Annotated in this window: 41 protein-coding genes (2 of these 41 only partly in view); 20 read left to right on the top strand and 21 right to left on the bottom strand. The window is 63.8% G+C overall.

What is annotated here, in order from left to right; genetic code table 11:
- Both ppc and ACFQ6Y_RS06310 read left to right on the top strand, forming a co-directional pair.
- Positions 1 to 316, top strand: the end of a protein-coding gene (gene ppc / locus ACFQ6Y_RS06315) for a phosphoenolpyruvate carboxylase (protein WP_378544314.1). Its footprint begins 2,459 nt before the window's first position; 316 of the gene's 2,775 nt are visible here — the last part of the coding sequence; its start codon lies off the left edge, out of view; its stop codon occupies positions 314 to 316.
- A 122-nt stretch (positions 317 to 438) separates the two neighbouring features.
- The gene (locus tag ACFQ6Y_RS06310; RefSeq protein ID WP_378630256.1) at positions 439 to 1,224 is read left to right on the top strand and encodes an oxidoreductase; all 786 of its coding nucleotides are present in this window, start codon (positions 439 to 441) and stop codon (positions 1,222 to 1,224) included.
- Here the strand turns inward: ACFQ6Y_RS06310 and ACFQ6Y_RS06305 are convergent.
- The 10 genes from ACFQ6Y_RS06305 to tkt form a co-directional block, all read right to left on the bottom strand.
- Positions 1,211 to 1,711 carry a hypothetical protein gene (locus ACFQ6Y_RS06305; RefSeq protein ID WP_378533125.1) on the bottom strand — a complete coding sequence of 167 codons (501 nt, stop codon included), beginning with the start codon at positions 1,709 to 1,711 and terminating at the stop codon, positions 1,211 to 1,213. The two genes, ACFQ6Y_RS06310 and ACFQ6Y_RS06305, sit on opposite strands and share 14 nt — an antisense overlap.
- Positions 1,712 to 1,832: 121 nt before the next feature.
- A complete protein-coding gene (locus ACFQ6Y_RS06300) occupies positions 1,833 to 2,153 on the bottom strand; it encodes a TfoX/Sxy family protein (RefSeq protein ID WP_230815565.1) in 321 nt (106 codons plus the stop codon).
- A 29-nt stretch (positions 2,154 to 2,182) separates the two neighbouring features.
- Entirely contained in the window at positions 2,183 to 2,905 is a 723-nt protein-coding gene (locus ACFQ6Y_RS06295) for an AAA family ATPase (RefSeq protein ID WP_378533123.1), read from the bottom strand.
- A gap of 32 nt (positions 2,906 to 2,937) precedes the next feature.
- Positions 2,938 to 3,282, bottom strand: coding sequence for an iron chaperone (locus ACFQ6Y_RS06290; RefSeq protein WP_378533121.1), 345 nt, complete (start codon positions 3,280 to 3,282; stop codon positions 2,938 to 2,940).
- Positions 3,283 to 3,307: 25 nt separating this feature from the next.
- On the bottom strand, positions 3,308 to 4,228 hold the full coding sequence (locus ACFQ6Y_RS06285) for an SDR family oxidoreductase (RefSeq protein WP_378630254.1): 921 nt from the start codon (positions 4,226 to 4,228) through the stop codon (positions 3,308 to 3,310).
- 327 nt (positions 4,229 to 4,555) lie between these two features.
- Positions 4,556 to 5,296, bottom strand: a complete 741-nt coding sequence (gene pgl / locus ACFQ6Y_RS06280; RefSeq protein WP_378630251.1) for a 6-phosphogluconolactonase — start codon at positions 5,294 to 5,296, stop codon at positions 4,556 to 4,558.
- A complete protein-coding gene (gene opcA / locus ACFQ6Y_RS06275) occupies positions 5,289 to 6,197 on the bottom strand; it encodes a glucose-6-phosphate dehydrogenase assembly protein OpcA (RefSeq protein ID WP_095970270.1) in 909 nt (302 codons plus the stop codon). Before opcA ends, pgl begins: the two co-directional genes overlap by 8 nt.
- Positions 6,197 to 7,741: a glucose-6-phosphate dehydrogenase gene (gene zwf, locus ACFQ6Y_RS06270; RefSeq protein WP_378630249.1), complete on the bottom strand. Its 1,545-nt coding sequence runs from the start codon at positions 7,739 to 7,741 to the stop codon at positions 6,197 to 6,199. The genes opcA and zwf overlap by 1 nt, the downstream gene beginning before the upstream one ends.
- 4 nt (positions 7,742 to 7,745) lie before the next feature.
- On the bottom strand, positions 7,746 to 8,870 hold the full coding sequence (tal, locus tag ACFQ6Y_RS06265) for a transaldolase (RefSeq protein ID WP_378630247.1): 1,125 nt from the start codon (positions 8,868 to 8,870) through the stop codon (positions 7,746 to 7,748).
- Positions 8,871 to 8,875: 5 nt separating this feature from the next.
- Complete coding sequence (gene tkt / locus ACFQ6Y_RS06260) at positions 8,876 to 10,978, bottom strand: transketolase (protein ID WP_378533111.1); 2,103 nt, start codon at positions 10,976 to 10,978, stop codon at positions 8,876 to 8,878.
- 200 nt (positions 10,979 to 11,178) lie between these two features.
- Here tkt and ACFQ6Y_RS06255 point away from each other — a divergent pair, with 200 nt between their 5' ends.
- Positions 11,179 to 12,162 (top strand): heme o synthase, encoded by a 984-nt coding sequence (locus ACFQ6Y_RS06255; RefSeq protein ID WP_283304656.1) that lies wholly within the window; start codon positions 11,179 to 11,181, stop codon positions 12,160 to 12,162.
- Between the two features lie 56 nt (positions 12,163 to 12,218).
- Here ACFQ6Y_RS06255 and ACFQ6Y_RS06250 read toward each other — a convergent pair whose 3' ends face one another.
- A complete protein-coding gene (locus ACFQ6Y_RS06250; protein ID WP_378630244.1) occupies positions 12,219 to 13,184 on the bottom strand; it encodes a quinone oxidoreductase family protein in 966 nt (321 codons plus the stop codon).
- An 83-nt stretch (positions 13,185 to 13,267) separates the two neighbouring features.
- Between ACFQ6Y_RS06250 and ACFQ6Y_RS06245 the strand changes: the two genes are divergently transcribed.
- On the top strand, positions 13,268 to 13,630 hold the full coding sequence (locus tag ACFQ6Y_RS06245; protein ID WP_230815574.1) for a hypothetical protein: 363 nt from the start codon (positions 13,268 to 13,270) through the stop codon (positions 13,628 to 13,630).
- Between the two features lie 64 nt (positions 13,631 to 13,694).
- Here the strand turns inward: ACFQ6Y_RS06245 and ACFQ6Y_RS06240 are convergent, their stop codons facing one another.
- The 5 genes from ACFQ6Y_RS06240 to mptB form a co-directional block, all read right to left on the bottom strand.
- Positions 13,695 to 14,669 (bottom strand): heme A synthase, encoded by a 975-nt coding sequence (locus ACFQ6Y_RS06240; RefSeq protein ID WP_378533107.1) that lies wholly within the window; start codon positions 14,667 to 14,669, stop codon positions 13,695 to 13,697.
- An 89-nt stretch (positions 14,670 to 14,758) separates the two neighbouring features.
- The gene (locus ACFQ6Y_RS06235) at positions 14,759 to 16,153 is read right to left on the bottom strand and encodes a hypothetical protein (RefSeq protein ID WP_378631329.1); all 1,395 of its coding nucleotides are present in this window, start codon (positions 16,151 to 16,153) and stop codon (positions 14,759 to 14,761) included.
- Positions 16,154 to 16,200: 47 nt separating this feature from the next.
- Positions 16,201 to 17,040 carry an ABC transporter permease gene (locus ACFQ6Y_RS06230; RefSeq protein ID WP_378630241.1) on the bottom strand — a complete coding sequence of 280 codons (840 nt, stop codon included), beginning with the start codon at positions 17,038 to 17,040 and terminating at the stop codon, positions 16,201 to 16,203.
- Positions 17,041 to 17,054: 14 nt separating this feature from the next.
- Positions 17,055 to 17,996: an ABC transporter ATP-binding protein gene (locus tag ACFQ6Y_RS06225; RefSeq protein WP_378533103.1), complete on the bottom strand. Its 942-nt coding sequence runs from the start codon at positions 17,994 to 17,996 to the stop codon at positions 17,055 to 17,057.
- The gene (mptB, locus tag ACFQ6Y_RS06220; protein ID WP_378533101.1) at positions 17,993 to 19,747 is read right to left on the bottom strand and encodes a polyprenol phosphomannose-dependent alpha 1,6 mannosyltransferase MptB; all 1,755 of its coding nucleotides are present in this window, start codon (positions 19,745 to 19,747) and stop codon (positions 17,993 to 17,995) included. Before mptB ends, ACFQ6Y_RS06225 begins: the two co-directional genes overlap by 4 nt.
- Before the next feature lie 130 nt (positions 19,748 to 19,877).
- Between mptB and ACFQ6Y_RS06215 the strand changes: the two genes are divergently transcribed.
- The 8 genes from ACFQ6Y_RS06215 (at position 19,878) to ACFQ6Y_RS06180 (ending at position 41,181) form a co-directional block, all read left to right on the top strand.
- Positions 19,878 to 20,624, top strand: coding sequence for a helix-turn-helix transcriptional regulator (locus ACFQ6Y_RS06215; protein WP_378544281.1), 747 nt, complete (start codon positions 19,878 to 19,880; stop codon positions 20,622 to 20,624).
- A gap of 170 nt (positions 20,625 to 20,794) precedes the next feature.
- Positions 20,795 to 22,255, top strand: a complete 1,461-nt coding sequence (gene sufB, locus ACFQ6Y_RS06210) for a Fe-S cluster assembly protein SufB (protein ID WP_003944799.1) — start codon at positions 20,795 to 20,797, stop codon at positions 22,253 to 22,255.
- Complete coding sequence (gene sufD / locus ACFQ6Y_RS06205; protein WP_378630238.1) at positions 22,255 to 23,475, top strand: Fe-S cluster assembly protein SufD; 1,221 nt, start codon at positions 22,255 to 22,257, stop codon at positions 23,473 to 23,475. Before sufB ends, sufD begins: the two co-directional genes overlap by 1 nt.
- A 60-nt stretch (positions 23,476 to 23,535) precedes the next feature.
- On the top strand, positions 23,536 to 24,351 hold the full coding sequence (gene sufC / locus ACFQ6Y_RS06200) for a Fe-S cluster assembly ATPase SufC (protein ID WP_230815582.1): 816 nt from the start codon (positions 23,536 to 23,538) through the stop codon (positions 24,349 to 24,351).
- A 5-nt stretch (positions 24,352 to 24,356) separates the two neighbouring features.
- Positions 24,357 to 25,622, top strand: a complete 1,266-nt coding sequence (locus ACFQ6Y_RS06195; protein ID WP_003944865.1) for a cysteine desulfurase — start codon at positions 24,357 to 24,359, stop codon at positions 25,620 to 25,622.
- 3 nt (positions 25,623 to 25,625) lie between these two features.
- Entirely contained in the window at positions 25,626 to 26,126 is a 501-nt protein-coding gene (gene sufU / locus ACFQ6Y_RS06190) for a Fe-S cluster assembly sulfur transfer protein SufU (protein ID WP_378630234.1), read from the top strand.
- A complete protein-coding gene (locus tag ACFQ6Y_RS06185; RefSeq protein WP_003944963.1) occupies positions 26,123 to 26,545 on the top strand; it encodes a metal-sulfur cluster assembly factor in 423 nt (140 codons plus the stop codon). Before sufU ends, ACFQ6Y_RS06185 begins: the two co-directional genes overlap by 4 nt.
- 338 nt (positions 26,546 to 26,883) lie before the next feature.
- Complete coding sequence (locus tag ACFQ6Y_RS06180; protein WP_378630231.1) at positions 26,884 to 41,181, top strand: amino acid adenylation domain-containing protein; 14,298 nt, start codon at positions 26,884 to 26,886, stop codon at positions 41,179 to 41,181.
- 1 nt (position 41,182) lies between these two features.
- On the opposite strand, the gene ACFQ6Y_RS06175 is transcribed toward ACFQ6Y_RS06180, so the two are convergent.
- Positions 41,183 to 42,040, bottom strand: a complete 858-nt coding sequence (locus tag ACFQ6Y_RS06175; protein ID WP_378631327.1) for a Ku protein — start codon at positions 42,038 to 42,040, stop codon at positions 41,183 to 41,185.
- A gap of 141 nt (positions 42,041 to 42,181) precedes the next feature.
- Here ACFQ6Y_RS06175 and ACFQ6Y_RS06170 point away from each other — a divergent pair, with 141 nt between their 5' ends.
- Positions 42,182 to 43,153: an alpha/beta hydrolase gene (locus ACFQ6Y_RS06170; protein ID WP_378630227.1), complete on the top strand. Its 972-nt coding sequence runs from the start codon at positions 42,182 to 42,184 to the stop codon at positions 43,151 to 43,153.
- 14 nt (positions 43,154 to 43,167) lie between these two features.
- Here ACFQ6Y_RS06170 and ACFQ6Y_RS06165 read toward each other — a convergent pair whose 3' ends face one another.
- Both ACFQ6Y_RS06165 and ACFQ6Y_RS06160 read right to left on the bottom strand, forming a co-directional pair.
- A complete protein-coding gene (locus tag ACFQ6Y_RS06165; protein WP_378630223.1) occupies positions 43,168 to 44,298 on the bottom strand; it encodes a lycopene cyclase family protein in 1,131 nt (376 codons plus the stop codon).
- Positions 44,299 to 44,308: 10 nt separating this feature from the next.
- Positions 44,309 to 45,094: an SDR family oxidoreductase gene (locus ACFQ6Y_RS06160; RefSeq protein ID WP_378630219.1), complete on the bottom strand. Its 786-nt coding sequence runs from the start codon at positions 45,092 to 45,094 to the stop codon at positions 44,309 to 44,311.
- A gap of 129 nt (positions 45,095 to 45,223) precedes the next feature.
- Here ACFQ6Y_RS06160 and ACFQ6Y_RS06155 point away from each other — a divergent pair, with 129 nt between their 5' ends.
- Positions 45,224 to 46,855, top strand: a complete 1,632-nt coding sequence (locus ACFQ6Y_RS06155; protein WP_020907739.1) for an ABC-F family ATP-binding cassette domain-containing protein — start codon at positions 45,224 to 45,226, stop codon at positions 46,853 to 46,855.
- A 58-nt stretch (positions 46,856 to 46,913) separates the two neighbouring features.
- Here ACFQ6Y_RS06155 and ACFQ6Y_RS06150 read toward each other — a convergent pair whose 3' ends face one another.
- Complete coding sequence (locus tag ACFQ6Y_RS06150; RefSeq protein WP_214886600.1) at positions 46,914 to 47,480, bottom strand: TetR/AcrR family transcriptional regulator; 567 nt, start codon at positions 47,478 to 47,480, stop codon at positions 46,914 to 46,916.
- A 180-nt stretch (positions 47,481 to 47,660) separates the two neighbouring features.
- Positions 47,661 to 50,462: an aconitate hydratase AcnA gene (gene acnA / locus ACFQ6Y_RS06145; RefSeq protein ID WP_378630214.1), complete on the bottom strand. Its 2,802-nt coding sequence runs from the start codon at positions 50,460 to 50,462 to the stop codon at positions 47,661 to 47,663.
- A gap of 455 nt (positions 50,463 to 50,917) precedes the next feature.
- Here acnA and ACFQ6Y_RS06140 point away from each other — a divergent pair, with 455 nt between their 5' ends.
- The 6 genes from ACFQ6Y_RS06140 to fabG1 all read left to right on the top strand — a co-directional run.
- Positions 50,918 to 51,508: a DUF6676 family protein gene (locus tag ACFQ6Y_RS06140; RefSeq protein WP_378630211.1), complete on the top strand. Its 591-nt coding sequence runs from the start codon at positions 50,918 to 50,920 to the stop codon at positions 51,506 to 51,508.
- Positions 51,509 to 51,959: 451 nt separating this feature from the next.
- Positions 51,960 to 53,522, top strand: coding sequence for an NlpC/P60 family protein (locus tag ACFQ6Y_RS06135; protein WP_378631323.1), 1,563 nt, complete (start codon positions 51,960 to 51,962; stop codon positions 53,520 to 53,522).
- Between the two features lie 152 nt (positions 53,523 to 53,674).
- Complete coding sequence (locus tag ACFQ6Y_RS06130) at positions 53,675 to 54,907, top strand: AAA family ATPase (protein ID WP_378630207.1); 1,233 nt, start codon at positions 53,675 to 53,677, stop codon at positions 54,905 to 54,907.
- Positions 54,904 to 55,896: a DUF58 domain-containing protein gene (locus tag ACFQ6Y_RS06125; RefSeq protein WP_003944991.1), complete on the top strand. Its 993-nt coding sequence runs from the start codon at positions 54,904 to 54,906 to the stop codon at positions 55,894 to 55,896. Before ACFQ6Y_RS06130 ends, ACFQ6Y_RS06125 begins: the two co-directional genes overlap by 4 nt.
- Positions 55,893 to 56,873 (top strand): VWA domain-containing protein, encoded by a 981-nt coding sequence (locus ACFQ6Y_RS06120; protein WP_378544257.1) that lies wholly within the window; start codon positions 55,893 to 55,895, stop codon positions 56,871 to 56,873. The genes ACFQ6Y_RS06125 and ACFQ6Y_RS06120 overlap by 4 nt, the downstream gene beginning before the upstream one ends.
- A gap of 70 nt (positions 56,874 to 56,943) precedes the next feature.
- A protein-coding gene (gene fabG1 / locus ACFQ6Y_RS06115; RefSeq protein ID WP_378533077.1) for a 3-oxoacyl-ACP reductase FabG1 crosses the window boundary here: on the top strand, positions 56,944 to 57,671 show its 5' portion. 22 nt of this gene lie beyond the right edge of the window; the window shows 728 of its 750 coding nt (coding positions 1–728); the start codon lies at positions 56,944 to 56,946; its stop codon lies off the right edge, out of view.

Below are 57,671 nucleotides of genomic sequence, written 5' to 3'. Positions count from 1 at the left end.
CCTCGGTTTGGCGGCTCGCTACGCGGACCTCGTCCCCGACGCAGAACTACGCGATCGAGTCTTCGGAATGATCACCGACGAGCACGAACGCACAATTCGCATGTACAAGGCAATCACGGGAAACGAGAACCTCTTTGCCGACAACTCGGGCCTCGAGCGTTCGGTCCACAACCGGTTCCCGTACCTCGAACCTCTCAACCATCTACAGGTCGAGCTGATCCGTCGATACCGGTCCGGCGACGAGAGCGACCAGGTGCGTCGGGGCATCCAGCTGACGATGAACGGCCTGGCGACTGCACTTCGCAACAGTGGCTAGGTGTAACAGTGGCTAGGTGTGACAGCGGATAGGCCGGCAGGTTTACCACGGTGTGCGTGCGGCGACTCTAGGGCTGTCGCACGCACATCTCCCGCTGCGCGCAGGACCGAACGGGGACCGCAGTGGATCTGAAATTGGACGGGCGAACCGCCGTGGTGACCGGCGCGGGAAAGGGTATCGGACTGGCTGTCACGCGGGCGTTGGTCGCCGAGGGCGTCCATGTTGTCGCCGGCTCTCGGACGCTCTCACCTGAACTCGAATCGCTGCAGTCCGGAGGCGCCGTCACGTTTGTTGCGGTCGATTTGGCGAGTGCCGAAGGCTCAACTCGACTGCTCGAGGTCGCAGCAGGACGGGGCGGCATCGACATCCTGGTCAACAACGTCGGTGCTGTCACTCCGAGAACCAGTGGTTTCGCAAGTATCACGGACGACGAGTGGGCGTCGTCGTTCAATCTGACGTTCTTGTCGGCTGTGCGCACGGTTCGCGCCGCGTTACCGGAGTTGATCCGCCGAGGCGGCGGGAGCATCGTGACGATCAGTTCGGTCAACGCCTTCCTGCCCGACCCCACGGTGATCGACTACAGCGCCGCCAAAGCAGCGCTGACCAACTTCTCGAAGTCGTTGTCGAAAGAGCTGGGCGGGAAAGGGATCCGCGTCAACACCGTCAGTCCTGGGCCGGTGCAAACGGAGTTGTGGCTAGGCAAGCACGGTGTGGCATCGACGTTGGCGAAGGCGAGTGGATCAGCCGCCGACGACATCGTCGAAAGCGCCGCGGCCGGCGCCGAGACTGGGCGGTTCACCTTCCCCGAAGAGGTTGCCGACCTGGTGTTGTTCCTCGCCAGCGATCGTGCGGGGAACGTGACAGGCGCGGATTTCGTGATCGACGGCGGGTTGATCAAGACCTTGTGATCATTGCTGCCTGAAACCTGATCATGTGCGCGACGGTCGACGACGTGATGCACAGGATCACTGCGGACGCGATGACCACCCACAGTCCCCACCCGATGGACGGCCAGGTGACCTCGGGACTACGTCCCACGATGGCCGCGGCGTTTCCGACGGCAACGATCAAGACAGCGATCCCCACCAGCGGTCCGGTGCAGTGATTTTTCATCTCGGGGGTGACGTCGCGGACCATGATCGCGATCAGTGCAGTGACCGCGCACATCGCGAGGACGAGAGTGATCGCCCCGCATTCGTCGATACCACTGTGGTCGAGGGCGGAAGACGACGTCCACGGGCCGAGGCTGCCGGCGACGATTCCGGCGCACGCCCACAACGATCCGACGAGATTCGGTCCGAAACGGTCGGGCATGAGGGAGGGAATTGCGCGGGTCGTCGGCGGCTGAAAGCCGAAGGCGCGTTGGTGATCCGGCTGATTGGGTGTGAACGTCACGGGACGGACCACCTTTCCTCCGCGGCGTCGAGGCGCCCAATCCAATGCTTTTCCGGAGTCTAAGGGCCGCCCAGTTCACTTTTGCCGAATCGACCGAAATTGATCGAACCGGCAGTACCAGTCAGTGAACGAAGTCCAGCGCTTCCTTGATCCACGCATTGAATTCGACGTTCGAACTCGTTCCGGTTCGGTCGACGACGATCCATCCCTTGCTCATCGGCTTACCCCGCATCTCGGGCCAACTTGCACCCTTGTGCGTCAGAAGCTCGTCGACACGATCGGGGGCACAACGAACCATGATGTTGCCGTGTGAGTTCGCGCTGGCGGCCAGCTTCCCGTTGACCATGAAACTCAGGCCACCGAACATCTTTACTTCCTCGACGTCGTCCTCGCCCGAGAGCGCGTCGCGGATACGCTCAGCTAGCGCTTTGTCGTATGCCATGGAGGCCTCCTGGGGGGTGGAGTTCCAGGTTAGATCAGGTGGCGCAGGTACGTCTGTGGGTCGTGAAGGAACCGTCGCCAGTTCGAGACGAGATCGAGGTCTTCCCATCCTGCGGTTCTGATTCCCCATTCGCCGATCTCGAGCAGGTTGGCGTTCGGGAGCGCCGCGATGATCGGCGAGTGCGACGCGATCACTGCCTGTGCGCCGGAGTCCACCAGCTCACCGAGCAACGCGGCGAGCGTCAACGTTCCTTGGAAGGAGAGGGCGGCATCGGGTTCGTCGATGAGATAGAACCCGCCGTCGGAGGTCCTCGACGACAAGATCTCGAGCAGCGCTTCTCCATGGGAAAGCTGATGATACTGCGGTTCAGGGTGCCGGAGATTGGGGTTGTCCTCCAGGTACGTGTACAACCCGTGCAAGGTTTCGTCCCGAAGGTAGTACGCCCATTTCGACGCGCCGGGGCTCCGCTCGACCAGAAGGCCGAGGCCGCCCGGTTCACTCGATCGGGTCTGATGCCGCGTATTGGTCGACCCGCCTTCGGCATTGAGCCCGAGAACGGCGGCAAGAATTTCGATGACGGTCGACTTCCCGGCTCCGTTTTCGCCGACCAAAATCGTGACACCCGGTGGAAGTTCGAGACCGTCCTCAACGATCTGCGCGACCGCAGGAACCGTCATCGGCCAACTGCCTACGTCAGCGCCCGACGATGGCCCGGCCTTGATGCGGCGGATGGGTTGTCTCTGCACGGCCATACGTTCTCACAAGGCTCCGACCGGAACTGAGGCTAGTGGCGCTGCGCGAGCAATTCGACGATCCGAGCCACGAGATCGAGGGGGATCGGTTTGTTCAGCGGGAACTTCACGGTTGATTTCGCGGATCGGTACGGGTCGACGGACTTCTCGAACTCTGCGTCACCCGCCGGCAGTGGGTACATCGAGATGTGGTGTTTCCAGCCTGCGAAATGAACCAGGTTCTTGCCGTTCACCGTCATGGTCGGCATCTGATAGCTGATGGTTTCATCGAGGCCTGGAACCGTGTTGTGAATCGTCTCGCGGATGCTTTCGAGGGCTGGTTGCACGTCGGCGGGAAACGACGCGATGTATCCGTCGATCGTCGCGAATTCGGCCATGCTCGGATCCTAATCGCAGTCGGATTCAGTTGGTCCGCCAAAAATCGGGTTGGCTCCCGTCGGCGTCGGTGAACCCGTAGTCGGTTCCGAGTTCGCCGGAACTGACAGATCGCTGATTCCATCGCTTGCGGTTCGGATCGGCGGCGAGGGCCGCGATCGCACGTCCGATGAATCTCGGTGACTCGGAGCGTGCGAAATCCGGTGGCGCAGTCGGACCATCCCGATTCGGCAACAGCGCGTCACGCCAATTCGATTCGCCGACACCAAAATTGTCGAGCATCATCTCCGATCGCAGGAACCCCGGAGTGATGGCGACGGCAGTACATCCGAACGGGGCCAATTCGTGGCCTTGCGAAAAGGCGAGCCGGTTCACCGATACTTTCGCCAAGTCGTAGAACACCGAGATGCGATAGTTCGACGCGTTGTATTCGGTAGTGCCGTCGGTTATTTCGACGACCAGTCCACCAGGTCGATCGATCATCAGCGGCAGGAGGTGATGCGACGTGGTGATGTGAGTGTCGATCGCCAGGCGCAAGATGTGAAAGCCCTTGTCCAGATCGTGTTCCCATACCGGTGTGTTCCACTCCGCCGGCCCACCCTTGAGCAATTCCGCGCCCCAGATGTCGTTGACCAAGATGTCGATGTGTCCGTAGTCGGCGCGCAAGCGTTCGGCGAGATCAGCCACTTGTTTGCTCTTGAGGTGATCGACGGCAATCGGCACTCCGACGCCGCCCAGTGCGGTGACAAGTTCCGCAGTCTCTTCGATGGTCTCGCCGCGCGGGTAGTCCGACTGAAGTATCCCGGCAGATGTGCTCCGACCAGTGCAGATGACAGTTGCACCCGCCTCACCCAAGGCTGCGGCGATTCCGCGTCCGGCGCCCCTCGTCGCCCCGGCGACAACAGCTACTCGCCCGCGGAGAGCGTCCGGATTCGGTGTCCACGACATTGTTCGATTGTTCCCGTCCGGTTTGCTTCGTTCAAGAGCGACGGCGATCTGCGGAACCGAACCTTGATCCGCGGCGTCCAAGGTAGTAATTGCTCGGGGGAGCGAAACAGGGGGAGAGATGAATCGTTGTGTCGGGCAGAGTGCCCGTTGGAGGAACGGGATCTCGGGATTGAGTTCCGTTCCGTCAAAAGGAAATTCGCATTTGATCCGGAGTCGGCGGGTAATCGAAACTCGCCGCTGTGAGAAAGTCGTCGACCTTCCACCAGGCCGGGAATCGCCCGAAGACGATTCCCGGCCGGTGTGAAAATCAGATCTGTGAAAATCAGATCACGGAAGCTGCGAGGCAGCGTCTGTATCGAGGAACCAACGCGTCGCAACCAAACCGGTGGCTCCGGCGGACGGCCAGTCCTCGGCCGAGGCACCACCAACGGCTTCGGCAACGGCCTCGGCCTTTGCTGCGCCGGATACGAGCAGCCAGACCTCTTTGGCACGCCGAACAGCGGGCAACGTCAGGGTGATCCGTACCGGTGGCGGCTTGGGGGAGTCCGTCACCGCGACAACGAAACGAGCTTCCTCGCGAACGGCGTCGGTGTGCGGGAACAACGAGTTGACGTGTCCTTCTCCACCCATGCCGAGCAGGTGCACGTCGAACGTCGGAACCTGATTGCCGTGTGCCTGAGCGCCCAGCAGTTGTTCGTACGCCGTCGCCGCACCGTGGGGATCACCGTCGTAGATACCGTCGGATGCGGCCATCGCATGTACTCGGTCGGGATCGACCGGGACGTGATCGAGGAGCGCCTCTCGCGCCTGCACTTCGTTCCGCTCGGGATCGCCGGACGGCAGGAACCGCTCGTCGCCCCAGTACAGGTCTATCTGAGACCAGTCGATGTCGCCGGGAGCATTCCGCAACTTCTCGAGAAGTGCGATCCCGGTTCCGCCACCGGTCAGAACGATGGATGCGAACCCGCGAGCCTTCTGGGCCTCGACGATGGTCGTGACCAGGCGTGCGGCAGCAGCATCGACGAGTTGGCCGGCGTCGGAAAACTTCTCTACGACAACATCACTCATAGGTCACCTTCTCCAATCCGGCCAGAGCTTCCTCGTAGATCTCGTCGGGATCGAGTCGACGCAATTCCTCGGCGAGGCAATCGCGTGTCTCTCGGCGACCCAGAGAAACCAGCGCGTCGGGCTGACCGGTACGGATCAACGTTGCAGTCGTGCCCTCCTGCGGGCGACTGATGGAAATGCTGCGGGTCTCGAGCTTCAGCTCGACGGTCAGCTCACCCGTACGCCGAATGACCGGACCGTCGATCTTGGCCGCCAGCCAACCGGCGAGAATATCCAGTGCCGGTTCGGTTTTGAGACCGGAGACCACTGCGGAGGTGATCTTCTCGTGCGGCGGTTGATCGAGAGCCGACGCAAGCAGCGCGCGCCAGTAGGTGACGCGACTCCAAGCGAGATCGGTGTCACCGGCGGTGTACGACGCGAGTCGCCCCTTGATGGTGGCCGTCGGATCAGGGGCACCGGTCGCATCGGTGATGCGCCGTATCGCGAGCCTCCCGACGGGGTCCTTCGCCGGAATCTCGGGTGCCTCGAGGGGCCACCACGCGACTACTGGGGTGTCGGGGAGCAGGAACGGGATGACGACGCTGCTCTCGTGATCCGCAAGCGGACCGTAGAGACGCAGGACCACGACCTCCGAGGCGCCGGCGTCGCCGCCGACACGGATCTGAGCATCGAGCCGAGGTTCACTCTGCTCGTCGCCACGCAGAAGCACGATGACGCGGCACGGGTGCTCGCGGCTGGCTTCGTTGGCAGCCTCGATGGCTTCTTCGGCGTTCCCGGTGTCCCTGGTGCAGACGACGAGCGTCAACACTCGCCCCAAGGTGACAGCGCCGCCGGTCTTACGTACCTCGACCAGTTTCTTGCTGACCTGGACCGTGGTGGTGGACGGCAAATCGAGAATCACTAGGGTCGCCTCCATTCGCGTCCGGTGCGTTGCATCATTTCGTCCGCAGACGGTGGTCCCCACGTTCCGGCCTCGTAGGGTTCCGGCTTACCGCCGGCAGCCCAGTGTTCGAGGACGGGATCGAGGATCTCCCAGGACAATTCAACTTCGGCATTCACCGGGAAGAGGGACGGCTCGCCGAGCAACACGTCGAGAATGAGCCGCTCGTACGCCTCCGGTGACGACTCGGTGAAAGCCTGACCGTACGAGAAGTCCATGTTGACGTCACGGACCTCCATGCTCGATCCGGGAACCTTCGAGCCGAACCGCATGGTGACGCCCTCGTCGGGCTGCACGCGGATGACCAGAGCGTTCTGGCCGAGGTCTTCGGTCATCGTCTTGTCGAACGGCAGGTGTGGTGCCCGTTTGAACACCACTGCGATCTCTGTGACGCGACGGCCGAGTCGTTTGCCCGTGCGCAGGTAGAACGGCACACCCGCCCAGCGGCGGGTGTCGACCTCGAGGGTGATGGCGGCAAAGGTCTCCGTGATGGAGTCCGCTGCGAAGCCGTCTTCTTCGAGGAGCCCGACCACCGGCAGCCCACCCTGCCAGCCGCCCGCGTACTGGCCGCGGGCGGTGGTCTCGTCGAGGGGTTCTGCGAGGCGAGTTGCAGAGAGGACCTTGATCTTCTCCGCCTGCAGATTGAGCGGCTCGAAGCTGATGGGTTCTTCCATCGCCGTGAACGCGAGCAATTGCAGCAGGTGGTTCTGGATCACGTCACGGGCCGCGCCGATACCGTCGTAGTACCCGGCGCGTCCACCGAGGCCGATGTCCTCGGCCATCGTGATCTGAACGTGGTCGACGTAGTGCGCGTTCCAGATCGGATCGAACAGCTGGTTCGCGAAGCGCAGAGCCAGGATGTTCTGGACCGTTTCCTTACCGAGGTAGTGGTCGATACGGAAGACCGTGTCCTCGGGGAACACCTTGTTGACGACGGCGTTCAGTTCGCGAGCGCTCTCGAGGTCGTGACCGAACGGCTTCTCGATGACCACGCGTCGCCACTGACCGTCCTCGGCCTGCGCGAGACCGGAGGCGGACAGCTGTTCGAGAACCTGAGGGAATGCGTTTGGCGGAATCGCGAGGTAGAAGCCGTGATTGCCGCCGATGCCACGCTCGTTGTCGAGCGTGGACAACGTGTCGGACAGGTGCTGGAAGGCCTCGGCCTCGTCGAAACTGCCCTCCACGAACCGGATGCCTTCGGCGAGCCGCTCCCACACGTCCTGACGGAACTTGGTGCGAGCACCGTCCTTGACTGCTTCGAGGACGACGTTCGCGAAGTCCTCGTCCGTCCAGTCACGCCGGGCGAACCCGACCAGAGCGAATCCGGGCGGCAACAGTCCACGGTTGGCGAGGTCGTAGATGGCTGGCATGAGCTTGCGCCTGGCAAGGTCGCCGGTAACACCGAAAATCACCAGGGCGCAGGGCCCCGCAATGTGCGGAAGCCGTTTGTCGGTGCTGTCCCGAAGGGGATTCACCCAATCTGATGCCGCCGCGGAATCGCTCACAGGCTCAGCTCTTCTGGGTTGCTGCGCGGAGCTGCTCGGCAGTTGCGTCGAGCAACTCGTTCCAGGACACCTCGAACTTGTCGACGCCCTCGGTTTCGAGGACCGTGAACACGTCCGCAAGATCGATGCCGACAGCGGCGAGCTGATCGAAGACCGCCTGTGATTCCTGAGCGGTACCCGAGATGGTGTCGCCCGTTATCTCGCCGTGGTCGGCGAGAGCGTCCAGCGTCTTCTCCGGCATGGTGTTGACGGTGTTGGGTGCAACCAACTCGGTGACGTAGAGCGTGTCCGGGTAATCCGGGTTCTTCACGCCGGTCGACGCCCACAGCGGACGCTGAGCCTTGGCACCGTCTGCCAGGAGAGCCTGGAAGCGGGGCTGGACCTCGAAGATCTGCTGGTAGGCGTTGTACGCCAGGCGAGCGTTTGCGAGTGCAGCCTTGCCGCGAAGCTCGATAGCTTCCGGCGTGCCGATTGCCGTGAGGCGGTTGTCGATCTCGGAATCCACGCGGGAGACGAAGAACGAGGCGACCGACTCGATGGACGAGATGTCGCGGCCGGCAGCCTTGGCGGTGTCCAGACCTTCGAGGTATGCGCCCATGACTGCTTCGTAGCGCTCGACCGAGAAGATCAAGGTGACGTTGACGCTGATGCCCTCGCCGATCACCTTGGCGATGGCGGGAATGCCTGCCAGCGTCGCGGGGATCTTGATCAGGACGTTCGGGCGATCGACGATCTTGTGCAGCTCGATCGCCTGCGCGACGGTGGCGTCGGTGTCGTGTGCCAGGCGAGGATCGACCTCGATGGACACGCGGCCGTCGACTCCGTTCGACGCCTCGAACTGCGGAGCCAGGATGTCGCACGCAGCGCGGACGTCGTCGGTGGTCACCGCGGTGATGGTGGCGTCGACATCGGCGCCGCGCTGTGCGAGCTCACGAACCTGAGCATCGTAAGCCGAGCCCTTGGAAAGGGCTGCCTGGAAGATCGACGGGTTGGTCGTGACGCCCACGATCGACTTCGTGTCGATGAGGTTCTGCAGGTTGCCGGACTGGATGCGATCTCGCGAGAGGTCGTCGAGCCAAATGGAAACGCCTGCAGCGGAGAGCTTTTCGGTATTCACGTTCTGTGTCATCGAGATCATCCCTTCACAGCTGCGAGGGAGCGCTGCGCGGCTTCGACAGTCGCGTCGGCAGTGATGCCGAACTCCCGGTACAAGGTCTTGTAATCGGCGGAGGCGCCGTAGTGCTCGAGCGAGACGGCCTGACCGGCGTCGCCGAGGATGCGCCACCACGGCATTGCGATGCCGGCTTCGACGGACACGCGTGCGCGGACGGCGGGCGGAATGACCTCGTCGCGGTACGCCTGATCCTGCTCGAGGAACCAGTCGAGGCAGGGCACGGAAACGACGCGGGTTGCAACGCCCTGAGCTTCGAGGGTCTCACGAGCCTCGGTGGCCAGATGCAGTTCGGAACCGGTGGCCAGCAAGATGACCTCGGGCGAACCGTTGGCTGCGTCGACGAGAACGTACGCGCCGCGCTTGACGCCCTCGGCAGCCTTCTCCTTGGTGCCTTCGAGAACCGGGATGTCCTGGCGGGTGAGAGCCAGAGCGGTCGGTCCCGTCTTGTTCTCGAGTGCTGCCTGCCACGCGAACGAGGTCTCGTTGGCGTCACCCGGGCGGACGACGGCGAGATTCGGGATGGCGCGCAGTGCGGCCAGGTGCTCGACCGGCTGGTGCGTCGGGCCGTCTTCGCCGAGACCGATGGAGTCGTGGGTCCAGACGTAGGTGACGGCAGTCTTCATCAGTGCAGCCAGGCGAACGGCCGGACGCATGTAGTCGGAGAAGACCATGAAGGTTCCGCCGTACGGGCGGGTCGGGCCGTGCAGCGCGATGCCGTTGAGGATCGAGCCCATCGCATGCTCACGGATGCCGAAGTGGAGCGTGCGGCCGTAAGGCTGCGCATTCCAGTCGTTGGTGGAGATGGAGAACGGGCCGAACGAATCTGCGCCCTTGATGGTGGTGTTGTTGCTGCCCGCGAGGTCAGCGGAGCCGCCCCACAGTTCGGGCAGGATCGGTCCGAGCGCGTTGAGTGCCGAACCGGAGGCCTTGCGAGTCGCAACGCCCTTGGCGTCGGCCTCGTAGGTCGGGAGAGCGTCGGCCCAGCCGGCGGGGAATTCGCCGGCGAACAGGCGGTCGAAGAGTTCCTTGCGTTCGGTCTCACGTGCAGCCCACGCGTCGAACTCGACCTGCCATGCCTTGCGTGCGTCGGCGCCGCGCGAGACGACCTCACGGGCGTGAGCCAAAGCGTCGGCGTCGACGTCGAAGGACTTGCTCGGATCGAATCCGAGGGCTTCCTTGACCGCAGCGACCTCGTCGGCACCCAGGGCGGAACCGTGGACGTCGCCGGTGTTCATCTTCTTCGGAGCCGGGAAACCGATGATGGTGCGGAGAAGGATGATCGACGGGCGATCGACGACGGCCTTGGCCGCAGCGACTGCGTCGAGAATGCCGGAGACGTTTTCGCCGCCCTCGACGTGCTGAACGTGCCAGCCGTACGCCTCGTAGCGCTTTCCGACGTCTTCGCCGAGAGCGATGGTGGTGTCGTGCTCGATGGAGATCTTGTTGTCGTCGTAGAAGACGACGAGGTTGCCCAGTTCCTGGACACCGGCGAGGGACGACGCCTCGGAGGTGACGCCTTCTTCGATGTCACCGTCGGACGCGATCACGTAGATGTGATGGTCGAAGGGGGAGGAGCCGACCGGGGTCTCCGGATCGAACAGCCCGCGCTCACGGCGCGCAGCCATCGCCATACCAACTGCGGAGGCGAGGCCCTGGCCCAGCGGACCCGTGGTCATCTCGACGCCGACGGTGTGGCCGACCTCGGGGTGGCCGGGGGTCAAAGCGCCCCACGTGCGGAGAGCTTCGAGGTCCGCGAGCTCGAGACCGTAGCCCGACAGGTAGAGCTGGGTGTACAGCGTCAAGGACGAATGGCCACAGGAAAGAACGAAGCGGTCACGGCCGACCCATTCTGCATCCGAAGGATCGTGGCGCATGACGCGCTGGAAGAGGGTGTATGCCAACGGCGCCAAGCTCATTGCAGTTCCGGGATGGCCGTTGCCGACCTTCTGAACCGCGTCGGCGGCGAGCACGCGGGCGGTATCGACAGCCTTGGTGTCCAGGTCGGTCCAGTCCGAGGGGTGGACGGGTTGCGTGAGGACGTGGATCTCGTCTGTGATCGACACTGGCAGATGTCTCCTGACATGGTGTACGTGGATTGCGAGGGTGGGTGTCCCTCCACTGCGTAACCCAGCCTAATGGTCCTGGCTGTCCGGGTCGATTCGGTTCCTCCATGGCTGCGGTCTACCATCGTCCGTAGTAGAGAACAGTGTCAGCAGTGTGTCGTGAAGAGTTAGTGCGGTAACGCGTGGTGCAAGGAGAGAACGTGCGGACAGGGCAACAGCCGAGCGGACATGGCTTCGGCAGCCCAGGTGCCGCCCCGCGGGCGACCAATACCGATACGGTGTGGGGTCGCGCAACGGGCAAGGTTCTGGCTTATATCGCGCTCACGAAGCCGCGAGTAATCGAATTGCTGTTGGTGGCAACCATTCCGGCAATGCTGCTGGCCGATCGCGGAACAGTCGACATCGCTCTGATCCTCAGCACCCTCTTCGGTGGCTGGATGGGCGCAGCGAGTGCGAACTCCCTGAACTGCGTCGTCGACGCCGACATCGACAAGGTCATGAAGCGCACCGCCAAGCGTCCGCTGGCCCGCGAGGCGGTACCGACTCGCAACGCGCTCGTCTTCGGACTTCTCCTGGGTCTCGCGTCGTTCCTGTGGCTGTGGTGGCGAGCCAACCTCCTCGCCGGCATCCTCGTCGTGATTACGATCGCGTTTTACGTACTCATCTACACGATGGTTCTCAAGCGCCGTACCTGGCAGAACGTCATCTGGGGTGGCGCTGCCGGATGTATGCCCGTCCTCGTCGGCTGGGCCGCAGTCACCGGATCACTGAGCTGGCAGCCCGTGGTGCTGTTCCTGATCATCTTCTTCTGGACGCCGCCGCACACCTGGGCGCTCGCAATGCGCTACAAGGAAGACTACAAAGCTGCCGGTGTTCCGATGCTTCCCGTGATCGCCACCGAAGAGCACGTCACCAAGCAGATCCTGTTCTACAGCTGGGCGATGGTCGTCACGACGCTCGTCCTCGTGCCCGCGTCCGGCGTCATCTACGCCGCCATCACCATCGTCGCCGGCGCGTGGTTCCTGCTCATGGCCCATCAGCTGTACCGCAGCGTTCGTGGCGGTGCCCAGGTCAAGCCGCTGCGCCTGTTCCTGCAGTCCAACAACTATCTTGCGATCGTCTTCGTCGGCCTCGCTGTCGACTCGGTGCTCGGACTCCAGACGATCAGTGACATGCTCAGCTGATTCTGCTGTGCGCCTTTATTAACCGCGGGCGGTTAATAAAGGCGCACAGCAGTTCGCTAGGGGATCAGAACGATTGATCCCGTTGTTGCTCGACCTTCCAGGTCCCGGTGCGCTGTCGCTGCATCGGCGAGGGGGTATTCGGCCCCGACGCGAATATCGAGTTTCCCGGCCGCAATGGCGTCGAAGACATCGCTGGCACGCCAGTTCAGTTCCTCACGAGTGCGAATGTGATGCGCGAGCGTCGGACGCGTCAGGAACAGTGAGCCCGACGAATTGAGCCGCTGCGGATCCACCGGCGGAACCGGACCACTGGCCGCACCGAACAATGCGACGGTGCCGCGGATACGCACGGAAGCCAAGCTCGAATCAAAAGTTGTCGCGCCGACGCCGTCGTATGCCGCCGCGACTCCTTCGCCGCCGGTCAACTCCCGAACGCGCGCTGCGATGTCCTCGTCGTACCGCAGTACCTCCGAGGCGCCGGCGCCACGCGAGAGTTCTTCCTTCGCATCCGATGACACAGTCGTGACGACCTTGGCCCCGAGGCTGACGGCCATCTGCGTCAGGATCAACCCGACGCCGCCCGCGCCCGCGTGCACGAGCACGGTGTCTCCGCTCTGGATCGGATACGTCGACTTCGCGAGGTAATGCGCCGTCATCCCCTGCAGGAGCGCCGACGCTGCGGCTGATGCCGGGACACCGTCGGGCACTTTGACTGCGACTGCAGCGGGAACAGCCACCTTCTCGGCGTAGCTGCTCGTGGCCGCGGCCCACGCGACACGGTCGCCCACGGCGAATTCGGTGACATCGGAACCGATGGCTTCGACGACACCGCTGCCCTCGTCGCCGGGAATGTAGGGGAGCGGCCGCTTGTACTGGCCCATTCGGAAGTACGTGTCGATGAAATTGATGCCGATCGCTTCGGTCCGGACAAGTAGATCGCCTGGGCCCGGTGTCGGTTCGGGTTGTTCGGTCAGAGTCAGAACCTCTGGTCCGCCGGTCTCGGTCACGTAGATGGCTCGCATGGTTTCTGTTCTACACCCGCGGCGACCGAGCCTCAGTCCATGCCTGGTGTCGCTTCCGGGCTACCGACCAGTATTGTCGAGTCATGAGCACCGATACAGAGAAGTCGGACGCCACCCCGTCCGCGCCGGAACTGCCGAAGTCCACGGTGAATGCCATCACCAAGTTCGTCGCCGAGCACGGCGGAACCGCCAGCGCCGTCATACAGCCGGTCGGCGTTGCCGGCGTTCGCATCACTCTCGTGGGTGCCGACGGCATCCTCGGTGACCAGGTCGTCGAGGACCTCGCCACGGCCAATGCCGTCGTCGCATCCTTCGACAACGTCACCGTTGCCGAGTGGGAGCGTGAGCTGACGAGCATCGTCACCCCGCAGGAAGGCCACTTCAAGAAGATGGCCGGTTGGGTTGCCAATCAGACTCGGTTCCCGAAAGCTCGCAACGAATCCTGAAAATGACGTGTGGGGCGTAGGAACACCAAAAGGTGTTCCTACGCCCCACACGTGTCTTCAAGCGTCAGACAGCTGGTATCGGCGAGCCGGTCGGCGTGAACTGGCGGGTCTTGCCCGCGGCCCAAACTGCTGCCGTCGCAGCCGTGCACAGCCCGGCACCAGCGACGTGCATGATCACGAGAACTTCAGGCACATCGGTGAAGTACTGCACGACGCCGATGAGTGACTGCGCGAGGATAAGTCCCAGCAGGACCTTCAAGCGGAGCTTCACGGCCGCTGACGTTCCGACCGCGTAAAGGCCGAAGGTCAGTCCCACGACCAGCGCGAGGTATCCGACCAGCAGCTGCGAGTGCAGATGAACAAGCGTTACGATCTCGACCTCCAGGCGAGGCACCGTGCGTTCCAGTCCCTTGTCGCCCGCGTGTGGGCCTGCACCCGTTACGAGGGTGCCGGCGACGAGCACGCCGGCAAGCGCAACTCCGGACAGAGCGGTCAGCCAGCGCAGCGGCTTCGGCATCACGATCAGCGTTGTTGCCTCGTCGGGTTCGGCGATCTTCGCGTACATCACCGTGGCAACCCAGACCATCAGCATCGACGCCACCAGGTGGATTGCCACCGTCCACCACAGCAGGCCGGTCAGGACGGTGATACCGCCGATCACTGCCTGAACCACGGTGCCGAGAGGCATCATCCAGGCGTAAACAAGCACCTCTTTGCGACGGCGAGCGCGAGTCACCGCGAGCACGATTGCAGCCGCGACGATCACAACCAGGAACGTGAGCAGGCGGTTGCCGAACTCGACAGCCTGATGAATGACCGCGACCTGTCCGTGGCCGACCGGGACGAAGCTACCGGGGAAGCACTGCGGCCACGTCGGGCAACCGAGTCCCGAGTCCGTCACGCGCACCACCGCGCCGGTGACAGCGATGCCGCCCTGCGTCAGGATCACGATGAACGCGATGATCTTCTGCGTTTTCAGCGAGGGGAGAGGTAGTCGATCCACCAAGCGCAAAAATCCGGCATACACACGATTCACCACGCCAACGATCGTAGTTCCCCATCAACTACACAGTGTCGTTGGGGCCAGCTCGCTCCGCGCCTGCCCCGCGTCGTCGGGGCCAGCTCGCGTCAGTTTGCGCGAACCCGCACGATTCCCGAGATCGTTCCCTGGAAGTACTCGCCCGACTCGGTGATGAGCGCAGACATCTGAAGGGTGTCGTTGAGGATGGTCGACGGCAGGGGAGTCGAACCGATCTGCGACCCGTCCTTCGAGTCGATAACCGCGAACGAGTACCCGTCCAGCGGCGAGGTGTTCGCAGCGCCGTCCCGGGTGACGGTGTAGATCGCACCGTCAGCCGTCGAGAGGTGCGGGACCGCAGAGCTTCGAATCGTGTTGTCCCACACGACATGGCAGCCGACCGGGTCGATGTCGACGCGGGTCATGCCGCCGTTGAAGGGTGCCGTGGCGGGGACCGCCGGGCCGGCGCCTTCAGGAGTTGTGGGGTACGGGTACCCGTAAGTGCCTGCGACGTAGACCGAATGACCGATGCCGACGGGCGAGTTCTCGCTGCCGCTCGGTGAGCCGTCCTGGCTTGCAGCGGACAACACCGGTTGTGTGCACACCTCTGCGCCCGTGTCAGCGCGATAGACGTGCAAGCTCACCGTCGGATGGGCGTTGTCGACGATGGTCAAGAAATCGCTGCCCGTCGATGGGCCGAAGTACGTCGGAGTCGATCCGGTACCCCAGCTGAGCTGACCCGGATTGCGGGCCGGCCCGCGATCGTACGGCTGACGCCAATCGACGACGACCTCGTCGCCGCTTCGCTTCAGCTGGTAGAGCGCGTGGGTAGTGGCGACGGCAGTACCCGTCGGGGAAGTGGAGATGCTGTTCTGCACCTGTTCACCCTCGGGGAGAGCGATGCTGTGCGCGATTCGATCCGTGCCGACATACCCGACGGTGCCGTGCCCGGTGGCGAACCAGACATTGCCTTCCCAGTCCGGAGCAAGGCCGGTCACGTTGTCGTCGGCGGAAACCGCACCACTGAGATCGACGGTATCGGCGAGTTCCAACCGCCAACTGCCGTCCGGATTCTGAGCATGGGAAATGCGAACCAGCTGGCGGTTTCCGTCGACCGCGACGAGGCGGTTCTCGTTGTCCAGATAGGCGTAGACGCCGCCCAGGAGGCTTCCCTTTGCCAGCGGCAGTTGCGCTACCGACCGGCCCAACGGCGTGGCGTCGGCCTTCGGATCGATCAAGTGGATGGTCGGGATCTGGCCGATCATCGTCGTGCAGAGCGAGACGACCATGCCGTCGGAACCCTGCAGGACCGTCGGGCAGGCAGCCATCATCGGGAAGGCGGTCACTTCGTGGGGGCCGGTTCCGGGTCCGGGCAGCGGAGTGACGTCGGACGAGCCCGCGTCACCGTGCATGGTGGAGGTACCGACGGGACCGAGGTACGGATTTGCAGGTGCGAGTGGACCGGACACCGAAGGCGCCGCCGTTGCGGGACCGGCACACAACATCACTGTTGCGGCCACACTGCCGACGATCTGAGCTGTCCGTCGTGTACTCACGTGAACTTGAACCACCTTGCTGCGCAGACACCGGCCACCGCGGCCCAGATGAGAAGTACGAGAATCGAGAACCAGTCCATCGAGGTGTCGAGGGCCGCTTCGAGAGCGTGTGCGAGAGCACCGGACGGAACAATGCGCACCAGCGTGTGAACAGCGGTCGGAAGTTCGCCACTGGCGAAGACCACACTGCCGATGCCCACCATGATGAACCACAAGACGTTGGCGAGAGCGAGAACGATCTCCGCTCGCAAAGTGCCGCCGAGCAGCAGTCCCAGCGCTGCAAACGTGACAGTACCGATGGCAATGACCACTGCGCCGAGTACCAGTTCGGCGAACGACGGACGCCACCCCAACGCCAAACCGATAGCGCCGAGCAGCAATGCCTGCAGTGCCACGACGATGATGACGGCGGCGCTCTTGCCTGCGATGATTCCCCACCGCGGTAGCGGCGTTGCACCGAGTCGTTTGAGCGCGCCGTATCGGCGATCGAATCCGACGGCGATGGCCTGTCCGGTGAACGCCGTCGACATCACGGCAACCATCATGACACCAGGGAGCACGGTATCGACCCGAGAATCGCCCAAATCGCCGATCGGCAGTAGACACAGTCCGATGAGCAGGGTGATCGGGATGAACATGGTGAGCAGCAGTTGCTCACCGTTGCGGAGCAGAAGAGTCAGTTCCAGCTTGGTCTGCGCCGCCAGCATCTCGGCCGCCGAACTGGGGCGGGGATCCGGCGAGAAGGTGCCCGGCTCGAAGCGGTTCTCGGCGAGCCGGCGTTCCCTGGCTCCGTTGGCAGTCCCACTGTTCTGGCCGTTCGCTGCTGTTTCGTTCATGACCTTGATCTCCGTCATCCCCTCAGTTCCCGGCCCGTCAATTCGAGGAAGACGTCTTCCAGACTCCGTTGATCGACGCGGATGTCGTTGATCAGCACGTCCTGATCGGCACACCACGTCGCGACAGTCGCCACGGTTGCCGGATCGATTGCACCTTCGACGACGTAGGTGCCGGGATTGGATTCCTCGACGCGGAACCCGGCGAGTGAGCCGACCAGCGAGTCGAGGCTCAAACCGGGAACCGTCGTCAGACGGAGTTGGCCTTCGGCGCCCTTGCTGGTGACCTCGGCCGGCGTTCCCGACGCGACGATCTTGCCGTGGTCGATGATGACCAATTCGTCGGCGAGAGCTTCGGCCTCGTCCATGAGGTGCGTGGTGAGCAGGACGCTGACGCCGTCGCGGCGCAGAGCGTCGATGAGTTCCCACACGAGTAGACGTGCCTGAGCGTCGAGTCCAGCGGTGGGTTCGTCGAGAAATACCAATTCGGGACGGCCGACAAGCGCGCACGCCAGAGACAGTCTTTGCTGCTGGCCGCCGGAAAGGCGACGGTACGGCGTCTTGCGCGCATCGGTGAGGCCGAGTTTGGAAAGGAGCCAGGCGGGATCGAGTGGGTCGGCAGAGTATGCGGCGACGAGGTCGAGCATTTCTCCGGCCTTGGACCCGGGGTATGCGCCGCCGCCCTGCAGCATGACGCCGATTCGCGAGCGGACTTCTCCGGAGTCGGCGATGGGGTCGAGACCGAGCACTCGAACGGTGCCGGCATCGGGGGTGACAAACCCTTCGCACATCTCGACGGTTGTTGTCTTACCGGCTCCGTTGGGGCCGAGCAGGGCAACGACCTGGGCCGTCTCGACAGTGAGATCGATACCGTCGACGGCTCGAACACCGTCGAAGGACTTGACGACACCCTGGATCTGTACCGCCGGCGTCGACGATCTGGAGGCTCTCGAGGTCACGGGGAATCAGCGTAAGCCCCCGCCGAGTTGTCTTCGTCTACCGGTCCGCCTTTCGTGATCTCCGCTACTGGCTTGTCGCTACGCCAGGGGAGTGAATTGCGGGTGAAGACGATGAGCGTTCCGGCGGTGAGGATGGTCGCGATGACGGCCTGCACGATCATGAACGGAAGGTATTCGGCGCCGTTCGACATCAACATGACGCTGACGATCGAGGTGAAGACCACGGCGGGGATGCGGAAAATCGGCGCAGTAGCCCAGGCTGCGAGCGGAAGTATCGCCCACAGCAGGTACCAGGGCTGAACGACCGGGAACAGGAGAACGATGGCCCCGAGTGCGATGCCGAGTCCACCGACCGGGTGAATGCGGCCCATGTATACCGAGATCATCATCCGCGCGGTGATGAGAATGGCAACCAGATACGCGATCGGCCGCGTGATCGTGAGGATTGCCGTCGTGTGATCGCCGAGTCCGAGCAGTACACCTGCCAATCCAGTGCCGACGCCCAGGAGCGTCGGGATGGACATCCAACTCCGCACCGCCGTAGCGGTGTCGAGGGTGTTGATCCACCCCATACCGAGCCCACTGGCCACGCTGATGACAAACGTGACGACGGCGGCAACGATGCCCAGAAGAATCGCGGCTCCCGCCAAGGCTTTCCAGGTTCCACCCCAACGCCGGGCCAGAGCCATACCGACAAATCCGAGTGCCAGCAAGGACGGAATTTTGACAGTCGACGACAACGCGATCAAACCTGATCCCGCAATGAGATAGAACAGCGCTCGGCCACGGATGGGCCCGGACCCTTCGACTGCGCGGAGAGCGATCTCGATTCCGGCGAGCATCAACCCGAGCATGAGCGCTTCGTTGTGGATGCCGGCCACCAAGTGGAAGAGCAGCAGCGGGTTCGCGGCTCCGAGCCAGAGTGAACTGACGGCAGAGACGCCGCATCGCTTGGCCAGTCGAGGTATCGCCCACACGATGAGCGCGACGCCGGCCAAGGCGAGCAGGCGGTGCAAGAAGATTCCGGCCACGATGTTGTCGCCGGTCAGTGAGCTGATCCCGCGTCCCAGCCACAGGAAGAACGGCCCGTACGGAGCCGGCGTGTCCCGCCAGATGGTCGGAACAGTGCGGGTGAGGACGTGGTCGACGCCCAGTGCCGCCTTGGGGCCGATGGCGTACGGATCGAGTCCGCGAGCCGCGATTTCGCTTTGTGCCAGATACGAGTAGACGTCGCGGCTGAACATCGGCGGTGCGACGGAGAGCGGCAGGATCCACAGCAGAAGCGTGCGGTCCAACTGAGAACGGGTCATGCGCCGCGGTGCGCCGGATCGGCTGCGTATGTCCCCGACGGCGAATCGGCCCATCATCAGCCAGGCGAGAACGACGAGCACCGTTCCGGTCATCGTCATGGTGAGCGAGACCGTCGGCATACGTCCGGGAAGGCTGAGGACTCGAAGGCCGGCGGTCGGATTCTGCAGGACGGGTTGTGCGCCGGCGCCGAGCGCGCCCACTGCCATCAATACCGCGCCGGTTGCGCCGAATCTGCGGATACCTCGCAGTTGCGCGGTTTCCTTCGCGTTCAGGCCCGGGCGTTCGCTTTCGTCGCCGTGCAACACCGCGGCCATACTCTGCCGGGGAGCGGAACCGAAAGGCCGAACGCCGATCGTGGAAAGCGCGAGTGCCTTGGGCTTGTCCAGCAGGATCGCGCGCGCCGATCGCGCGGTCGTCGTCTTCTCGGGGGTCTGCGGCACACCAGGCAGCGTAGCGGCTCCATCCAGCTGGACAGACAAGCACAAACAACGTGCGCTGTCCGGATATTCCCGTATGTAATGCAGGTTGCCCTTAGTAGACCTGCGAAAAGAATTCGGTCACACTTGTGTTGTGAAAAGAAATGCGTCAGACCCTCGAAGCAAGGAAGTTGCAGGTCAGCCCACTGTAGCGACCTCGCCGAGTGCTGCCGCAAATCCGGTGACGGTGAGCGTCGAAGGCCAGACCCGGGCCGCAGTGGTCAAGCTGCTACTCGAAGAAGGCCCCATTACCGCCTCCGAAATCGGCACGCGCCTCGGTTTGAGTGCCGCAGGTGTCCGACGTCACTTGGACGCGTTGATCGAGTCCGGGGAAGCCCGAACCGCTTCGGCGGCGTCGCTGCGTCAGCGCGGACGAGGTCGTCCCGCCAAGCAGTTCCAGATCACCGCGACCGGCCGAGGCCGCCTCGGCCATACCTACGACGATCTGGCGGGAGCCGCGATGCGGCAACTTCGCGAAATCGGCGGGGACGCGGCAATCGAGGAGTTCGCCAAGCGTCGGGTTCAGGCGATCGTCGGAGACGTCGAACCGGCTGATCCGACAGATGTGGACAACGTCGAGGCGACAGCGGACGCAATCGCCGAAGCCTTCAACGCAGTGGGGTTCGCCGCGTCGACCCGGCCGGTAGGCAACGGCGTGCAGATCTGCCAACACCACTGCCCGGTTTCCCATGTGGCAGAAGAATTTCCGGAACTGTGCGAGGCAGAGCAGCAAGCATTCCGGGAATTGCTCGGGACGCATGTCCAGCGCCTGGCGACCATCGCCAACGGTGACTGCGCCTGCACGACACACGTGCCCCTCGTGTCCACCGGGAGTAGATGACCGGACCACAGTGTTTTACAGAGCGTTGTTCTGCAGGCCGTTGCCCAAGAGCAGCGTTCGAATAGAGATTTTTCAGCTAGTTCTTCAAAGTCAGAACTGCTCGACCGTAGCGACCAGCCCTCGCTGAGACCGAGCAGCCGTCAAGAAACAAGACTCCGGAAGGAGCTCGCATGACCGTCACATCAGACCAGGCGACTACCACTGCGGCAGCAGGCACCGAGCCGCTCACGCAGGAAGAGACCATCGCGTCCCTCGGTCATTACGGCTACGGCTGGTCCGATTCCGACGAAGCCGGAGCCAGCGCGCAGCGCGGACTCTCCGAGGCTGTCGTGCGGGACATCTCCGCGAAGAAGAGCGAGCCGGAGTGGATGCTCGACATCCGCCTCAAGGCTCTGCGCACCTTCGACAAGAAGCCGATGCCGAACTGGGGCTCCGACCTCGAAGGCATCCACTTCGACAACATCAAGTACTTCGTGCGCTCGAGCGAGAAGCAGGCCGAGTCCTGGGAAGACCTGCCCGAGGACATCAAGAACACGTACGACAAGCTCGGCATCCCCGAGGCGGAGAAGCAGCGCCTCGTTGCCGGTGTCGCAGCTCAGTACGAGTCCGAGGTCGTCTACCACTCGATCCGTGAGGACCTCGAGGAGCAGGGTGTCATCTTCCTCGACACCGACACCGGTCTCAAGCAGCACCCGGAGCTGTTCAAGGAGTACTTCGGATCGGTCATCCCGGCCGGCGACAACAAGTTCTCCGCGCTGAACACCGCTGTGTGGTCGGGCGGCTCGTTCATCTACGTTCCGCCGGGAGTCCACGTGGACATCCCGCTGCAGGCGTACTTCCGCATCAACACCGAGAACATGGGTCAGTTCGAGCGCACCCTGATCATCGTCGACGAAGATGCCTCCGTGCACTACGTCGAGGGTTGCACCGCGCCGATCTACAAGTCCGATTCACTGCACTCGGCCGTGGTCGAGATCATCGTGAAGAAGGGCGGCCATTGCCGCTACACGACCATCCAGAACTGGTCCAACAACGTCTACAACCTGGTGACCAAGCGCACCAAGGTCGAGGCCGGCGGATCCATGGAGTGGGTCGACGGCAACATCGGCTCCAAGGTCACCATGAAGTACCCGGCCGTCTGGCTGATGGGCGAGTACGCCCGCGGTGAGGTTCTCTCCGTTGCGTTCTCCGGCGAGGGCCAGCACCAGGACACCGGCGCCAAGATGCTCCACCTCGCGCCGCACACGTCTTCGACCATCATCAGCAAGTCTGTCGCCCGTGGCGGTGGACGTGCGTCGTACCGCGGTCTGGTGCAGGTCAACAAGGGTGCCCACGGCTCCAAGTCGACCGTCAAGTGTGACGCTCTGCTCGTCGACCAGATCAGCCGAAGCGACACCTACCCGTACGTCGACATCCGCGAGGACGACGTCACCATGGGTCACGAGGCCACGGTTTCCAAGGTCAGTGACGATCAGCTCTTCTACCTGATGAGCCGCGGACTGACCGAGGACGAAGCGATGGCCACCATCGTGCGTGGATTCGTCGAGCCCATCGCGAAGGAACTCCCGATGGAGTACGCGCTCGAGCTCAACCGCCTTATCGAACTTCAGATGGAAGGGGCTGTGGGTTAGTGACCACGCCAGAGACCGGAGTCATCGGAGCTGTTGCCGGGGAGAACCCGACCGCTCCTGTAAAGGGTGCAGCCACCGGCTCACCTATCACGAACAAGGGCGAGCAGTTCTCGTCGTTCGACGTCAACGCATTCGAGGTCCCGGGCGGACGCGACGAGATCTGGCGGTTCACCCCGCTGCGTCGTCTGCGTGGATTGCACGACGGCAGCGCAGTTGCCAACGCTCAGGTCACTGTCGAGGTGGACGGTGGCAGCGACATCGCCGTCGAGACCGTCGGCCGTGACGACGAGCGCCTGGGCAAGGCTGGTGTTCCTGCGGATCGCATTGCAGCGCAGGCATATTCGAGCTTCGAGACTGCGACGGTCATCTCGGTTGGCGCCGAGGTCGAGGTCGAGAAGCCCGTCGTGGTCACCATGACCGGCCCCGGAGTCGACAATGTCGCCTACGGACATACCCAGATTCGTCTGGCGCAGTTCGCCAAGGCGACGTTCGTCATCGACCAGCGCGGCAGCGGAACCTTCGCGGAGAACATCGAATTCGTTCTCGGTGACAGCTCGCAGTTGACCGTCGTGGCCATTCAGGACTGGGCGGACGACGCAGTTCACGTGACGTCACACCACGCTCGCCTGAACCGCGACGCAGTGCTCCGGTACACCTCGATCAGCCTGGGCGGCGACCTGGTTCGCCTTTCCGCCACCGTCAAGTACGACGGACCGGGCGGCGACGCGGAACTGCTGGGCCTGTACTTCGCCGACGCCGGCCAGCACCTGGAACAGCGTCTGCTGGTGGATCACAGCCAGCCCAACTGCAAGTCCAACGTGGTCTACAAGGGCGCGCTTCAGGGCGATCCCGGATCCGGCAAGCCCGACGCGCACACCGTGTGGATCGGCGACGTTCTCATCCGCGCCGCAGCGGAGGGCACCGACACGTTCGAACTCAACCGCAACCTGGTGCTCACCGACGGCGCCCGCGCCGACTCGGTTCCGAACCTCGAAATCGAGACCGGTGAGATCGTCGGAGCCGGCCACGCAAGTGCAACGGGACGTTTCGACGACGAGCAGCTGTTCTACCTGCGTGCTCGCGGTATCCCGGAGGATCAGGCGCGTCGTCTGGTCGTACGTGGGTTCTTCCACGAAATCATCAACAAGATCGCTGTTCCCGAGGTGCGCGATCGCCTCGAAGCCGCGGTCGAAGCCGAACTTGCAGCAGTCGGCTCGTGACCGCCCTGCCGGCGACCACCCCGTCGCTACGCTCGCCCCGCCTCATCTTGAAGGAATTTCATGTCTACCAGTGACAACACCACCACACCGGCCATCTCGGTCCTCGAGGTTCGTGACCTGCACGTCGAGGTTGCCAACTCCGACGCCAACGCCGAGCCCATCCAGATCCTCAAGGGCGTCGACCTGACGGTCCGCTCCGGCGAGACCCACGCGATCATGGGCCCCAACGGCTCCGGCAAGTCGACTCTGTCGTACGCCATCGCCGGTCACCCGAAGTACCAGGTCACCTCCGGTTCGATCACCCTCAACGGTGAAGACGTCCTCGCGATGAGCGTCGACGAGCGTGCGCGTGCCGGGCTGTTCCTGGCCATGCAGTACCCCGTCGAGGTTCCCGGCGTCTCCATGTCCAACTTCCTTCGCACCGCCGCTACGGCAGTGCGCGGCGAGGCTCCCAAGCTGCGCCACTGGGTCAAGGAAGTCAAGGAAGCCCTCAGCGAGCTCGAGATCGACCCCTCGTTCATCGAGCGCTCGGTCAACGAAGGCTTCTCCGGTGGTGAGAAGAAGCGCCACGAGATCCTGCAGCTGGGCATGCTCAAGCCGAAGATCGCGATCCTCGACGAGACCGACTCCGGCCTCGACGTCGATGCTCTGCGCACGGTCTCCGAAGGCGTCAACCGCTACAAGGAGCGCGAGAACGGTGGAGTTCTGCTGATCACGCACTACACGCGCATCCTGCGCTACATCAACCCCGACTTCGTCCACGTGTTCGTCGGTGGCCGCATCGTCGAGTCCGGCGGACCGGAACTGGCCGACGAGCTCGAGACCAACGGCTACGTTCGTTTCACCGCGGACACCGCAGCTACCCAGGGAGCGTAATCACGATGACCACCTCGGTGCGCGAGCTCGACGTCACAGCGGTTCGGGCCGACTTCCCGATCCTGGCGCGGACCGTGCGCGACGGAAAACCTCTGGTGTACTTGGATTCCGGCGCTACTTCGCAGCGTCCGGTCCAGGTTCTCGATGCCGAACGGGACTTCCTGACGACGTGTAACGCGGCAGTACACCGGGGTGCTCATCAGCTCGCAGAAGAGGCGACGGACGCGTACGAGAATGCTCGCGCCACCATCGCGTCCTTCGTGGGTGCGGATTCGGACGAGTTGGTGTTCACCAAGAACGCCACCGAGGCTCTCAATCTGGTGACCTACGTTCTCGGTGACGATCGCTTCGACCGCCATGTCGGTCCTGGCGACGAAATCGTCATCACCGAACTCGAACACCACGCCAACCTCGTTCCCTGGCAGGAACTTGCGCGCCGAACCGGTGCCACGCTCAAGTGGTACGGCGTCACCGACGACGGCCGGATCGATCTCGATTCGCTGGAGTTGACGGACGCGGTGAAGGTTGTTTCGTTCACCCACCAGTCCAACGTGACCGGCGCGATCGCACCGGTCGAGGAATTGGTGCGACGAGCACGCGCCGTCGGTGCACTCGTCGTGCTCGACGCGTGCCAGTCGGTGCCTCACATGGCGGTCGACTTCCACGAACTGGGAGTGGACTACGCGGCGTTCTCCGGTCACAAGATGCTAGGCCCTTCCGGGGTCGGAGTTCTCTACGGCCGTCGTGAACTGCTGGCAGCGATGCCTCCGTTCATCACCGGCGGATCGATGATCGAGACGGTCACCATGGAGGTCAGCACTTACGCGCCGCCGCCTCAGCGTTTCGAGGCAGGCGTACCGATGACCTCACAGGTGGTCGGGCTGGGCGCTGCCGTGGATTACCTGAACACCTTCGGGATGGACGCCGTCGCAGCGCACGAGCACGTGTTGGTGGAGGCTGCTCTCGAAAAGTTGTCGGCGATCGAAGGTCTGCGCATCATCGGACCGCAGACGTCCGAGAACCGCGGCGGAGCGATTTCCTTTGTCGTGGACGGTATTCACGCCCACGACCTCGGACAGATCCTCGACGACGAGGGCGTCGCGATTCGCGTCGGACACCATTGTGCGTGGCCGCTGCATCGTAAGTTCGGTGTCGCTGCGACGGCCCGTGCGTCGTTTGCGCTCTACAACACCACCGCGGAAATCGATGTTCTCGTTGCCGCGATCAAGCGTGCGCAGGAATTTTTCGGTGTCGCAGGGGAGTTGAACTGAATCATGCGCATGGAGCAGATGTATCAGGAAGTGATCCTCGATCACTACAAACATCCGCACGGCCGCGGACTCCGTGAGCCGTTCGGCGCCGAGGTGCACCACGTCAACCCGACGTGTGGCGACGAGGTGACGTTGCGCGTCCAGATCTCCGAGGACGGAACGGTCTCCGACGTCTCGTACGACGGGCAGGGTTGTTCGATCAGCCAGGCGTCGACGTCAGTGCTCAACGACCTCGTCATCGGGATGCAGGTAACCGACGCACTGAAGACGGTGACGGCGTTCAGCGAAATGGTGAGCAGTCGGGGCACCGTCGAGGGGGACGAGGACGTTCTCGGCGACGGCATCGCCTTCGTCGGCGTCTCGAAGTACCCGGCACGCGTCAAGTGCGCTTTGCTCGGATGGATGGCATTCAAGGATGCTGTAGTCCAGATTGTCGACGGCAGTGCTGTGACGACGGCGGACAGCAGTGAATTGGTCGACACGACTGAAGGACAGGGATCATGACCGAGACACAACCAGTGCAGGACGCCGAGGTCGGCGCTCCGGTGAATCCGAATCCCGATTCCACTGCGGAATTCGGTGGCGCACAGGGCAGTGGAACTGTCCCGTCGCCTGAGCGACTCGACGAACTCGAAGAAGCAATGCGCGACGTCGTCGACCCCGAACTGGGAATCAACGTCGTCGATCTCGGACTGGTCTACGGACTCTTCGAAGACGACGGCGTCGTCACGATCGACATGACTCTGACATCGGCGGCGTGCCCGTTGACCGACGTGATCGAGGACCAGGCACGCGGCGCACTGGTGCGTAGCGATCTGTGTACCGACATGAAGATCAACTGGGTGTGGTTGCCGCCGTGGGGACCGGACAAGATCACCGAGGACGGACGCGAGCAGCTGCGCGCACTCGGCTTCACTGTCTGACGAGGAATCTCAGCACGATCAACTGAATAGATTTCACCGGAGCGTCGGTGCCCGTTCGTCGGGTACCGGCGCTTCGGTTTGTTATATAGGGCCGTTTTAGCCATGATATTCAGGACAATAGTCCCAAATGGTTGTTTGATGAATATTTGCTGGAAGCTGACTCATCGGTAACATCGCAGCTGATTGTCACGATGTGATCTCCGGCGGGCGATTTGCCAGTTTCCACCGGAACCATCCAATGTATTCGTCTCATTTCGAAGTACCTCGATCAGTTCGAGGCGTCCAGCGGGCGCATATACCTGTTTGCATCATGATCAAGTTGTAAGAGGGAGATTCGTGTGGATGGCAGTCCCGACCGAGGAATCGTTTCCGCAGCTCGTCCGGACGACGAACTCACCTTCCCTCTTTCTGCCGCGCAACTTTCCCTGCTTGTCGCACAACAGCTTCGACCCGAGATACCGGTCAGCATCGCTCAGTACGTCGATGTGGACGGCCCGCTCGACATCGACCTGCTGACCGCTGCCAGTAAGCAGACCGGCCGCGAGATCGGTTCCGGGTACCTGCGCCTGGTCGAGGTCGACGGGGTTGCGCGTCAGTGGCTCGATGTCGACATGGACGATTCCCTCGACGTGGTCGACCTGCGCACCGAATCGGATCCGGAATCGGCGGCGCGCGAATGGATGCGGCGCGAGCACACCGCCGCCATCGATCCGTTCACCGATCGCCTGGTCAGGCTCGCGGTCCTGGTTCTTCGCGACGACCATTCCTACTGGTACAGCCGCATCCATCACGTAGCCCTCGACGGTTTCGGTGCGATGTCGATGATGAACCGCACGGCCGAGATCTACACCGCCGCCGTACGGGATCTGCCAGTTCCCCCAGTGGTAACTGCGCCTCTCGAGGCTTTGGTGAAGGCTGAATCCGACTATCTGGGCTCCACGCGGTGGGAGCGCGATCGCGACTACTGGACTACGAAGATGGCCGACAAGCCGAGCGGAACCTCGCTCGCGTCCTCGACCGCTCCGTCGCAGGCCTGGTCACGGCTGCGGTCGGCGACGGTGCCGGAAGAACTGCGACGCTCCCTCGAACGCCTTGCCGAAGCGCACGACGTGACGACGTCCTCGGTGGTGATCGGCGCTCTGGCCGCCTACCTCGCCCGGGCGATCGGAACTCGCGATGTCGTACTCAGCCTCCCGGTTTCGGGGCGGACGACAAAGGCTGCTCGCAGGTCCGGCGGAATGATGTCGAACGTCGTCCCGATACGCGCGAGCGTCGACCCCTACTTTGCAGTGGGGGACTTGCTTCGTGAGGTGAAGCTCGAACTCACCGGCGCACTGCGTCATCAGAAGTACCGCCACGAGGACCTGCGACGCGTCCTCAACGCCGGTGATCACAGCATCGCCGACGGCCGAGGCTTCCACGGACCGCTGATCAACCTCATGCTGTTCCACTCCGGAATCACTCTCGGCGACGCGCACGGCGAACTCCACGTGATCTCGACCGGGCCGATCGAAGACCTCTCGGTCAACGTCTATCAGACTTCCGCAGCCGAAGAGATCCAGATCGACTTCGCCGCGAATCCAGACCTCTACACCGACGAGGACATTTCGCGTCACCATCGACGGTTCCTCGAATTCCTCGAATTGTTCTGTGCCGCAGAATCGGGAACTCGATTGATGGACATCGACCCGGACGCCGCGGGGAAGTGGATCGCAGAAGTACAGCACGCCCGCAACGTCGAATACTGGTCGTCGACATTGTCGAACCCGGCCGAGGAACTGGGGTTGCCGGTCGTCGCCGGAACCGGTCGAACGTCCACGCCCCTCCAGATCGAGGCAGACCTCTGCCGCCGCCTCGAGACGATGGCGACGACGATGAACACGAGTCTGTTCGTGCTGTTCCAGTCTGCGATGACCGGACTGCTGCGCCGCGTCGGTTCGGCCGACGAGGTGTCGATCGGAGTCTCGGTTCGCGGATACGGCGCCTCGAATCCGGACGACTTCGTCTCGATGTTCGCCAACCAGCTGGTGCTTCGCTCGATGGTGTCGAACACCATGACGCTCACCGATCTGGTCGGCGCGGTGGACACCGTCGCGATCGACGCCTTCGAACACGCAGACATTCTTCTGTCTTCGGTGACCGCCGCCCTCGGCGACGGTCGATGGGTGGAGACGGGCCCGTTGTTCCGGGCGATGGTCTGCTTCGAGGAACCGCTCGATGCACACCCGAGATTTCCGGGACTCATGGTCGGTGCGCCGATCGGGTCCGACCTCGCGACAGCTCCGGAACTGTTTGTCTCCCTCGCGATTCCGACGGGTGAGCATGCCGACTTCGATCAGCCGATTTCCGGGGTTCTGGATTGGCTCGGCACGAAAGAGCAAGCCGACGACCTCGCCGACCGCTATCTACGAATCTTGACCGCAATGGTCAGTGCTCCGCAGTCGGTGCTCGGCGCTGTGGACTTGCTCCGCGCGGACGCGCGCCAGGCGCTTGTACCGCCCGTTCTGCCGACCACGCCGGTCCGAACGCTCTCCGACATCTTCGCCGACCGTGTTCGCGCGACCCCTGACGCGATCGCCGTCGTGGGCGACGAGCGAGTGTCGTACCTCGAACTCGATCGACGATCGAATCGGTTGGCGCGCAAGCTCGTCGATCACGGCGTGCACTCCGAGTCGCTGGTCGGAATCATGCTGCCGAAATCCGTCGACATGATCGTCGCGGCTGTCGCGGTGCTGAAGGCCGGCGGCGGATATCTCCCGCTCGATCGTGCGCACCCGGCCGAGCGCTTGGCGTATGTGGTCGAGGATGCGCAACCGGTGTGCATCATTTCCGATTCCACTAGCCCGAACTCCACCTTCCCGAACCCCACCTTCCTGAACTCTGATGTGACGGTCGTCGGAGTCGACTCCGACGAGTACTCCGGTGCGAGTCTGGAAGCCGATGAGCGCCCGCGTGCGCACGGAGCCGACAATCTGGCGTACGCGATCTACACCTCGGGGTCGACGGGTCGACCCAAAGGCGTCTCCGTCACCCATGCCACCGTGGTGCGATTGTTCGAGAACACGCACGTCGAATTCGGATTCGACGGCAGCGACGTGTGGACGATGTTCCACTCGTTCGCCTTCGACTTCTCGGTGTGGGAACTGTGGGGCGCGCTGCTCCACGGTGGAACTCTGGTGCTGGTCGATCACGAAGTCTCACGCGACCCCGATGCTTTCCGAGCGCTGGTTGCTGCGGAAGGCGTCACGGTGCTCAATCAGACGCCTTCGGCCTTCTACCAGTTCATCGAAGCGGACCTTCGGGCCGATTCGCAGACTCGGCTCCGGTTCGTGATCTTCGGTGGCGAAGCGTTGGACCTGCGTCGACTCGGACGCTGGTACGACAATCACCCGGGCTACGACAATCACGCGAAATCCGGGCCCGCGCTCGTCAACATGTACGGCATCACCGAGACGACGGTGCACGTCACCCATCTCGAACTCGACCGACCGAGTGCGAGTTCGGTTACCGGCAGCCGGATCGGTGACGCGATCGACGGACTTCGTGTGTACCTGCTCGACGAGCATCTCTCGCCGGTCCCGGTGGGAATCGCGGGGGAGATCTACGTCGCGGGCGGTCAACTCGCCCGCGGTTATCTGGGCCGACCCGATCTCACCTCTGGCAGGTTCGTCGCGGATCCGTTCAATGCCGGCGGACGACGGCTGTACCGCTCCGGCGACCGTGCACGCTGGATCGCGCCCGGACAACTCGAATACCTCGGGCGCGGAGACGCACAGGTCAAGATCCGCGGATTCCGGATCGAACTCGGCGAGATCGACTCCGTCATCCTCAGCGCGCCGGGAATCGACGACGCCGTGACCGTCGTGGCTCCGACGCCGGCCGGTGGCGCTCTGGTGACGTACGTGACGGCTTCCGGCGCCGTGGACGTGGACGTCCTCCGCGCCCACGCGGCCGAAGTCCTCCCGACCTACATGGTTCCCGACGCCTTCATGGTCATCGATTCAATTCCGTTGACCACCAACGGAAAACTCGACCGGCGTGCGCTGCCGTCGCCGATCCTGGCCTCCACCAAGGCCTTCCGGCCTCCGACGACACCGATCGAGGGCAAGGTTGCCGCGGTTCTGGCTGACATCCTGGGTAGCGGACCGCTCGGACTCGACGACAATTTCTTCCATCTGGGCGGAAACTCGCTGGTAGCGACGACGGCGGTAGCGCGCTTGACCGAATCTACCGGGGTTCGGATGCCGCTGCGTGCTCTCTTCGATCACCCCACGGTGTCCGGGATCGCGGCGACCATCGAGCGTGCCGTGCGGACGCCGGACGCCGACGGTATTCAGGTAGTGGCCAGGCCGGCAGTACTACCGCTCGCTCCCGCGCAGCAGCGACTGTGGTTCCTCAACCGTGTCGCACCGGAATCAGGTGCCTACAACATTCCGCTGGCGGTGTCGCTGAGCGGCGATGTCGACGCCGACGCACTGGGCGCCGCGATCATGGACGTGGTGACCCGCCACGAGTCACTGCGCACCGTGTTTCCTCAGATCGGGGACAACGCGACGCAAAAGGTTCTGGGCCTCGGCGAGGGTATCGCGGGGCTCGAGTCGATCGAGGTGGAACGCGAAAGCCTCGAGAGGGTGATCTTCGAATTCTCTTCGGCCGGTTTCGATCTGGTTCGCGAACGCCCGGTGCGCTACCTGCTGATCACTGTCGCCGACGACAAGGAGGGCGGTGACGAGGAGGCCGTCCTCGTCGTAGTTCTGCATCACATGGTGGCCGACGGTTGGTCACTCGCGCCGCTGGCCGCCGACCTCACCGGCGCCTACGCGGCACGCGTCGGCGGCAACGGACCACAGTGGGCGCCCCTTCCCGTTCAATATGCCGACTATGCGCTCTGGCACCGGGAACACCTCGGTGACGCTACATCCGCCCAGTCTCTTGCCCACTCCCAAATTGCCTTCTGGAAGCAGCGCCTGGCGGGAGCGCCCGAGCAACTCCACCTGCCGACAGACCGTCTGCGCCCACTCGATCCGTCCATGCGCGGAGCCGGCGTCGACATCAGGATCGGCGCTTCCACCCACCAGAAGCTCGTTGCGCTCGCTGCGGATCACGACGCCACTACATTCATCGCGCTGCACGCGTGCTTCGCGCTCCTTCTGGCCCGCTACAGCGGCACTGACGACATCGTCGTCGGAACACCGGTGGCTGGACGAGGGGACAGGTCTCTCGATCTGCTGGTCGGCATGTTCGTGAACACCCTTGCCTTGCGGACCGTCGTCGATCGTGATGCACCGTTCGGGGAGTACCTCGCGCAGGTCAGAGCCGTCGATGTGGATGCCTTCGACAATGCGGACGTGCCGTTCGACGTCGTCGTGGACGCGCTCGAACTGGACCGCTCGTCGTCGCATCACCCGGTCTTTCAGGCGGCCATCACCTCGCGGATAACCACCACTCACACAGCTGAACTCGCAGGAGTGTCGATGACGGCGCGGGCGGTGGAGACGGGGCTGACCAAGTTCGATCTCGAACTCACCGTCACGGAGCGTCGCGAGGGCGGGTCCGCAGCGGGAATCGATGCCACGTTCACCTATTCCACCGATCTGTTCGACAAAACGACCGTCGAAGCGTTGGCGCGTAACTTTGTGACACTCGTGGAATCGGCAGTGTCGGAACCGTCTGCACCGGTTGGTGACCTTCGCGTACTCGGCGCCCGGGAGGGCGCCGTGATACTGCCGCGGCGCGGTGACCTCTCGCTCGGCGAATCGACCTTGGCGCAGATCCTGGGCGAGAGCGCGCTGGCGCATCCCGACGCGATCGCCCTCGAAGACTCCGAGCGGTCACTCACGTACGCAGAGTTGGAGCGCCGATCGAATCGGATTGCTCGATACCTCATGGACCTGGGCGTCGGCCCCGAAACGCCGGTCGCGCTGGCGGTCGCCCGATCGGTCGACTCGGTGCTCGCAGTCTGGGCGGTGACCAAAGCCGGCGGCGTTTTCGTCCCGGTCGATCCTCGCTATCCCGCAGATCGCGTTGCGCACATGCTCGAAGATTCGGGGGTGCGCATCGGAATTCGGTCCGCCGAGGTTGCGGCTGGTCCGGCGGTCGGCGGGAACGTCGCGGTCTGGATCGACCTCGGCGACGCGGACACCGTTGCAGAATGTGCCGCCTACTCCGATGCTGCGATCGACGAAGCGGACAGAACGGGATCGATCTCTGCGGCCTCGGCTGCGTACGTCATCTACACGTCCGGCTCGACCGGAGTGCCGAAGGGCACCGTCGTCACTCACGCGGGTTTGGTCAATCTTGCTCGCGAACAACAGGATCGGTACCGGATCACCGCTGATTCGCGGACTCTGCATTTTGCGTCGCCGAGCTTCGACGGCGCCGTGCTCGAACTTCTGCTCGCCGGTTCGACCGGCGCGACGATGGTGATCGCACCCGCCGACATCTACGGAGGGGAGGCGTTGAGCGAGTTCCTCCGAAGCCGCGAGGTCACTCATGCCTTCATCACTCCGGCTGCTCTGGCGACCGTCGATCCGGCGGGCGTGACGGCACTGGAATGCGTCGTCGTCGGCGGCGATGTGTGCACTCCGGAACTGGTCTCGAGCTGGGGTAACGGGCGCAGACTGCACAACGGATACGGTCCGACCGAAACCACCGTCATGGTCGCCATCAGTGATCCACTCTCACCGGGCGAGCCGATCACCATCGGCGGCCCCATCCGCGGGATCGACGCCGTGGTGCTCGACGCCCGGCTGCGACCGGTCCCCATCGGCGGCGTCGGCGAGCTGTACATCGGTGGGCCGGGCCTCGCGCGTGGCTACCACCTCCGGCCTGCACTGACGTCGGATCGTTTTGTCGCGCATCCGTACTCGACGCCCGGTGCCCGGATGTACCGAACCGGTGACCTGGTCCGCTGGACCAAGGACCTCACCCTTCGTTATGTCGGCCGTAGCGATCATCAGCTCAAGATCCGCGGGTTCCGCATCGAACTCGGCGAGATCGACGCTGCCCTGATGGATTCCCCTCTCGTGCACTTCGCGACGACAATTCCCGTCGAATCTGCTGCCGGCACCACCCTGGCCTCGTACGTGCTGCTGAACGGACACGCTGCTACCGAGTCGCTCTTTGCCACCCTCGCCGAGACGCTGCCGCGCTACATGATTCCGTCGTCGATCACCCCGATCGACGCGATTCCGCTGACCCCGGTCGGCAAACTCGATCGCAGAGCACTACCGACGCCGATTCCGCGCGAAATCCTCGGAACGGGTCGTGATCCGGAACCCGGGCTCGAACGAACCGTCGCCGACGTCTTCGCCTCGCTGCTCGACGTATCCGAGGTCCGGGCCGCCGACAGCTTCTTCGATCTCGGAGGCAACTCCCTCGTCGCGACGCAGGTGTCCGCACGGTTGAGCGCAGCGACGGGATTCGCCGTGGACGTGCGCTCGATCTTCGAAGCGCCGACCGTCGAAGCTCTCGCTGCGCGTCTGGCGGCGAACGCCGAAGAATCAGACCATCGACCTGCCCTGAGCGCCGGTGCTCGCCCGGACCGCCTGCCACTCTCCGCTGCACAACAGCGACTGTGGTTCGTCAATCGCTTCGATCCTCAGTCCTCGGTCTACAACATCCCGTTCGCGATCCGGATCACCGGACACATCCACGGCGATGCGCTCGAAGATGCACTTGCGGACGTCATCGCACGCCACGAGGTACTTCGAACGATCTACGTCGACAGCGCGGATGGCCCGAGCCAGGTCATCCGAGCGCTTTCCGACGTGCAGTTCTCGATCGAGCACTATGTCGGCTCCGAAGGAGTCGACGCGGCGACGACGGAGTTTGCGGCGCGGGGGTTCGACCTCGGTTCGGATCTACCGATTCGGGCACTGCTCGTGCGCGAGGACACGGACGATCACGTACTGGTCGTCGTCATCCACCACATCGCGTTCGACGGCTGGTCTCTGACTCCCTTTGCCACAGATTTCATCGCTGCTTACACCGCGCGCGTTGTCGGAGATGCACCAGTTTTTGCGCCGCTCGACGTGCAGTACGCCGATTACGCGCTGTGGCAGCAAGACTCGCTCGGACAGACCAATGATCCTGAGTCTCTGGTTGCCCGCGAGCTGACGTTCTGGACAGCTGCCATGGCCGGTGCCCCGGACGAGGTACTGCTACCCGTGGATCGCGCACGCGGATCTGTCACCACCAACGCTGTCGGATCGGTCCCGATCGTCATCGACGCGGCGACGGGGGAGCGACTCGGCGCCCTGGCGCGACGGAGTGGTACGACGCAATTCATGGTCGTACACGCGATCCTGGCGGTTGTTCTCGCCCGTCTCGGTGCAACCGACGACGTGGTGATCGGGACTCCGGTAGCGGGCCGCGGGCGACCCGAACTGGACTCCCTGATCGGGATGTTCGTCAATTCGGTACCGCTTCGCACTCCGGTCGATCATCGAGCGTCGTTCACCTCTCTGCTCGAGGTGGTCCGCGATCTCGACCTTGCCGCTTTCGCGCACGCCGAGCTGCCCTTCGAGGTGCTGGTCGACGCCCTCGATCTCGACCGGTCCACCACACGGCACCCCCTGTTCCAGGTCATGCTGTCGTACCACCAGAATCTGCTCTCGCCGCAGGTCACGGTCCACGACGCGCATCTAGAGGCGCAGCCACTCGAACCGTCCGTCGCGAAGTTCGACCTCGAGTTCACCCTGCTGGCCGGCGATTCCGAGAACACGGAGATCACCGGATCGCTCAGGTTTGCCGAGGCGCTCTTCGACACCGTCACCGCAGAATCGATCGCCTCCCGTGTGCAGTCTGTGGCCCGCGCCATCGCCGCCGAGCCGGACACGGCGATCGACGACATCGAATTCCTCAGCACCCTCGAGCGGGCGTCGCTGATGCCGGTTCGCGGTCCGGCGTGGACAGCCGCGCGTACCTTGGCCGAGATCTTGACGCGGACTGCTACCCGCTCAGGGGACTCGGTGGCCCTTCGATCCGGTGACACCACCGTGCTCTACCGCGACCTGTTCGCTCGTGCGTCTTCCCTTGCCCGGCGCTTGACCACCGAGGGGATCGGCGCCGAAGATATTGTGGCAATAGCCATTCCGCGTTCGATCGACTCGATCGTCGCGCTGTGGGGCGTTGCCTTGACCGGTGCCGCGTTTGTTCCGGTCGATCCGCGATATCCCGCCGATCGAATTCTGCACATGCTCACCGATTCGGGAGCCACCCGCGGAGTGACGACGGAAGCGGTGATCGAATCGCTGCCCCGCCCGGTTCCGTGGATGACGATGGGCGGCATCTACGGCGACGGTGTCGGGCAGCCGGTTCCGGCCGCACCGATCCGGATCGACAACCTCGCCTACATCATCTACACGTCCGGATCGACGGGAAAGCCCAAGGGCGTCAGCGTCACTCACCGTGGCCTGAGCGCATTGGCCGCCGAGCAGACGGCGCGCTACGGCATCTCGGCGCAGTCGCGGACACTGCACTTCTCCTCACCGAGTTTCGACGCATCCATCCTCGAACTGCTGCTCGCCGTGGGTGAGGGCGGGGCGATGGTGATCGCAACTCCCGACGTGTACGGCGGCGAGGACCTCGCGAAACTTGTCACCGATCAACAGGTGACCCACGCGTTCATCACGCCGGCTGCACTGGCCTCGGTCGATCCCACCGGGCTGGACGTCTTGCAGTCGATCGTTGTCGGCGGTGAGGCCTGCTCACCCGAACTGGTCCGCAAGTGGGCACCCGGTCGCCGGTTGTTCAACGGATACGGACCGACGGAAACCACCGTCATGGTGTGCATCAGCGATGCCCTGACGGCGGGGGAGACCGTGACCATCGGCGGACCCGTCCGCGGAGTGTCCGCGGTGGTTCTCGACGGTTCCGCTCGGCCGGTTCCCGTCGGGGTCGCCGGTGAGCTCTACATCGCCGGCCTGGGACTTGCCCGCGGCTACCTCGACCAACCCGCCTTGACGGCGACCCGATTCGTGGCAGCGCCGTTCGGTCCGGCCGGCACCCGCATGTACCGGACCGGAGACCTGGTTCGGTGGACGCCGCACGAGACGCTCGAATACGTCGGACGCTCTGATCATCAGGTGAAAGTGCGCGGATTCCGCATCGAACTGGGCGAGATCGACTCCGTGCTCAGCGCATACCCCGGCGTCGAGTTCGCGGTCACCGTGGGCGTGAACGCAGCTTCCGGGGAGACGATGTTGGCGTCGTACGTGGTACTCGGCACGGAATCCGTCGAGGTGGACGAGCTGTTGAGTCACGCGCGCCGCTCGCTCCCGGCCTTCATGGTGCCGTCGGCGATCACCCCGATCGAGCGCGTTCCGCTCACCCCCGTCGGGAAACTCGACCGAGCGGCGCTGCCTGCGCCGACACTGCGTTCGTCCGAACGAAGTGTCGAGCCGCTGATCACCGAGACCGAATTCCAGGTCGCCGGCGTCGTGGCAGAACTGCTGGGAATCGAACAGATCAGTGCGTCGGACAGCTTCTTCGAACTCGGTGGCAACTCCCTACTCGCCACCAGACTGGCTCAGCGCCTGGGGGAGTCGCTGGGTAGGCAGATCCCTGTCCGAATGCTGTTCGAGCACCCCGAAATTCGGGAACTTGCCGCCGCACTCGACATTTCCGCCGAGGTAAAGGCACTTCCTCCGATCGCCGTTGCCGATCGCCCGGACCGGATTCCGCTTTCCTACGCGCAAGCACGCATCTGGTTCCTCAATCAGATGGATCCCAGCTCGCCGGCCTACAACGTCCCTGCCGCGATTTCGCTCGACGGTGCGCTCGACGTGCCGGCTCTCGAAGCTGCTGTCCTGGACGTGATCGAAAGACACGAGATCCTGCGCACGGTGTTCCCCGACTCCGACACCGGTCCACACCAGGTGATCCAGGACGCGTTCACCTCGCTGGAATTCGGAAACGCCGACACCCGCGAACCGGCAGAGCTCGCCCGAGAATTTGCGTCGCGCGGATTCGACGTCACAACCCAAGCCCCCGTTCGGGCACTTCTGCTCGAGTCGACGCCGCAGCAACACACTCTGGTCATCGTGATCCACCACATCGCGGCGGACGGGTGGTCGATCGCCCCGTTGATGAAGGACGTTCTCACCGCCTACGTCGCGAGAAGTTCGGGACACGCCCCCGAGTTCATGCCCCTCGAGGTGCACTACGCGGACTTCGCCATCTGGCAGCGGGAAGCGCTGGGCGCGGTGAACGAATCCGAGAGCGTGCTCGGGGCACAGGCGTCGTACTGGCGGGAGACGTTGCGGGGAGCACCCGAGCTGATCGACCTTCCCAGCGATCGAACTCGCCCGCTCACCCAGTCGTTGAGCGGTGCCCACGCCGCGGTCTCGCTCCCGGCGCACACCCGGATCGCGGTCGAGGCGGTTGCCGCCGCGAATGCGGCGACGCCGTTCATGGTGTTGCACGCTGCATACGCGGTGCTGCTGGCCAGGCTCAGCCGGAGCACCGACATCGTGATCGGATCCCCGGTCGCCGGGCGCGGACACCGAGTTCTCGACGACCTGGTGGGGATGTTCGTGGGCACGGTAGGGCTGCGTACGACGATTGACCCCGGATCCACCTTCGTCGACGTCCTGCGTACAGTCCGGTCCGTCGATCTCGACGCGTTCGCCCACGCGGACATTCCGTTCGAGCAGGTCGTGGACGTCGTGGCGCCGACCCGGGCCACCGACCGTCATCCGGTGTTCCAGGCGATGATCTCGTTCCACGGCGCTCATCCGACGGCGTGGGATCTCCCGGGACTTACCGTTCGCGCCCACGAGATCACACCGGACATCGCCAAGTACGACCTGCAGTTCACCGTTGTCGAACAGACCGCGGAGGAGGGCGGCGGCTACGCGGCCTCCCTCACCTATGCACGGGACCTCTTCGACGCCGACACGGCGAACTCGTTTGCGGTGATGCTGGAAACGATCGTCGAGACACTGACCGCCCAGCCCTCCGTCGTCGTCGGTGACGTGGACCTCGTGGGACATGGTCGGCGCGCGCTGCACGGACGTCCGGCCGGCGATGCTCTGACCTTGCCGGAACTGCTGCTTCGCGGCGCCGCCGATCCGCATTCCCTGGCACTTGTCGACGTCGCCGCATCCACCACCCTCACCTACGGCGAACTCGACCGCCGCTCCGACGCGATGGCGTTTGCACTGATCGCTCGTGGAATTACTCCGGAAATGATTGTGGCACTGGCGCTTCCAAGGTCAGCCGACTACGTGATCGCGCTCTGGGCCGTGGCGAAGGCAGGCGGGGTGTTCCTTCCCGTCGATCCCGCGTATCCCGCCGAGCGGATCGAGCACATGCTCACCGACAGTGGGGCAGTCCTCGGTATCACCCGAGGCCGGTATCTGGCCGAACTCCCGGATGTCACGTCGTGGATCGAACTCGACGCAGCCGAATTCACCGCCGAAATCGAGGCCGTCCATTCCGAGACTCTGCCTGACGCGCCACTCGAGCTCGACAATCCGGCCTACCTGATCTACACCTCGGGCTCGACCGGAAAACCCAAGGGCGTGTTGGTCACTCACGCCGGACTGGCAGCGTTCGCCGACGAACAGCGTGAACGCTTCGGGGTCACCACACACTCCCGCGCTCTGAGCTTCGCCTCGACGAGCTTCGACGCTTCGGTTCTCGAGCTGTTGCTGGCGTTCGGCGCCGGCGCAACGATGGTGATAGCGCCGCCGACAATTATCGGCGGCGTCGAATTGCACGAATTGCTCGACGAGCAGGCAATCACCCATGCGTTTGTGACTCCGGCCGCGCTGGCAACTGTCGATCCCGCTGGACTCGACCATCTCGAAGCCGTAGTCGTCGGCGGCGATGCGTGCTCTGCCGACCTCGTATCTCGGTGGGCCCCGGGGCGTCGAATGTTCAACGCGTACGGCCCCACCGAGGCAACCGTCGCGGTCACCGTCAGCGATTCGCTGGCAGCGGGGGAGCCCGTGACTATCGGCGGTCCGATCCGCGGCGTGGACGCGATGATTCTCGATTCCCGCCTGCACTCGGTCCCTGGCCGGGTCGTCGGTGAGCTCTACGTCAGCGGCGACGGTCTCGCCCGCGGGTACCTCGGCAACCCCGCGCTGACGGCGACGCGGTTCGTCGCCGACCCGCACGGACCCGAAGGCGCTCGGATGTACCGCACCGGGGATCTCGTGCGTGAAGATCGCGCAGGGTCGCTTGTCTACCTCGGACGCGCGGACCACCAGGTCAAGGTGCGAGGGTTCCGGATCGAACTCGGCGAAATCGACGCGGTGCTGGCGTCGGAGGCGTCTGTGCATTCGGCCGTGAGCGTGGTCGTCGGTGAAGGTGGCGACGCTCGGATCGTCGCGTACGTCGTCCCGGCCAACGGGGACGTCGACGCCTCGGCGTTACGCCGCCACGCAGCCATATCCCTGCCTGCGCACATGATCCCGTCCGCTGTTGTCGCGATCGACGCAGTCCCGACCACACCGGCCGGCAAGCTGGATCGCACCGCTCTCCCTGCTCCCCTCTGGGAGTCGCCCAGTGGACGCGGCCCGGAAGGCCGCGACGAGATCGCGATCTGCGCTGCTTTCGCGGAGGTACTTGATCTTGCCGACGCCGACACCTTCGCCGATTCGAGTTTCTTCGAACTCGGCGGAAACTCACTCATGGCAACGCGTTTGGTCGCTGCCATCAAGGAACGCACCGGCCTGACCGTCCCCGTCGCGTGGATATTCTCCGACCCGACTCCGGAGGCATTGGCGCGCAGACTCTTCGAACTCGAGGAAAAAGTTGTGACAAGTGACGCGGATACCTCCGCCCTTGCAGTAGTCCTGCCACTGCGCCCGGAAGGCCGCGCCGAGCCACTGTTCTGCATCCATCCGGCCATCGGATTGGCCTGGTGCTACGGGGCGCTCGACCGCTACGTCGATTCGAGCAGGCCGCTGTACGGCCTGCAGTCACCGGTCCTGACGGACCCCGAATTCCGGGCGGAGCTGATCGAGGACTTCGCGGCGCGGTACGTCGAGGAAATTCGCGGCGTCCAGCCGCACGGTCCGTATCACCTGCTGGGGTGGTCGATCGGCGGATTGATCGCCCATGCGGCGGCGGTGCAGTTGCAAGCAGCCGGTGAGAGCGTCGCCGACCTGATTCTGCTCGACAGCTTCGTTCTCGAAGACCCGACTATGGCAGGTGCGCAGCCTTCTCTCGCCGAACTGATCGGCGGGTTGGGGATCTCGGTGCCGGACACCGACGAGCGCGATCTGACACCCGAGGACGCCGAAGAACTCTTGCGCGGAGCCATCGGCGATCATCCCTTGGTCTCGAGCGAGCGGATCGAGCGACTGTTCGAGGAGTACTCGGCCGGCGCCGAGCTGGCTCACCGCTACCGTCCGGGCAAGTTCGTGGGCGATCTGCTCTTCTTCTCGGCACAGACCGACACCTTCGACCCACTGCGGACTGCGTCGGCGTGGCGCCCATTCGTGTCCGGGGTGATCATCGACCGTCCGGTGCCCACGTCACACGCCGAGATGTTCACCGAAGCAGGGCTGGACGCTGTCGGACCCGTGATCAACCTGGCAGTCGGAACGGGCCGTCACGCCGCCCCGGACGTCGACGCGGAACTGGACGCTCTGATCGAGGTTCAGGACGTGCGCGGCTGACTCAGGCGCGCTTCTTCGCTCGCGTCTTGCTTCCACTCGTTTTGCCGGCAGAGGTTTTGCTTGCGTTCGACTTGGCTTCGTCCACACTGCGCTGGAGCGCGGCAACCAGGTCGACCACTTCGGCGTCGGTGCCTTCCTGATCGACCTCGGCGGCAGGGATGACCTTCTTGCCGCCGTTCTCGATCATCTCGTCGAGCAACTGCCGCAGTTGGAGTTGGTAATCGTCGGTGAACTCGGTCGGATCGAAGTCGCCCGCCATGCTCTCGACGAGCGTCTGCGCCATCTTCAGTTCCTTGACCTTCGGCTTCTCCACGTCGTCGAGCGAGGGGAACTCTGCGGAGCGAACTTCGTCAGGCCAGAGGAGCGTCTGGATCACGAGGACGCCGTCGCGGGCGCGCATCGCGGCCAGGCGCGTCTTCTGCCGCAGCGTGAAGTGCACGAGTGCTGTTCGATCGCTCTCGGTGAGCACAGTCGAGAGCAGGACGTACGCCTTCGGTGACGCCGAATCCGGTTCGAGGAAGTAGCTCTTCTCGAACAAGATCGGATCGATCTGATCGTTCGGCACGAATTCCAGCACCGGAATCTCATGCTTCTCGGCGGCTGGGAGCTTGTTGAAGTCCTCGTCGCTCAGGATGACCCGTGATCCGTCCTCCGAGTCGTACGCCTTGTCGATGTCCGCGAACTGGACCGTGTTGCCACATTCGGAACACACGCGGTTGTACTTGATGCGGCCACCGTCTTTTGCATGGACCTGGTGAAATCGGATGTCGTGGTCCTCGGTCGCCGAGTACACCTTGACCGGAACGTTGACCAGACCGAAGGCTATCGAGCCTTTCCAAATCGAGCGCATGTCTCCCATGATGGTCGTCGCCGGCCGTTTGCGCGAGGCAAACGCTCTCGGTTGATCCCGAACCGTTGCGTGTGGATGGGTCGGTTCGGGGCGTATCGAGCGGGTATCCGCTCCGAGAACCCGACTCGCACCCCTGGGGGGCACGCTCCGATGAGAATCCGAACCTACCGTCGACGCGTCACCGCTGCGCTGGCGATTTCACTGTTTCCACTGCTGTTCGCACCGTGGCCCGCAACAGCCGATCAAGCACGCACCGTCAGTGTCGCCGTTCATTCGGATGCGATGGACCGCGACATACCTCTCGAGGTGATCCTTCCCGCCGACACCAGCGCCCCACGCCCGACGCTGTATCTGCTCAACGGCGCCGGCGGTGGCGAGGACAGTGCAACGTGGGAAGGACGGACGGATGTCCTGGACTTCTTCGCCGACAAGAATGTCAACGTCGTGACGCCGTTGGAAGGAGCGTTCAGCTACTACACCGATTGGCAGAAAGACGATCCCGTACTCGGACGCAACAAGTGGCAGACATTTCTCACCCGCGAACTACCGCCCGTGATCGACGCGCAGTTCGGCACCAACGGGGTCAACTCCATCGCGGCGATCTCGATGACGGCGACCTCGGTTCTCAACCTCGCGATCTCAGCACCGGGGCTCTATCGCAGTGTCGGCGCCTACAGCGGATGCGCGGAGACCTCCACCCAGCCAGGGCAGGACTACGTGCGGCTGGTGGTCGGCGCGCGGGGAGGCGCTGACCCGACAAACATGTGGGGACCGTTCGACAGTCCCGGATGGCGCGAGAACGATCCCGTCGTGAACGCGGAGAAACTGCGAGGAACCGAACTGTACGTCTCCACCGGTTCCGGGCTGCCAGGTCCACACGAAAACCTTCAGGCACCCGATGTGAACGGAAGTCCCGGAGCGCTCCTGAATCAGATCATCGTCGGCGGCATCATCGAATCCGCGGTCAACGGGTGCACGCACGGACTGGCGGACCGACTGAACGCTCTGGGCATCCCCGCGACCTTCGACTTCAAGCCGACCGGAACACACTCGTGGGGTTACTGGCAGGACGATCTACACAATTCCTGGCCGATGATCGCCGGCTCGATGGGAACGCAGTAGTCGGTCCAGAGTGCTCACCTCAGAAACGGCGCGCGCATCAACGTCTTTCGGACGTGCCACGGTGACGATCGGAACAGTGTTGCCATCACCTTCGCCGTCGCGGACGCGTCCCGCCGATCGGACAGGTAGGACCGCTGAGCCTCGATCGGTAGATCGAAGAACGTGTCGAAAAATGTCGCTACCTCGCCGGAGCCGAGGGTGAGAAGTGCGTTCAGGCCAACGCGGCGAAGGGCAGACACCGCCCTGGCCGATCGCGGCCAGAGTGCTGCGTTGGGATCCCCACCGCCGGCGATTGCTTTCGCGACAGTGTCTGCCTCGGCGAGTGAGGAGGCAACGCTGTATCCCGTTCCAGGATGCATCAAACCGCCTCGCCCGCCGAACCGGAGGATGCCGTCCGGTGAGGACCCCCTCGGGCCTTCGACCGCAAAACGGACTCGCTCGACCGGCGCGTCGTCGGGGACTTCGCAGCCCCGATTGTGAAGTCGGGTGCGCAGACGTGCTTCGAGTTCGCGGAGCCCCAACGCCGGCCGGCCGACGAGGCAGGTCTCCTCGAGAAGAACTCGCTCGTCGTCGAGTGGGACCGCATAGAGGAACGACGGGGCGTCGGCGTCGGAAGTGCCGTTGTCTCTTCGCCAGTCCATGAACCAGGCTTCGCCATCGCCCAGAACCGGATCGGCCAGGGCGCGGTCGACGATCACTCCGAAGGCGGTCTGCTGGGCGGTTGTCACTGTCAGATCGGTGCCTCTGGCGTCGACGACGACGGATCCCGTCAGCTGCGATCCGTCCACGCACTCGACGGTGGTGGGGGACAGTGTTCGAGCGCGCAATGCTCTGAACTGCATGAAAGTACTAGAGAGAAATGATTGCAGCAATGCTGTATTCAATACACAGTATGCGCGATCAAGCGTTTTCTGTCCATCGGTCCACACGTTCGGACGTTGAATCCGGCTCGCGATCACCTCGTCCGGCAGCCACGACGGAAGCTCGTCCGCCCACGCCGAATAGGTCGGAGTCCACACCCGATGGGGATGCGGATCGACAACGACGACGGTGAGTTGCCGGGCGATGCAGCGGGTCGCGAGTGCCCGTCCGGCCGGGCCACCACCGACGATCACCACGTCGGCGGAGGAGTTTTCTGTGCTCACGACCGGCGCACTACATCGATCCCGTTGCGAGCAGACCGCCGTCGACCCGCACGGTTTCGCCGGTGATCCACGCCGCCGCGTCGGAGACGAGGAAGCCGACCAGGCCGGCAACGTCTTCGGGAGTGCCGAGTCGTTTCATCGGGTAGCCCGCCGACGCCTTGTCCTCGCCGGCAGCGACCAAGGCCGCCGCAAACTGCGTCTTGACGATCCCGGGAGCTACGGCATTGACACGAATCTTCGGTCCCAGTTGCCAGGCCAGTTCTTCCGTCAAACGGATGAGCGCAGCCTTCGATGCGCCGTACGCGGCGATCACGCCCGTCGATCGGATCCCGGCCACGCTGGCCAGATTCACCACCGCGCCACCGTGTTCTCCCATCCACGCCCGATGCGCTTGTTGGACGTAACCGAGGGCGGCAACCACGTTCACGTCGAAAATCTTGCGCACGGCGTCGAGGTCCGCCTCCATGAGCGAACCGAAGACGGGATTGATGCCGGTGTTGTTGACCAGAACGTCGAGCGAACCGAACTCGGAGACGGCGCGGTCGACGGCGCCGGAGCGGGCTTCGGCATCGGCAGCGTTGCCCGCGAATGCGACGACCTTTCCGCCGTGACCCAGAGCGGACAGTTCTGTTGAGGCGGCCTCGAGGGGCTCCGCCTTGCGGGCGGTGATCAGGACGTCTGCGCCGCGCGCGAGGAGTTCGGCGGCGACAGCTTTGCCGATCCCGCGACTTGCGCCGGTGACGATGGCGGCGCGGCCTTCGAGGTCGCGAGGACGAGTGCTGTTTTCGCTAGTCATGTCCCGAACGTTAGCGGACTCACACGCTGCTGGTCGGAACGACCGTCAGGTCACGGTAAAATCGATAGTTCTTGTGTCTGAAGTCAGGCATTGTTTACCCGTATTCGTCGTTTTTCCTGAGGAGTTTGCTTGATTACCGCCACTGACCTCGAAGTTCGTGCCGGTGTCCGCACCCTTCTCACGGCTCCCGGGCCCTCGCTGCGCATCCAGCCGGGCGATCGGATCGGACTCGTCGGACGTAACGGAGCCGGAAAGACGACCACACTGCGCATCCTGGCCGGTGAAGGTGAGGCATACGCGGGAAGCGTCGTACGCACCGGTGAACTCGGATACCTCCCTCAGGACCCCAAGGAGGGCGACCTGAGCATCCTCGCCAAGGACCGGGTTCTCTCCGCACGAGGTCTCGACACGATGCTCCGTGAGATGGAGAAGCAGCAGATCCTGATGGGAGAGGTGCTTGATCAGGAATCTCAGGATCGCGCCGTCAAGAAGTACGGCCAACTCGAGGATCGGTTCTCTGCCCTCGGCGGATACGAAGCCGAGAGTGAAGCCGCACGAATCACCAGCAGCCTCGGCCTCGAAGACCGTATTCTCGGGCAGCCGCTCAGCACGCTGTCCGGTGGTCAGCGTCGTCGCGTCGAATTGGCACGAATCCTCTTTGCCGCCTCGGACGGCAGCGGTGCCCGCTCGGACACGACGCTGCTCCTCGACGAGCCCACCAACCACCTCGACGCCGACTCCATCACCTGGCTGCGTGGATTCCTCCAGAACCACGAGGGTGGACTGGTGGTCATCAGCCACGACGTCGACCTGCTCAACGACGTCGTCAACCGCGTGTGGTTCCTCGATGCCGTCCGCGGTGAGGCCGACGTCTACAACATGAACTGGAAGAAGTACCTCGACGCACGCGCCACGGACGAGCAGCGTCGCCGTCGCGAGCGCGCTAATGCCGAGAAGAAGGCTGGCGCGCTGCGGATTCAGGCTGCGAAGATGGGCGCGAAGGCAACCAAGGCCGTCGCCGCGCAGAACATGGCCAAGCGAGCCGACAAGTTGATGGCGAACCTCGACGCAGAACGCGTCTCGGACAAGGTGGCGCGGATTCGTTTCCCCGAACCCGCAGCGTGTGGCAAGACTCCACTGATGGGCAAGAACCTCACCAAAGTGTACGGCTCGCTCGAGATCTTCACCGGTGTCGATCTCGCGATCGACCGTGGATCGCGTGTGGTCATCCTCGGACTCAACGGTGCGGGTAAGACCACGCTGCTCCGCATCCTCGCGGGCGCGGAGAAGGCGGACGCGGGCGAGCTGATCGCCGGTCACGGACTCAAGGTCGGATACTTCGCTCAGGAGCACGACACCCTCGACGACGACGCATCCGTGTGGGAGAACATCCGCCACGCCGCGCCGGACACAGGGGAGCAGGAACTGCGTTCGCTGCTCGGTGCCTTCATGTTCACCGGCCCGCAGCTCGAACAGCCGGCCGGAACGCTCTCGGGTGGTGAGAAGACGCGTCTGGCTCTGGCCGGTCTGGTGTCTTCGGCCGCCAACGTTCTGCTTCTCGACGAGCCCACCAACAACCTGGACCCGATCTCACGCGAGCAGGTGCTCGACGCGCTCCGCAGCTACACCGGCGCCGTCGTTCTGGTCACTCACGATCCGGGTGCTGCCGAGGCACTCAACCCCGAGCGCGTCATCCTCCTGCCCGACGGCAACGAGGACCACTGGTCGCAGGAGTACCTCGAGCTGATCCAGCTCGCCTGACCCCTGTGAGTGGTTAGGGAGTCCCCGCACTCCTCAACCACTCACGGGGGCGAAGCCCCTAATCCCTTCGCCGCACAGACTCCTCGACCAGGTCGAGAACAGCGGAAAGGTTGTCGACGCCGTGGCCGGAAGCGATTCTCGCGACCAGGCCGTCCATCACCAGATCCAGATACCCGATCAGGATTTCGGTGGGAACGTCGTCACGGAGTCGGCCGGCCGATTTCTGTCGGGCGAGGCGTGCACTGGTCGCTTCCGTCAATTCTGCGGAGCGCTGCGACCATTTCTCACGGAAATCGGCGTCGTTGCGTAGTCGACGCGCTATCTCCAGTCGCGTTCCCAGCCAATCGAATTGATCGGGCTGCGCGAGCATGTCCCGCATGACCTGGACGAGGCCCTCTTCGGCGACGACATCTGCCATCCGGCTCGCATCCTCGCTGGCAAGCGCGAGGAACAAGCCGTCCTTGTCCTTGAAGTGATGAAAGATCGCTCCCCGGGACAAACCGGTGACTTCTTCGAGACGGCGAACTGTGGCGCCGTCGTAGCCGTATTCCGCAAAGCAGCGGCGGGCGCCGTCAAGGATCTGACTGCGCCGTGCCGCGAGATGGTCTTCACTGACCTTGGGCACGGGCATCCCTCCTTTGTCGGGTTGCCTGTGAGCACTTTCGGCCGTAGGCGCTGAATGACGACTCAGTGCACAAAGCGCTCACGACCACCGATGAAACATGGTTCGCCTTTCGGCGAAAGTGGTCGTGAGCGCTTTGTGACCCGTCATGGGCCGAAAGTGCTCACAGGCACGTAGTGCCTACTAGCCCCGGATCATGTTGCGAAGCACGTACTGCAGGATGCCACCGTTGCGGTAGTAATCCGCTTCGCCGGGGGTATCGATGCGTACGACTGCGTCGAACACGACCTTCTCGCCGTTCTCGCGCGTCGCCGTGACCTTCATGGTCTTCGGGGTGACGCCCTCGTTGAGCTTCTCGACGCCTTCGATGTCGAAGGTCTCGGTGCCGTCGAGCTTGAGCGAAGCTGCGGACTCGCCGACCGGGAACTGCAGCGGGACAACGCCCATGCCGATGAGGTTGGAGCGGTGGATGCGCTCGAACGACTCGGTGATGACGGCCTTGACGCCGAGCAGGCTGGTGCCCTTGGCTGCCCAGTCACGCGAGGATCCGGAGCCGTACTCCTTGCCGCCCAGGACGACCAGCGGGATGCCGGCTGCCTGGTAGTTCTGCGACGCGTCGTAGATGAATGCCTGCGGTGCGCCTTCCTGCGTGAAGTCGCGGGTGTATCCACCGGAGACGTCGTCGAGGAGCTGGTTGCGCAGACGGATGTTCGCGAAAGTACCGCGAATCATGACCTCGTGGTTACCGCGACGCGAGCCGAGCGAGTTGTAATCCGCACGCTCGACGCCGTGAGAGTCGAGGTACTGCGCGGCGGGGGTACCGACCTTGATCGGACCTGCCGGGCTGATGTGGTCGGTGGTGACCGAGTCGCCGAGCAGCGCGAGGACGCGGGCGCCCTTGATGTCCTTGACCGGAGCCGGATCCATCGTCATGCCGTCGAAGTAGGGTGGCTTCCGCACGTAGGTGGAGTTCACGTCCCACTCGAAGGTGTCACCCTTCGGGGTTTCGAGGTTCTGCCAGCGGCTGTCGCCCGCAAAGATGGTTGCGTACGACTTGCGGAACATGTCCTGGTCGATCGAGGACTTGATGGTCTCTTCGATTTCCTGCGTGGACGGCCAGATGTCCTTGAGGTAGACGGGGTTTCCGTCGGTGTCGTTACCGAGCGAATCGGTCTCGAAGTCGAAGTCCATGGTTCCGGCGAGGCCGTAGGCAATAACGAGCGGCGGGGAAGCCAAGTAGTTCATCTTGACGTCGGGGGAGATACGTCCCTCGAAGTTACGGTTACCCGAGAGCACCGCGGTGACCGAGAGGTCGTTGTCGTTGATCGCCTTGGAGACTGCCTCGGGCAGCGGTCCGGTGTTACCGATGCACGTGGTGCAGCCGTAACCACCGAGGTAGTAGCCGAGCTTCTCGAGGTACGGCCACAGGCCGGCCTTCTCGTAGTAGTCGGTCACGACCTGCGAACCGGGAGCCATGTTGGTCTTGACCCACGGCTTGGTGGCAAGGCCTTTTTCGACGGCGTTGCGTGCGAGCAGTGCAGCGCCGAGCATGACCGACGGGTTGGACGTGTTGGTGCAGGACGTGATGCCGGCAACAACGACGGCGCCGTGGTCGAGAACGAATTCACCGGCGTCGGACTTGACGACAACCGGCTTGCTCGGACGGCCTTCTGCACCGTTGGCAGCGGAGAGAACGTCGACCGCTCCGTCGTCGGCAAACGACAGAACTGCGGGGTCGGAAGCCGGGAAGGATTCCTCGACTGCCTCGTCGAGCTGGGTGTGCTCGGTCGGGTGGTTCTCTTCCACGTAGTTGTGGATGTCCTTGCGGAACGCAGTCTTGGACTCCGACAACAGGATTCGGTCCTGCGGGCGCTTCGGGCCGGCGATCGAGGGAACAACGGTTCCCAGATCCAGCTCGATGTACTCCGAGAAGACGGGTTCCTTGTCGGGGTTGTGCCACAGGCCCTGTTCCTTGGCGTACGCCTCGACGAGAGCGAGCTGCTCGTCGCTGCGGCCGGTGAGGCGCAGGTATTCGATGGTCTCGGCGTCGATCGGGAAGATCGCTGCGGTGGAACCGAATTCGGGGCTCATGTTGCCCAGCGTTGCGCGGTTCGCGAGCGGAACCTCGGCGACACCGTTGCCGTAGAACTCGACGAACTTGCCGACGACGCCGTGCTTGCGGAGCATCTCGGTGGCGGTGAGCACGACGTCGGTTGCGGTGACGCCGGGCTTGATCTCACCGGAGAGCTTGAAGCCGACAACGCGGGGGATCAGCATGGAGACGGGCTGGCCGAGCATTGCTGCCTCGGCCTCGATGCCGCCGACGCCCCAGCCGAGCACGCCGAGGCCGTTGACCATCGTGGTGTGCGAGTCGGTGCCGACGCAGGTGTCGGGGTAGGCCTGTCCGTTACGGGACATGACGGTGGGAGCCAGGTATTCGATGTTGACCTGGTGAACGATTCCCATTCCCGGGGGGACGACCTTGAAGTCGTCGAATGCGCCCTGGCCCCAACGAAGGAACTGGTAACGCTCGCCGTTGCGCTCGTATTCGAGGTCGACGTTGCGCTCGAGTGCGTCGGCCTGGCCGAAGACGTCGAGGATGACCGAGTGGTCGATGACCATGTCGGCGGGGGAGAGCGGGTTGACCTTGTTCGGGTCGCCGCCGAGGGTGGTGACGGCCTCACGCATGGTGGCGAGGTCGACGATGCAAGGAACGCCGGTGAAGTCCTGCATGATCACGCGGGCAGGCGTGAACTGGATTTCGATGCTCGGCTCAGCTGAGGGATCCCAGCTCGCGATGGCGCGGATGTGATCCGCGGTGATGTTGGCACCGTCTTCGGTGCGGAGAAGGTTCTCGGCGAGAACCTTCAAGGAATAGGGCAATTTCTCGGTGCCGGGGACAGCCGAGAGGCGGAAGATCTCGTAAGAGTTCTCACCGACCTCGAGGGTTCCCTTGGCTCCGAATGAATCGATACTGGTGCTCACGTCTGCTCCACTCGTCTATGAGGGTCGCTACCGACGGGGCTGTGTCGGCAGCTGAAGCGAGGTACTTCGGCTGGTAGATCCTCCGTAGCTCACGCCAATCGCACAGTTCGCGTGAGAACTGTCCGAACATCGGAGCTGCGGTAGAACCTGTCCTGACCGGTGGTACCTCTCGGTCCAAGTCTAACAGTACGCTTGTCCTGTGAGAATTCAGGGCAAGTTGACCGAAACAATCTTCATGCAGACTGCGGGCCTGCGCAACGCAGGCTTGGCTGGGTGACCGCACCCACAGTTGCCACTCAGGCGGCACGCGCGGCGGTTGTGTGTGACGCCGGGTGGCAGTCGACCTGAAGTAGGCTGCATGCAGGCCCGTCGCGGGTCGGCCGCCGACAAACGACCTCGGACCAACTCCCCGCAACTCAGCGGTGGACGGAATCCGAACAGCACCCGGATGAGAGATGTCTGCTCCTACCAATCACGCTTTCGCGCCCGTGCACGTGAAGTCCCCGTCGCACACCGCAGTTCCGTCGGACGTCGATCTCGACGACGTATTCGCGGATCTCTCGACGGACGGCGTCTCCGCCCCCGAGTCCGATGTTGCCGGGCTGACCGCGGTGGTGACCGACGCTCGCGAACGTGGTGTCGACTTGAGCGTCGTCGTCGTCGATGCGAATCCGGGCCGGCCGTCCGATCTTCGGGACCTGGCCACGACGGTCGGCAAGACCGAAGGCGGCACGGTCCTTGTTCTGAGCCCGGACTGGATGGGCAGCTACAGCGACTCGATCTCTCGCGTCCAACTCGAAACTGCACAAGACCGGTCATTCGGCGAGAGCGCGAGTGTGACCGCGGACCGTTTCTCGCACGAGATCGTGGCGCCTGGTCCGCCGTGGACGTTGTACACGGTTCTTGTCATCGCCGTCGTGGCGGTAATTGCCGGAATTACCTTCGCGGTCAAGTGGCGGCGAGAGCCGGAAAATACGCAAACCAGACATATCGGTTCTGCTTCAGAGATTGCGACATCTTCCGACCACCGGGCCGATTCCGTCTGACCTTGGTCCTTTTGCGAGATTTTCAGTAACTCGTCGAAAACAGGTACTCACCGCTGTTTGCGGTGAGTACCTGCCCTTTTTGGTGCCTGCATGCCATTCGACCAGCTCAAATACCGTTTGTGTTATTTGTGGCTAAAGTTTCCAAAGAACGCTTGAGTGTCGTACGGTACAACTGGCACTTTTTGGGGAAGAAGTGTCGCAGACAGGCTGATGTTGTTCGACGCGTACTTGTCGGTTGCCTTGTTCTCGAGGTTCCGGCGGTGGCGTTCTTACGACACGTCCGGGTCAACCGTCAGCTCTCGGGCTGTGGGCGACCGGTGCTTGGTCTGCGCATTCCCTCCCCGCACGGATCGGCGACCCAGCGGGCCGTGGCGTTACACGCGAGGGAGAGTTATTTGTGAGGCAAGTAACACGTGGCGGCGAGTCCCGTCGTGGTCCTTCCCGTAAGTCGATGCGCCTGGCGCAGCTGGTCATCGGGTTCGGCGTCGTCGGATCCCTGATCGTCGGAACGCCGGCCATGTCCTCGGCCGTACCGCCGCCGCCTCCGAATCCGAGTGACTCGGACATCGCCGCGGCAGATTCGCAGGTCTCGTCGAGCGTCGGCACCGTCAGCGCGCTCATCAATCAAGTCGCATCGGCCAACGAACAGTTGTCGGCACTCGACAACGAAGTTGCGATCAAGCGTGAAGACGTCAACAAGACTCTCGTGGATCTGCAGAACGCCCGCGGCGCCGCAGACTCTGCAGCGCAGGCCGTCGGAGTCACCAAACAAGCTCTGAAGGACGCGTCGGCGCAGATCGAAGTCGCTCAGACGGACTTCGACAAGTACGCACGCTCGAGCTACGTCAAGGGCACGAACACCGCGTCGATCTCGTCGTTCCTCGACGCCAAGGGGCCGGGCGACGTTCTCGACCGTGCCCAGGTCCTCAAACTTCTCGCCAATACACAGAGCGCAGTGCTCGACGGTCTCCAGCGAGCACGTACCGAGCAGGCGAACAAGGACTCCGCGACCCGCCAGGCCAAGCAGCAGGCCGACGCCGCCGCCGAGGTCGCCGCGCAGCTGAAGGATCTGGCGGAGCAAGCGATTCAGATCGCGCGCAATGCCCTCGATCAGCAGGTAGCCAAGAAGGCATCGATCGAAGCCGAGCGCAACTCCGCTCAGGCTCAGCTCGACGCCGCCCGCAATGCCGTCGCCGGCTTGCAGGGGCAACGCCAGGCATACGCGACGTGGGACGAACAGCGCCGCGCCGAGGAAGCTCATCAGAAGGCTCTCGAAGCCGCCGCCAAGGAAGCAGCCGCTCAGGCCGCCGCCCGTGCCGCTGCCGACCAGGCAGCCAAGGATCGAGCTGCAGCACTGGCAGCAGCCCAGCGTCCGCACACCGCTGTCGAAGACCCGACTCCGACGGTCATCCCGGACGACGACGACACCTGGACGGACGAGGAAACCGGGACCGACGAAGAAACAGGCACGGACGAAGAGACCGGCACCGACGAGGAAACGGTCACCACGCCCAAGCCCACCACCCCCAAGCCCACCACGCCCAAGCCGACGACGCCGAAACCCACCACGCCGAAGCCTTCCGTTACCGGAAGCGCTGCAATCGAATCCGTCATCGACCGCGGGATGTCTCAGCTAGGCGTGCAGTACGCCTGGGGCGGCGGCGACGAGAACGGTCCGACGCGAGGCATCCGTGACGGCGGCGTCGCTGACAGTTACGGCGACTTCAACAAAGTCGGGTTCGACTGCTCCGGCTTGATGATCTACGCCTTTGCCGGCATCGGGATCTCGCTGCCGCACTACACCGGCTATCAGTACACCGCGGGCACGCAGGTTCCGTCCTCGGAGATGAAGCGCGGCGACATGATCTTCTACGGCCCCAACGCCAGCCAGCACGTGGCGCTCTACCTCGGTAACGGGCAGATGCTCGAAGCACCACAATCCGGTTCGAGTGTCATGGTCTCCCCGGTTCGCTGGGGCGGAATGACGCCGTACGCCGTCCGACTGGTGTCCTGACGGTCAGAGGAAATTGTCGCTGACGACCGCATTGTCAGGAGAAGTATCAAGTTCCCGACGTGGTGTTACGGCATCGAGCGCAACTACCTGGAATAGTTGACGGGGAACACGTTACTGTCGGTACTTTTCTAGGTGAAAGCGATGGATTCTTGGTGACCTCACGTGAAGATTCGGTCGGAACGGTCGACGTAAGCAAGGCGGGCGGAAGTGCGGACGGAGCAGCACCTTCCCTGACAGCCGACGTTCAGACCTTGGAACGAGCGATCTACGAGGTCAAGCGAGTCATCGTCGGGCAGGACCGGCTTGTCGAGCGCATTCTCGTCGGTCTCCTGGCCAAGGGGCACGTCCTCCTCGAGGGTGTCCCCGGCGTCGCCAAGACGCTGGCCGTCGAGACTTTCGCAAAGGTCGTCGGTGGTTCCTTCTCCCGCGTGCAGTTCACCCCGGACCTGGTGCCCACCGACCTCATCGGTACGCGTATCTACCGTCAGGGCCGCGAGGAGTTCGACACCGAACTCGGACCCGTCGTCGCGAACTTCGTCCTGGCCGACGAGATCAACCGCGCCCCGGCCAAGGTGCAGTCCGCGCTCCTCGAGGTGATGGCCGAACGCCACGTCTCGATCGGTGGCAAGCGGTACCACATGCCCGATCCGTTCCTGGTGATGGCGACGCAGAACCCCATCGAGAATGAGGGCGTCTATCCGCTCCCCGAGGCGCAGCGCGACCGCTTCCTGTTCAAGATCCTCGTCGATTACCCGACGGTGGAGGAAGAACGCGAAATCGTCTACCGGATGGGCGTCGCAGCTCCGGAGCCGCACCAGATCCTCGGTCCGGAGGAGTTGGTCAGGCTCCAACGCGTCGCCAGCAACGTCTTCGTCCACCACGCCCTGGTCGACTACGTGGTCCGAGTCATCGCCGCTACGCGCACGCCGCGTGAGGTCGGACTCGAGGACGTCGCAGGCTGGATCGCCTACGGTGCCTCACCCCGTGCGACGCTCGGCATCATCGCCGCGTCGCGGGCCCTCGCACTCGTCCGAGGCCGCGACTACGTCGTGCCGCAGGACGTCATCGAAGTGATCCCGGACGTGTTGCGTCACCGTCTCGTTCTCTCGTACGACGCCATGGCCGACGAGGTGACTCCCGACGCCGTCATCGCCCGGGTACTGCAGACCGTCGGACTGCCGCAGATCGCCGCGCGACCGGTCCCCACCGTTCCCGGACCGCCCCAACAGGGCGCACCGCAAGCACCGCAGTTCAACGCACAGGGTGCCGTCAATCCACAGGGCGCCGTCAACCCACAGGGCGCCGTCAACCCACAGGGCACAGCTAATCCGCAGGGCAACGGCGCGCCGATCGCGACCGCTGAGACGATGAGTCGCCCGCAGTGACCGAAGGCCGCGACGGTGGCCAGGCGACACCCGCCGGATCCACCGGTTCTCCGCCGTCGTTCCGATCCGGCGAGCTCAGTGATCCCAAGCTCACCGCTGCGCTGCGCACCCTCGAGCTGACGGTTCGTCGCCGCCTCGACGGTGTGCTGCACGGCGACCACCTCGGTCTGATTCCCGGCCCGGGTTCGGAACCGGGGGACGCTCGCGAGTATCAGCCAGGCGACGACGTGCGGCAGATGGACTGGTCCGTCACCGCCCGTACGACGCATCCGCACGTGCGTCAGTCGGTCGCAGATCGTGAGCTCGAGACGTGGCTCGTCATCGACCTGTCCGCAAGTCTCGATTTCGGGACGGCCGGATGCGAGAAGCGCGACCTGGTCGTCGCCGCGGCTGCAGCGATCACCCACTTGACCAGTTCGGGAGGTAATCGCGTCGGCGCCATCATCTCGACGGGCGCACAGACAACACGAATTCCGGCCCGTGGTGGGCGAATTCACGCACAGGCGATGCTTCGTAAGATCGCGACGACCCCGCACGCTCCGGACGGGGTACGAGGCGATCTGGTCGGGGCGATCGAAGCGCTCAGACGCCCACAGCGTCGACGCGGACTCGCGGTGGTCATCAGTGACTTCCTCGGGCCGATCGACTGGGAACGCTCGCTGCGCGCCATTTCGGGACGGCACGACGTGCTCGGCGTCGAAGTGGTCGATCCGCGTGACCTCGAACTGCCCGACGTCGGCGACGTGGTGCTCCACGATCCGGAGTCCGGTCGGACGAGAGAATTCACCACGACGCCGCAACTGCGAGCAGACTTCGCCAGAGTCGCCGCTGAGCACCGCGTCGAGGTCCGGCAAGCTCTACGTCGTTGCGGCGCACCACTGATGTCTCTGCACACCGACAGGGACTGGATCGCCGACGTCGTGAGATTCATCTCGGCACGCCGCCACAGTTATGGTGCCGGCGCCGGAACTGGGGGCGTTCGTTCGTGAGTCTTTCTCAATTCACCGCACCGTGGTGGCTGCTGTTCCTCGCTGTCATCGCCGCGTTGGTGGTCGGTTACGTTTTTGTCCAGAAGCAGCGTGAAAAGCACACACTTCGGTTCACGAACTTCGCGCTACTGGAGAAGGTCGCGCCTTCGCGGCCGGGGCGGTGGCGTCATATTCCGGCGATTCTGATGGTCGTCGCGTTGGTGTTCTTCACCGTTGCCCTCGCCGGTCCGACGGCAGACAAGAAGGTCCCGCGAAACCGCGCCACCGTGATCCTCGTGATCGACGTGTCGCTGTCGATGCAGGCCACCGATGTCGAGCCGACGCGATTGGCAGCAGCGCAGGAAGCAGCCAAGTCGTTTGCCGACGGTCTCACTCCTGGAATCAACCTCGGGTTGGTCGCATTTGCCGGAACCGCCTCGGTTCTGGTGTCGCCCACCACGAATCGTGACGCGACGAAGGTCGCCATCGACAACCTGAAGCTCAGTGAGCGGACGGCGACGGGCGAGGCGATCTTCACCTCCTTGCAGTCGATCGACACGCTGTCGGCGGTTCTCGGCGGAAGCGATCAGGCGCCCCCGGCGCGCATCGTGTTGCTGTCCGACGGTAAGCAGACCGTTCCCGAGAACCCGGACGATCCGCGGGGCGGATTCACCGCTGCCCGTCAGGCCAAGGACAAAGGCGTTCCGATCTCGACCATTTCCTTCGGAACGACATACGGACGCGTCGAGATCGAAGGGGACCGAATCCCCGTCCCGGTCGACGATGCGTCGTTGAAAGAGATCGCCAACCTGTCCGGGGGAAGTTTTTTCACGGCATCGAGCCTGGAAGAACTGCGCCAGGTGTACGACACGCTCGAAGAGCAGATCGGTTTCGAGACGACTCGAGGCGACGCGAGTCGACCATGGTTGATCCTCGGCGTCGTGTTCGCGACCGCAGGTCTGACGATCGCCCTGGTACGCAGGCAGCGTCTGCCTTGATCGAGAGCAGTTCCGAATTGTCCAAATACCGCTGGTACGCGGCCCGCAGAGAATTGATAGGTTGATCGCCATGTCTATCCCTCCCACGCCAGTGGTTTCCGAACGGACCGTCACCACACCGCGCTCGGTGCTCGTCACCGGCGGCAACCGCGGAATCGGCTTGGCCGTCGCTCAGCGACTCGCTGCAGACGGTCACAAGGTAGCCGTCACGCATCGCGGTTCCGGTGTCCCTGAAGGTTTGTTCGGCGTTGTCTGCGACGTCACCGACACCGAGTCGATCGACCGGGCGTTCAAAGAGGTCGAGGCACACCAGGGCCCGGTTGAGGTCATCGTCGCCAACGCCGGCGTCACCGACGACACACTGATCATGCGGATGAGCGAAGAGCAGTTCACGAGCGTCGTCGACGCGAATCTGACCGGAACCTTCCGCCTCTCCAAGCGTGCGACCCGTTCGATGCTGCGCGCGCGTTTCGGACGGTTCATCTTCCTCGGTTCGGTGGTGGGTCTGGCAGGACAGGCCGGCCAGGTCAACTACGCCGCGTCCAAGGCAGGCATCGTCGGTATCGCTCGTTCCCTGACCAGGGAACTCGGCTCGCGCTCGATCACCGCCAACGTGGTCGCTCCCGGATTCATCGAGACAGACATGACGGCCGCCTTGGGCGACGACGTCAAGGACAAGGCCACCGAGTTCATCCCGTTGCAGCGGACCGGAAAGCCGGAAGATGTTGCAGCAGTTGTCAGTTTCCTCGCCTCGGACGATTCGGCATATGTCTCGGGTGCGGTCATCCCCGTCGACGG

Origin of the sequence: Rhodococcus sp. NPDC056516 (assembly GCF_042794655.1) — a bacterium.
Classification (GTDB): domain Bacteria; phylum Actinomycetota; class Actinomycetes; order Mycobacteriales; family Mycobacteriaceae; genus Rhodococcus_F.
This window is presented reverse-complemented; position numbering and strand designations above follow the sequence as displayed.

Coding starts and splice junctions, on each gene's coding strand:
- ACFQ6Y_RS06300 (WP_230815565.1), bottom strand. CDS start 2,153: ATGGCATACGACAAAGCGCTAGCTGAGCGTATCCGCGACGCGCTCTCG.
- ACFQ6Y_RS06295 (WP_378533123.1), bottom strand. CDS start 2,905: ATGGCCGTGCAGAGACAACCCATCCGCCGCATCAAGGCCGGGCCATCG.
- ACFQ6Y_RS06290 (WP_378533121.1), bottom strand. CDS start 3,282: ATGGCCGAATTCGCGACGATCGACGGATACATCGCGTCGTTTCCCGCC.
- ACFQ6Y_RS06285 (WP_378630254.1), bottom strand. CDS start 4,228: ATGTCGTGGACACCGAATCCGGACGCTCTCCGCGGGCGAGTAGCTGTT.
- pgl (WP_378630251.1), bottom strand. CDS start 5,296: ATGAGTGATGTTGTCGTAGAGAAGTTTTCCGACGCCGGCCAACTCGTC.
- tal (WP_378630247.1), bottom strand. CDS start 8,870: ATGACACAGAACGTGAATACCGAAAAGCTCTCCGCTGCAGGCGTTTCC.
- ACFQ6Y_RS06250 (WP_378630244.1), bottom strand. CDS start 13,184: ATGCGAGCCATCTACGTGACCGAGACCGGCGGACCAGAGGTTCTGACT.
- ACFQ6Y_RS06245 (WP_230815574.1), top strand. CDS start 13,268: ATGAGCACCGATACAGAGAAGTCGGACGCCACCCCGTCCGCGCCGGAA.
- ACFQ6Y_RS06235 (WP_378631329.1), bottom strand. CDS start 16,153: ATGTTGTGTGCCGGTCCCGCAACGGCGGCGCCTTCGGTGTCCGGTCCA.
- ACFQ6Y_RS06230 (WP_378630241.1), bottom strand. CDS start 17,040: ATGAACGAAACAGCAGCGAACGGCCAGAACAGTGGGACTGCCAACGGA.
- sufB (WP_003944799.1), top strand. CDS start 20,795: ATGACCGTCACATCAGACCAGGCGACTACCACTGCGGCAGCAGGCACC.
- sufC (WP_230815582.1), top strand. CDS start 23,536: ATGTCTACCAGTGACAACACCACCACACCGGCCATCTCGGTCCTCGAG.
- ACFQ6Y_RS06195 (WP_003944865.1), top strand. CDS start 24,357: ATGACCACCTCGGTGCGCGAGCTCGACGTCACAGCGGTTCGGGCCGAC.
- sufU (WP_378630234.1), top strand. CDS start 25,626: ATGCGCATGGAGCAGATGTATCAGGAAGTGATCCTCGATCACTACAAA.
- ACFQ6Y_RS06185 (WP_003944963.1), top strand. CDS start 26,123: ATGACCGAGACACAACCAGTGCAGGACGCCGAGGTCGGCGCTCCGGTG.
- ACFQ6Y_RS06175 (WP_378631327.1), bottom strand. CDS start 42,040: ATGGGAGACATGCGCTCGATTTGGAAAGGCTCGATAGCCTTCGGTCTG.
- ACFQ6Y_RS06170 (WP_378630227.1), top strand. CDS start 42,182: ATGAGAATCCGAACCTACCGTCGACGCGTCACCGCTGCGCTGGCGATT.
- ACFQ6Y_RS06160 (WP_378630219.1), bottom strand. CDS start 45,094: ATGACTAGCGAAAACAGCACTCGTCCTCGCGACCTCGAAGGCCGCGCC.
- ACFQ6Y_RS06140 (WP_378630211.1), top strand. CDS start 50,918: ATGTCTGCTCCTACCAATCACGCTTTCGCGCCCGTGCACGTGAAGTCC.
- ACFQ6Y_RS06135 (WP_378631323.1), top strand. CDS start 51,960: ATGCGCCTGGCGCAGCTGGTCATCGGGTTCGGCGTCGTCGGATCCCTG.